The sequence below is a fragment of the Pseudidiomarina mangrovi genome, assembly GCF_003999375.1.
Lineage (GTDB): Bacteria > Pseudomonadota > Gammaproteobacteria > Enterobacterales > Alteromonadaceae > Pseudidiomarina > Pseudidiomarina mangrovi.
Map to the genome: position 1 here is coordinate 302,433 of NZ_RJLC01000014.1, position 57,671 is coordinate 360,103.

A 57,671-nucleotide genomic window follows, 5' to 3' on the forward strand; every position below is an offset into this window, starting at 1 on the left:
AGGGTTTTTTCTTGTTCTTTGTAATTCTGCATGGTGGTCATTTTGCCATCGATCAGCACATCGCGTACCTGTTGCGCTTGAAAGTCTTCCCAATGCGAATAACCATTCGGGCCATGAAAAGAAACGAGACCAGTTTTTACATAGATGGCATTGATTAGCGCGGTAATATCGCTGTAGCCCATCAATACTTTATGGTTGCGACTAATCATTGAGTAATCAAGGAGATTGAGAATGCGATTGCAGCCCCAGCCACCGCGGACCGCTACCACGGCATCAACGCTTGGGTCAGCAAAAGCTTGATTGACATCATCAGCGCGCTGTTGATCGGTGCCGGATAAATAACCAAAGCGGCCAAATACATGCTGCCCCAGTTGTACCTTGAAACCCATGGCCTCAAACGATTCTTTGGCAATAAAGATGTAATGGCGATCGGGCAGCGCACTGGCAGGCGCGACTAAGCGAATGGTGTCACCAGCTTTTAACGCTTTTGGTAATAATAGCGGCTGTTCTGGCGCTGCCATTTGCAGGAGCGGTGTAGCCAGTATCTGCGTTGGCAAAGCGCTTGCTACAGCACCGGCCGTCAGTGCTTTGATAAATCCACGTCGATTCATAGCGGTTTATTCTCCTATTGTTGACTTTCAACTAGCACACCCTTTAGTCTGCATCCTAGATGGTAATTCATGTAAATTAAAGTCTTCTTAATGGTTTGGGCGGATTCATGATTAAGCGTTTGCTCACTTTTATAATGGTGCTCAGTATGACGGTCATGACGAGTGCCCCACAGGCTCAACCTATGCATCAAAAACGCCTTGCTGCCGACCCAGCAGATCAATTTGTGGTTGCCGAATTAGCACAACGCCAGTTGCGCCTAGCTGATATTGAAGGGCCGCTCGATGCCTTGGCAGCCAGCAAATGGATCAGCCGGCAGGTTATTGGTCAGTCGTTTGAGGGCCGCCCGATCTATCGTCTAACGGTCGGTCAGGGCGATACCGTGGTGCTGATGTGGTCGCAGATGCATGGCGATGAATCGACCGCTACGGCCGCGGTGCTGGATTTACTCCTGCGGGTTGCGCAGGATGACGACTGGCGATCCACTTGGATAGATAAGCTCACCCTACATATCATTCCGATGGTGAATCCGGACGGTGCCGAGCGTGCGCAACGGGAGAGTGCGCAAGGTATTGATATCAACCGAGATGCACAAGCGCTACAGACTCCAGAAGCGCGTTTGCTGCGCCAGCAAGCGGAACAACTTAAACCTGCCTTTGCTTTTAACTTACATGACCAGAATGATTATTATGCCGTTGGCGGCTCCGTGTATCCTGCAACCATTTCGGTGCTGGCGCCAGCGTTTGATGTGAGTAAATCGGTCAATGCTAGCCGCCAGCGCGCCATGCAGGTCATTGCCGGACTGATGACAGTAATGGACACTCACCTACCAGGACACACTGGGCGCTATAACGATACCTATGAATGGCGCGCCTTTGGTGACTTATTCTCAGCATTTGGTATCAGTACCATTTTACTGGAGTCGGGCGCCTATTTTAATGACCCCGATCGGCAGGTGGCGCGAGCCTTGAATCGGGCGATGCTCAGCCAAGCACTGCTCGATATTGCCAATGAATCCAATCGTGATGCCGATGTTGAACGTTATTGGCAGATCCCGCTGAATCGCACTAATGGCTTTCACGATCTGCTGATTGACGATCTAACAGTGTCAGCTGAACAGCAGTCTTATCAGGTGGATATCGCTATTCGCCGAACTAAAAACCGCAGTCACGGCCGGATTGAGAGTGTGGGTGACCATTCTACCGTCAATGCGTTCGAACGTTTCAATGGCCAAGGGCTGAGCTATCGTGTGGGGAATGGCTATGCTATTCCGGCCACTGGGTTATCACTCGAGCATAGCGACTATCAGCAGCTGCTGCAGCAGGGTTATAGCCATTTTATGGGTGACCAAGCGCTGCTGCAGGTCAAGACGCCATGGCCGGTGCTTGTTAATCCGGCTAGACCGCCCAGCGCCCAGCCCCAGCCCGATGAAAATGCGAGTTTTTTTCTTGCTCAAGGTGCTCGTATCACCCATGCCGTGCTGCAGGGGCAGTTATTCGAGTTAACGGATGCCGGGCAGTAACCTTCTTATGTATGGAGTAGCATGACTATGATAGACCGATCGCTTATGCATTTGCTGATCGCTGTCAGCTTACTGATATCGGTGGCTTCCAGCCACGCTAGTCAACCGAGTGCTGAGCAGCTAGCGCAGCGTATTGATCAAACCGTTGCCGAGGTCATGGCGAGCTATGCGGTACCTGGCGTTGCCATTGCCGTGGTGGAAGGGCAGCAGGTGGTATTTGCCAATACCTATGGGGTGCAGGAACACGGACTCCCAGCGCCAGTCACAGCCAATACCTTATTTAAGATAGCCTCGGTCAGTAAAAACTTTACTAGTGCGGCGCTGGCGCTGCTGATCGATGAGGGCAAGTTGAGCTGGGATGATCGAGTTATCGATCATTTGCCAGAGTTTCGTACCTCCGATCCGTGGATCACTGCAGAGTTTCGCGTGCGCGATTTATTGATCCACAGTAGCGGGCTTAATTTGGGAGCCGGCGATTTAATGTTTTGGCCAACGCCCAATGACTTCACTCGCGAGGATATTCTCAAAGGGCTAAGATACTTACCCATGGATCGCGGTTTTCGCTCTCGCTATGCCTACGATAACATTCTGTACGTATTAGCCGGTGAGCTAACTGAGCGAGTCGCCGGTATGGCGTGGGAAGATTTTGTCGAGCAACGCTTGTTACAGCCGTTAGGTATGACCGCCTGTTTTGCCGGTATTGTACCTGAGGCGCAACGCTCATTGTTAGCGCAGCCCCATGGCGATATCGACGGGGTGCCGACAGTGGTGCGCCGTGATTTTGCTGATCAACGTATTCCCTCAGTGGCAGCGGGCGGCATGCGCTGCAGCCAAAGCGCGATGATCGAATGGATGAAAATGCAGTTAGCGCAGGGCCGTTATAGCGATGACGAAGGCAACCAACAGACCCTAATAAGCAGTAAAAATCATGCGGAAATGTGGAAACCACAAACACTGACTCCAGTGGGCTCGCAGGCTAAGCAATGGAACAATACCTTATTTGGCGCGTATGGTTATGGCTGGCGAATTAACGATGTCGATGGTTTGTTGCTGATTCATCATACTGGCACCCTGCACGGCATGAATGCTTACCTTGCCTTTCTACCGCAGCGTAATGTTGGCTTCTTAGTGTTATTGAATAAATCCAATAGTGATGCCCGTACTGCCTTGATTCAAACCTTGATTAAAAGCTACACCAGCAGTGAGCAACAGGACTGGGTCGCACAAACCAAAGCTTGGCGCGCACAACAGAATCAAAGACGGGCCGAACGCTTTACCGAGCCAACCACACAAGCGGTTGATCCAGCTTTGATAGCGCCGCTACTCGGATATTATCGAGACCCTTGGTTTGGTGACATTAGTATTGAGCAGCACCAGCAATCATTGCGGTTACGCTCGCATCGCTCGGCTCGTATTGCTGGCGAGCTATTTCACGTCAGCGGCACCACGTATGTAGTGCGGTGGGACGACCGAACCCATGAAGCCGATGCCTATGTGCGCTTCACCACCAGCATGAATGGCGCTATTGAAGGTATGCTGATCGAGAAGATTGACCCGGCGGCTGATTTTAGTTTTAACTTTGAAGATTTGCGCTTGCGGAAACTTTAAATGGCCGACCATGCGCTTACTTATCGCCCTACTCGCGCAGAAATTGACCTTACCGCGCTGCGTCATAATGCTCAATTAGCACGTCAACTCGCCGCTGGGCAAGCCTTGTTAGCGGTGATTAAGGCCAATGCCTATGGGCATGGCAGTGCCGCGGTTGCGGCTGCGCTTGAGCCTTATGTGGATGCGCTGGCAGTGGCTTTTATCGATGAGGCGTTGCAGTTACGGCAAGCTGGCTGCCGGCTGCCTATTGTGTTGTTAGAGGGCTGTTTTAGTGGCGCTGAGCTACCGTTGTGTGAAGCCTATAATTTGCAACCGGTACTGCATAATCAGCATCAGCTCGAGCAATTATTAGCAAGCCCGCTGCAAACGCCATTAAAGGTTTGGTTAAAAGTCGATTCAGGCATGCATCGACTGGGCTTTTCTAGTGTTGAAATCGCCGCAGTGAGCCAACGCTTGGCGGCGGCCAAGCAAGTGGCCGAAGTCACCTTAATGACCCATTTTGCCAATGCCGAACAGGCCGAACACCCGCTGAATAACCGCCAGCTCGCCGAATTTGAGCCATTAACCAGGTCTGCTAATCATCTGAGTTTGGCCAATAGTGCGGCCTTATTACAGCCTTTTGGCAGCTTGCAGCAGCCGGACCAACGGCGCTGGTGTCGGGCCGGCATTATGTTGTATGGCATTGATCCGGGCTTGCCTGGAGGCACTGCCGCATTAAAGCCCGTGATGCGTCTGGTTGCCCCAGTCATTGGTTTGCGTCAGGTGAAACAGGGGGATGCGGTCGGTTACGGTTCGCGCTGGTGCGCTCCTCGTGATAGTGTCATTGCCACCGTGGCAATCGGTTATGCTGATGGGTATCCGCGACACGCGCCGAGCGGAACGCCAGTTTGGGTCGCCGAGCAACGGTTGCCATTAGTGGGCACTGTGTCCATGGATATGATCACCATTGATGCGACAGCTTATCCTCAGTTAAAGCTGGGTGATGAGGTGGAATTATGGGGCGCTCGGCTCCCTGTTAATGAGGTGGCACAATGGGCTGGTACCATTGGTTATGAATTAGTAACTCGGGTCGGCGCTCGTGTGCCGAGAAGCTATCAAGGCTAGTTTGTAGAAATTGAGGTAAAGGATATTTAGTTATGCGTGTTGTCGTTTGTTTATTGCTCTTGTTATTGGCGGGTTGCCAGCCAATACCCAGCACTGATGCCTTAACTGATGGCATTGAGCCAGCAGCGCAGCATGATGTGCTTGGTGTCAGCACCGCGCAGTTACAGGTTGATTATTGGTTAGCTAAGCGACCGCAGCCTGATGCAGTGCTGCTCAACGCTGATGCTATTGAAGCCTTTAATCAGCAAACCTATGCCCTGCAGCCAGAAATGGTGAAGTTATCATCGTTGCCGCAGGCATGGTCCGCTGAGCAGTTACAGCAGGCTATTGACAGCATTAGTCGAGTACCCAAATATCCACGGTTTTATGCTAATGGTCAGCAAGCGAGCGAAGCTCAGCTGGCTGATTATCGGGCGGCGGCGAATATCGCTGGGGTACAGCAAGAAAACCCGATTCGGTTTGGGCTAGCGCTACAGCGAGCCGCTATGCGGACTTTTCCAACCAACGATAAGTTGTACAGTGCGGTCGATGATTTGGATATCGATCGTTTTCAAGAAACCGCAGTTTTTCCTGGCTGGCCCTTAGCGATTGTGCACACCAGTGCTGATGGCCAGTGGTATTTAGCGCAGTCCTATCATTATTTGGCATGGATAGAAGCACGCTATGTGGCGCTTGGTGAACGCCAGAGTGTCTTGGCCTACGCTGAACGGCAACCATTTTTGCAGGTCACAGCAGCAAAGGCTTGGACCAACTATAATCCGCATCAGCCAGCGCATTCTGAATTGCAGTTGGACATGAGTACTCGTTTACCGCTATTGACCGCTGCCGAGGTGGGTACCGCTTTACATGGCCAAAATCCCTATGCCAGTCATGCGGTGCTGCTCCCACAGCGCGATAGTGCCGGTCAATTAACTTTGGCACCGGCGTTGATCGCACGGCATCAAGCCACCCAGATTGGCTATTTGCCCTATACTGAGGCAAATATTCTGCGTCAGGCATTCAACTTTTTAGGCGAGCGCTATGGTTGGGGGCATGACTACAATGCGCGTGATTGCACAGGATTCGTTTCTGAGGTGTATCGTACCATGGGCATTGAAATGCCGCGCAATAGTGGCCAGCAGGGCCATGGTGAATTTGGCCATAATATTCGCTTCGAGGCGGACACGCCGGTGGCGGAAAAATTGCAGTACTTAGCCGAATTAAATGTGGGTGATTTACTCTATTTACCCGGCCACGTGGTGATGTATATCGGGCACGTTGGCGATGAGCCATATGTGATTCATGATGTGCATGGGTTGCGTTATCGTGATGCCGATGGTAACCCGTATAAAGGTATTCTCAATGGTGTGTCAGTGACGCCTTTGACTACGTTGTATGTGAATGAGCAGGATAGTTATCTCAATCGCATTTATGCGATTAAATCGATTCGTTAACGCAGGTTGCTATGAATATCACGAAGATTGAATTACGGCGCTTACAAGTACCATTGATCACGCCATTTAAGACGGCGTTGCGCACAGTCAATGCCGTACATGACATTATCGTGTTGATTCACACCGACAGTGGCCATATTGGCTACGGCGGTGCAGCTGCCACCGTGGTGATCACCGGTGACAGTCATGGTGCTATTATTGCCGCGATTGAGTCGGTGATTGCGCCACAGCTAATAGGGCAATCGATTTATGCCTTTAACCAGTTGCTGCAGCGCTTACACAGCAGCTTGGTGCATAATACTAGCGCCAAAGCTGCGGTCGAAATAGCCTTATATGATCTCTGGGCACAAGCCCATCAACAACCGCTATACCGTATGCTTGGTGGTGGTGCTCATAGCGGGCAATTAGAGACCGACGTGACCATTAGTGTGGATAGCATTGATAAAATGCTAGCCGACAGCGAGCATGCGCTAGCTCGTGGTTACCGTACCTTAAAAATAAAAATCGGCACCAATCTGCACGACGATATAGCCAGGGTAACCGCAATCGCCGAGCACGTTGCTGGGCGGGCGAGTTTACGTTTGGATGTCAATCAGGGCTGGACCGCAAAGCAGACCGTGTATGCTATGCAACAGTTGGAGCGCGCAGGAGTAGAGCTTGAACTGGTCGAGCAGCCGGTACCAGCGCATGATATCGCGGGTATGAAATTTATTACTGAGCGTGTGCTGACGCCAGTGATGGCCGATGAAAGTGCGTTTGGCCCACGTGAGGTATTAACGCTGTTACAACAAGGCGCTGCCGATATCATCAATATTAAATTGATGAAAACTGGAGGACTATCAAAAGCGTTATGGATTGCTGATTTATGTGCGCTCTACGGGGTCGAATGCATGATCGGTTGTATGCTAGAAAGTAGTGTTAGTGTGGCTGCCGCCGCTCACTTGGCCGCAGCAAAAAGTCATGTGATCACAAAAGTTGACCTCGATAGCCCAAGTTTAGCCAGTACTCAGCCAGTCCTTGGTGGTTGTCTTTTTGAGGCTGCAAGCATTCAGCTCAATCAAACGCCCGGGCTTGGTATTAGCGCAATTCCATCGTTGCAGCCGCTATAACTTAGCGGCCATGCTAGCGATGTAACAGTGCTTCATAAATAGCACTGATAATACTCCCATAATTACCCGTCTCTTGGGTTTTACCAAGGAACTGATAACCATTTTCTGGCTCATCAACAATTGGGCTGTGACGCGCATTAGTGAGTAAGATAATGCCAAGATCAAGGGCCGGGTCAATCACTGTCGCTGTGCCTGTCCAGCCAGTATGGCCATAGGCGCTGGCGCTTGCATAGGGGCCAAAATGCCAACGCAACTCGCCATCGGCAGCACGGCGCCAGGCTAAGCCGAAGCTGTGGTCGCGTTCATGCGGTTTACTGAAGGCTTCGACAATACTGCGGTTAAATAATTGAACATCACCATAGCCGCCGCCATTTAACAGGCTTTGTATCAGTACCGCGAGATCGGCTGCGCTGGTAAATAACCCGGCATGTCCGGCCACACCATGAAACGAGTGAAAGGCCTTTTCATCGTGCACTTCTCCTTGCAACGTATAAGCGCGCACATTGGGGAAGTTTACCCGTCCACCACGACTATTACCGGCCAATTCGGTGGCTGCTATATGCTCCGCTTTACGGCCTTTCTGCAACGGATTAAACAAGCTATTACGCAGCCCTAAAGGCGCATAAATCTGTTGCTCAACGTAATCATCAAGGGGCATGCCACTAATGCGCTCAACCAGCAATCCGAGTAACATAAAATTGGTGTCACTATAGCGCGCCCGCATGCCGTTGCTCAGTTGAAATGGAACTTTGTTGAGCAATAACTGCTCGGTACGTTGCTTTTGCTGTGAGAATAGCGCGCGACCGAAAGCATTGTCCGGATCGTGAAAACGCACTTGTGCGTCATAGCCCGATTGATGTGTCAGCAAATCACGAACTAAGCGCGCCTCACGGCCGTCACCGCGATATTCCGGCAGATAGTGATATAGCGGCTGATTGAGGTCTAACAAACCACGGTCAACCAATTGCATGATAGCTAAACCTGTGGCGAAGGGCTTGGTATTAGAAGCCACATCAAACAGCGTATCTAGGGTCATTGGTGATGGCTTGATCAGCATTTGGCCCTGCTGGTCATAGCGCCGCGCATAACCATAAGCCGTATGTTTGATGATAGCGCCATCTTTGATTACCAGCAGCACAGCACCGGGGAAGCCATTGTCGATATCAGCCTTGATAAGCGCATCGACTTGTTCAAAGGTATTGCTGTAATCAGCAGTGCGATCGATTAATTGCGGATATGGCACGGTTACTTGAACTTCTGCATCAACCGGCTCAATAGCCGCTACATGCAGTGTATTAATACCAGTATGGGTGCGCCGCGACAGACTATAGTTATAGCTCTCTCCGGCTTTCAGTGGGGTTGCCAAGGATAGCTGTTGACCATTCACTAAAATACTCACCTTAGCATCGCGATTGCTTTTTAATTCAATACTGCCGCGGCCCTGATAGGCTTTAAAAGGCAAACGGTCATTGACCAGAGACCGATCAGAACGCTCACTCTCAGTTTCTGGAAAACTCCGGTCAATTTGCCCTTTGCGTAGCTGTGGTGGCTCACCCACCTCAGTCATGAATTCTAGTTCATGTTGATAACGTTGCCACAGCGGTTGCAGTTTTTCAGGGAAATAGCGCTCAAGCAAAGCGAATACAGCGGCGGCGGTATAACTATTGGCGCGGCCATCGACTTGCCAAGGTAAAAAATGCATTTGAAACGCATTCAAAGTTGCTTCGGTCAGCCTATCATAACGACCGGTTTCAATGATGCCATAACCATAAGCGTTTAACGCCGCTTGGAGTAAGCTCAGACTCGGTTGTTGTTGATTAAACTGCAGCCAGTAATGGCTTAAACGTGGTTGTTCGTACCAAGCGCCAATACCATGCTGATAGAGCTGATACCAAGGAAAACGCGGGCCTGGGTCGCTCTTACGCAGCGGTGCTATATCGGCATGACCGACTACTGCAGTGGCGTGAATATCAGGATTACGTGCCAGAATATCTTTAGCTAAATCAATAAGTAACTCAATTTGCATGGGGTCATAGTCAGGATAGCTACAGAGCCGGTGCGGAGCATGTTCGCTGCGCGTAGAGCTGACGCTATGGTCCCATTGGCATTGCGGCACATTAACAATTTCAATCCCAATAGAGGTATCGTTGAGTTGCTCGCGACCCTGCCAGTAACTATCGCCGGCGTGCCAAGCACGGTCCTGCTCAGCCACCAATTGCATGACCTTGAGTTGTTGCTCAGGATAACTGGGGTCTAGTCGTTGTGGTATCAGGTAGTGCGAACTCAGCCCTGGTGCCGGCACTAAGGCTTGCACGCTGTCGGCGTAATCGATAGCGGTGTAGTGCAATACTAGGCTCTTGATACGGCGGTCGTAATTTTCCGAGGGTAGCTGCTGATAACTGGTACAGGCAGTTAACCAGATTATGCTAGCAAACAGCAAACTAGAGCGTGTTAACGTGCGGGCAATGCGCATTAGCTTGTTCCGTAATTGGTTTTCCCAGATGTTGTTCGAAAACAAATGCGGCCAGCCGAGGCTGACCGCATTGAGTACCTAACCAAGGTTGCTTAGAACTTGTAGTTAACCTGCAAGGTATAAGCGCGGCCACGTGGGTCGGCAACCCGCGGCTCCCAGCCTGCACCAGCAGAGAAATCGTTCTGGTGTGCTGTGAATGGCGGATCACGGTCTAACAAGTTTTTGATACCGAAGATGATATCGAAATCGTCAAAGCCGTTGTAGCCCAAGCTGTAGTTGTAGGTAATGTAGTTGCCTACTTTACGGTCCCACTCAGCCGGGATATAGCTACCGTTACGAACGCTTACTGGCAGCTCGTCATTGTAGCCGCTACGATATAGCTGGCTAAAGGTATGGGTGAAATCACCTTTGCTGTAACCGAGTGTGAAGGTGTGCTTCCATTTCAACGGTAAGTTGAAGAAGCGCACGTGATCACCGACTAAGTTATCGCTGTAGGGCAGGGTATCAAGACCACGAGTTTTGAAGCTCAAGATATGGCTACCATTGAATTTAGCAGTCCAACGACCGCCATCGTATTCACCGGTAAGGTTCATATCTAATTCAATACCCTGAGTCTTGCTACCACCTGAGTTTACAAAGCGGCGGTCAATAGCAGTTACACGACCATTGGCATCACGAATCCAGTTATCTTCAAACTGATCGTAGTTGCTGATCAGGATATCACGTGGCGCACTACGGATAGTGTTACGACGCTCAATTTCCCACCAGTCAACGGCGATATTGAAGTCATTGGTAGCGGCATAAACAAAACCGAAGCTGCTTTGCTTAGCTTTCTCTGGCTGCAGAGTATCTTTACCACCAAAAATCTCATTCGGTTGGATCAGCGCACAGCCTGGAATGTTTTCGTTTGCCACACCACTCGGACAGGTGGCTGGGTCAGCGAGGTCAAGACCGGTATAAGCCAGTTCTTGCACACCGTTAAACAACTGGTTGAACGATGGTACTTTAAAGCCTGAACTGAAAGCCCCGCGGAACATTAAGTCTTCAGTTGGGCGATAGTTGAACGACACTTTCGGGTTAGTGGTGCCACCGAAACCGCTGTAATGGTCATAACGACTTGCCAAGGTCACGGCAAGACTATCGGTAAATGGCAAATACGCCTCTACAAACACCGCTTTGATATCGCGCGATACGTTATCAAGAGCATTAGCGTTATCAAAAGGCGCTAAGAAAATTGAACGCATTTCAGTACGCTCATCGCCATTAAACTCAAACTCTTCGCGACGTAAATCGGCACCGATCGCAACTTGCACTAAACCGCCACCAAGTTCCATCGAATCCACATCGCCAGAAATTACCGCATCAATTTGGGTAGTACTACTTACGCCACCGTACAGTTTCACCCCACGCGCTGAAGCGGCGGCAAGATCTTGCATGGCTGCTGCAGTTTGTGATTGTCCTGGTAACAGGAATGGGTTGAGGTTACCGCCACCGAGCGCTGCTACAAATGCGTCGGTGAAGTAGTAACCGCCACCAAGGAGCGATTCAGATTCGTTTTCTGAGTAACCAAAACCAACTGCGTAATCCCAGGTGCCAACCATACCTTCGGCGCCGAATTGCAGACGATATGAATCGGTGGTGGTTTCAATTTCACGGTTACCACATGGAATACAGCGCCAGCGATAAGCAATAGGTTGGCCGTAATTAAGTTGTGCAGGGTCGAAATATGCGGCAAGAGCATCATAAACTAGGTCATATGAAGCACCTGTGCTTGGGTACCATGATGATGGTCCAAAGGTTGAACCTGGTGATACCTGATAGGCTTCAAACGATTTCGCGACGTCTACACGAGAACCTACTAATTCAACGAATACTTCGTGGTTATCGGCAACGGCGAAGGTTGCGCGAGAGACAAAATCGACACTTTCTTGCGGTTGCAAAATACTTTGTGCTTGCGGGTAATCCCAGGCACAGGCGTATTTCGAGCCAGCAACGCCCCATAACCGGTAATCATAAGCACCCATCAAGTCACCGCCGCTTTCACAGCCAGCTGCGCCAGGGAGGTTTAGAATGTTTATGGCTGACATGGTGCCGCCACCTGCTGGGTCAGTCAAGCCGGTACCGATAAGGTTTGGTTGGCTGGCGCCACGGTTAAATACCGTTGCAAATGGGGTGCCGCGGGTATCAGGTGACAGGCCGCGCTCTGGTTGGAAGGTATTGGCGAAATCACGGTCGATACCACGTAAAACGGTATTTTTCTTGTACGATACGGTGGCAAATACGTTGTAGCCATCTTCGATTAGGTCACCGGCACCAAATAATGCACTGGTACGGTAGATATTGCCGCCACCGGCTTCGGTCACGTCGACAAAGGCAGATACATCGGCACCTTGGTAATCACGTTTAGTGATAAAGTTAATTACCCCGCCGATCGCATCAGTACCATATACTGCTGAGGCACCGTCACGTAGCACTTCAACCCGCTCGAGGGCAGCAAATGGGATGGAGTTAAGGTCTACCGCACGACCTTTAAGGCCATGGGTAGCAACCCGACGACCGTTCAATAAGACTAACGTGGCGTCAGCGCCTTGGCCGCGCAGGTTGGCACCAGAAACACCGTTGTTGCCACGTTGTTCGGCAGAAACGATACCGTTGTTACTGGCTAGGTTATCGGCCCCGTTACCGGCGATGTTGAGTTGTTGCATCAACTGCTCGGCTGAAGTGATACCTTGCGCATCAATATCAGCACGGGTGAATACGGTCAGTGGTAAATCGCCTTCCAACGTAGTTCGTTTAATACTTGATCCGGTTACACGAATACGCTCGACATTTTTACCATCTTGGTTTTCTGCATTACCATCTTGGTTTACATCTTGGGCTAGTACAGGGCCACAAACCAGTGACGTTAAACTCAGCATGAGTGCTATTTTATTGAGTTTCACGGGCTGTTCTCCACTTAGTTGTCAGTTGATTTTAGTTAATTATTATTAGGTTATGCTATCTGATAAGCAGACAACCCCAGTCGTGCGCGAGGCTTCTCCCAAAGCATACCGTTCTGGAACTTGTTTGCGTTCTCTTGTTAGGTATAAGCTAAAAAATAAATTATTCAAGCTTTTTAACTCTAGCCACTCTAGACCCGAGTGTCAAAAAAATCCACTATAATGGTCCGGCTGGGGTGATAATCAGTCATCTATTGATGCCGATCAACGATTCTCAACTAACTGAGCGACAGCTGATGATTTGGAATATTTTATTTAAGAGAGCCCTTTCAACAGCAGATGCCCAACGGCCTAACAGAATATTACAGTGGTGTTGCAGCACTGTTCTTGCATTGGTCATAAGTGCTTGTAGCCTCCCTGATAGCCGCGTAGATACCACCAGCTTTGATTATCTGGTTGGGCAGAAGCTCATGCTCGACCTGCGTTATTTCTGCCCTCAGCATGGTGCTGAGCAGGTTTGTCGCCAGCCGTTGTTGGAGCTACCCGAGGCTTTGGCGGAGGTGTTGCGACGAGGACGCATAGGCGGCGTCATTTTGTTTGCCGATAATATTCAGACCAGCCACCAAACCATGACCTTGATCGACGAGATGCAACAGGTGATGCGCCAGGCTGGGTTGCCACCGCTATTGATTGCTATTGATCAAGAGGGGGGGCGGGTAGCGCGCTTACCGACCGATATGTTGGTGCGCTTTAGTGGCAATATGGCGCTTGGCGCAAGCTATTCCGAGCAGGGCACGGCATTAGCAGCACTAGTCGCGAAGATACAGGCACAGCGTTTGCGGCAGTTGGGTTTTAATGTCAATTTCGCGCCAACAGTTGATGTCAATATCAACCCATTGAATCCGGTTATTAATGTGCGCAGTTATGGCGAGTCACCGCAACAGGTCGCCAGCTTGGGGCAAGCGACAGTTGAAGCCTTGCAGCAGCATGGCGTAGCGAGTGCGCTAAAGCACTTTCCTGGTCATGGTGATACGCTGGTTGATAGTCATATTGGTCTGCCAAGAGTCGACCATGATCGTGCCACCATTGATGCCGTTGATCTGTTGCCGTTTCAACAAATTATCGCTAGCGCGTCGCCGCCGGCATTATTGATGACCGCGCATATTCAATATCCGCAGCTTGATAGCAGTACCTTTGTGACTGATGACGGTCGCGAGATTATTGTTCCAGCTACGATGTCACGAGCCATTATTACCGATTTGCTGCGTAACGAGTTGGGTTATCAAGGGGTGGTTATTAGTGATGCGCTGGATATGGCGGGAGTGGCTCAATACTATTCCCCCTTACAAGCAACAGCAACCACCTTTGCCGTCGGTGTCGATATTGCCTTGATGCCGTTTAAGCTGCGTAATCATCAGGATATCGAGCAATTCTGGCAATTTCAGCAGCAGTTAATTGCTGCAGTCCGTAAGCTGTCCAGCACCGAGCTCGAACAATCGGTAGCGCGAATCAGCGCGTTGAAACAACGTTTTGCTAAACTAGCTGAGCCGAGCCAAACGCTGTCAGCTCGTATTAGCGACTTTGAAGCACGCGATCGAACTCTTGAGTTCGCTGTTCAGAATTTACTAGCAAACGCAGCGACTACATTGATCTACGACCGCGGTGTGCTCCCCATCACCCAAACGCATTGGCATTTTTTGATGCCTGACACCCTGCGTTGTGAAGCAGCACTGAATGCGCTTGCCGCACTGAAGCCAGAAAATACTGCCGATTGCTTAAGTTTGGCGCATTTGCCCGAGTTGCCGCACACCTCCTACTGGCGTGAGGGGGCATTGATCCTGGTTGGCGATATTACCCCAGCACATAGTTTGGTCGAGTTAGGGGGTATGGATGATATTCATGCGGCGCGGCCGCGCGCTTCGGTTACTGAGCGCCACGCGTGGTTACAACAAGCACTCACCGGTCGATCCCAAGTGGTCGTTTATGCAACGTTACGCAGCCCTTATGGCGCCGCCGACTTTGCTGGATATGCACAGGTGGCGACAGCGAGTTTCGATTATTCGGCGGAAAAAGATCACCAGGGTAAGGTGATTAGCGCACCGCTAGAGGAGCTGGTGCGGGCCTTGCTGACTAATCAATGGCCAGGAGTTTTGCCGGTCAGCGTGAGCTTACCGGCTGAGTTGCTCGAGCAGTAAGGCGATGTGCTGATAATGTATGCCACTGTGATGACTAAGGCCGATTTCACAACTGCGATTATTGCTGACCGCATAACGACAATCAGCCGGCACTTGTGCGGCTAACGGCGCGAGCGCCGCAGCATTAAGCTGTGGCTCGGAAAAGCCTTTATCACCGGCAAAACCGCAACAATAAATACCCGTTGGCTCAACCACCTGGTCACTGCATTGATGCGCCAGGGCACGCAGAGCTTGCCCTTGATCAAGATGGCGACTGCTGCAGGTGATATGCAGCAATAACGGCTCATCAAGCGCTTTTAGCGGTAATTTATGGACCACTCGTGCTTGTAAAAAAGCACTCAGCTCTAACACCTGCAGACCGGCTAAATCGTTCAGCTGGAGTGCACAGGCACTGGCATCAACCACCACTGGCCAGCGGCCTTGCTCGGTCAGCTGCCATAATTGCTGGTAACTTGCTTGGCGTCGTTCGGCGGCAATCTCAGGGTGACCTTTGCTAAGCCAAGGCTGGCCGCAGCAGTGGTCGGCTTGCTCGGGTAGCCAACGTACACCAATACCAGCGCGCTGACATAAGCGCTGCACTGCTTCGGGTAACGTTAATTCGATGGCACTAGCGAACAGTCGATTAGCGCAACCTGACCAATAGACGACCTGTTCAGGCAAGCTATCATTAACGGCAGTCGGTAGCTTTGCAGCTGGCCTTGGTAAAGGCGGCATACGCTTTGATTTATACAGTCGCTGTAACGGTTGTAGGCCAGCTAAAGCGAAGCGTGCTATGGCTAGGCTAGTGGCTAAATGTGCGGCGCTCCAACGTGCTAGGGGCGGCGCCGGTGGTTGTTCAGCACGAAGTTGCTGAATCCATTGGCCGGTATTTATCCCAACCGGACAACTGGTTTGGCACAATCCGGTTGCCGCGCAGGAATCTATGCCGAGCTGCTGGAATGCTTGTGTGACTTGCTGCTGTTGCCCGGGTTCGAGCTGTTGTTGACGGCGGCGCAAGGCGATACGTTGCCGCGGTGATAAGGTGTAATGCAGCGATGGGCAGTGCGGTTCGCAAAAACCGCATTCAATACAGCTATCGACCATTGGGTCGATACTAGGTAATTGTTTTAAATCGCGAATATGTGCATCGACGGCATCATTAAGAATCACCCCGGGGTTAAGAATCTGTTGCGGGTCAATAAGTTGTTTCAACCGCTGCATAACTTGCAGGCCCTCACCGCCCCATTGGGCGTAAAGGTATGGTGCCATATTGCGACCGGTACCGTGCTCTGCCTTCAAGGTTCCTTGATAACGTTCGAGCACCAGTTGCTGCAGGGCATCCATAAATTGCCGATAACGCTCTATATCCGCTGCTTCATTGAAGCTTTGGGTAAACACAAAATGCAGGTTACCGTCCAGCGCATGACCAAAAATGATGGCTTCGTGATAGCCATGCTGATTGAGTAACTGTTGTAAATCCAGTAATGCGCGGTCGAGCACGGTTATATCGAATGCGACATCTTCGATAATTACTGTGGTACCACTCGCTCGCACCGCCCCAACGGCGGGAAATAAACCTTTTCGGATCCGCCATAGGTCGCTACAAATACTGCTATCGCTGGTAAATGGGGCAATCATGGTAAGGCTTGGGCAGCTCCCTAACAGCTGCTGTTCAATGCTAGCAATGGCCTGCTTGAGCGCCGCCTGATCAGCCCGACCAATTTCGATCAATAAGGCCGCCATACCAGTTTCGATAGGTTGTTGATAATAAGGCTCTAGCATCTTTGTAACTGCGCGCAAGGCCCGGTCATCGAATAATTCAACCGCTGAGACCTGCAATGATTTCAGTAAAGGAATAACTTGGCATGCGGCAGTAATACTGGGAAATAGTAATAAACCGGTGGCGCTGGCTTGATCAATGGCTACCGTTTGGTAAGTAATGTTATCAATAAAACCAAGAGTACCTTCCGAACCAATGAATAAATGACTGAGTATGGCGACTGGATCGGAATAATCGAGCAGCGCATTCAGCCCATAACCCATGGTATTTTTGAAGCGGTATTGCTGGCGTATTTTGGCGCTAAAGACCGCGTCGGCTTGAACCGCTTCGGCCAGTTGTTGCAGTTCATGTAACAGCTGCCGGTGGCTGCTGCGGAAGGCTTCAACACTGGCGGCATCAGCATTATCGACATGGGTGCCATCGGCGAGAATAAAACTTAGTGCAGCCATGGTATGGTAGCTATTATGTTGCACACCACAGCACATTCCCGAGGCGTTGTTGGCCGCAATGCCGCCAATCTGGCAACTATTTATCGAGGCCGGATCAGGGCCAATCTTGTAGCCGAAAGGCGCGAGTTGGCGGTTCACCTCAGCACCAATAACCCCAGGCTGAACTTGCACCTTGCGGCCTTGCTCGAGAACGTTAAGCTGTTGCCAATCACGGGTTAGCATCACTAATACTGAGTCGGTAATGGCTTGACCCGATAGACTGGTGCCAGCGGCGCGAAAGGTCACACTAATAGCATAATGATTAGCTAGCTTTAGCAGCTGCTGCATTTCCTCGCGTGAGGCAACGTAAACCACTAATTTCGGTAATTTATGATAAAAACTAGCGTCGCCACTAACGGCAAGACGACGGCTGAGGTCGCTGACTAATCGCTCAGCGGGGAGATGTTTTCGCAGTTGTTGGCAAAATAAATCCCAATGACTGGAGGTGGTTTGGTTGCGCACAGCAATGGCTCAGTTAAGTTCATGGCAAATTTATAGTAATAGTTTATAGTCAAAAAAACCGTTTGAGGATAGAGCATCATGTCAGCATTGACTAAAATAAAGGCGTTACAGTCAACCTTGACCAGTAATGAGGCCAAGTTAGCCGCCTTTACCTTAGCGTCGCCGCGGGCGTTGCGCGAGCTTTCATCATCGCAACTGGCCAAGCAGGTGGGGGTAAGCCAATCAAGCGTGGTCAAGTTTGCACAAAAATTAGGCTATAAAGGGTATCCAGCATTCAAATTGGCGCTGCTTGATGCAATCAATAAAAGCCATTATGCAGCGGAACGTTTGCACGGTGAAATTACTATCGATGATGCATTACCTGCTATGGCTGATAAATTGCTGGCAGGGAAAATAAAAGTTCTACAAGAAACGCGTTCGTTAAATGAGCACATTCAAGTTGAACAAGCTGTGCAGGCATTATTGCAGGCTAAACGCATTCTTATCACCGGCGTCGGCGGGTCATCCATCGTCTGCGCCGATTTTTGTTACAAACTGCGCAAACTTGGCTTACACGCACAGCACGACTCTGATAGTCATGTTCAGTTAGCCGTTGCAGCAACCTTAAGCGAGCATGATTTAGTATTTGCCATTAGCGAGTCAGGTGCGACTAAAGAAGTACTCAGAGTGGTCAAAGAATCTCGTCGTCATGGCAGTCGGGTGATCGCCTTAACCCACTATGGTAAAACGCCGATCAGCCAGTACGCCGATATGGTGCTATTTTCAATCGCTGAGGCCGATTCCATGCGATTGTCATCAATTCATGCGAGAACAGCGCAGAATTGGGTCATTGATTTGTTATTTATCGCACTGATTCAAGCCTCTGAGCAAGGCCGTTCAATTTTAGCGCTAACCAATAAGGCGTTCGCGCGCATGCGTCAAAATTAACCTGCCGCACTCGTTATTCCGGATAGAGCAGATACTTGCTACGGAGCTGCTTGAAGGCATCAAGCTGCGGTTGCCACTGTGCCCGAATTTGTTCAGCAGATAGTCCCGCCTCAATCGCCAATCGGAGTTTGTCGGTACCACTCAATTTATCCATAAAGTCAGGGCTGGTAAAAAACCTCAGTTGTGCGGCTTGAAAGGCTGTATACGCTTGAATCAGTAGCGTTAAGTCAAAACCAGAAATGCTACTGTTGCGCAGATCAATGCCATGCAATAGCTGATCGCGTAGCTTAGGTGTTGGTGCACTGTGCGCTAAGCTGCGCGGGGTAAAACGAAAATCACCGAGGTGAACTTGGTCATGCCCGAGCACTTGGAACGGGAACTCGGTACCACGGCCGATGCTCATAGCAGTCGCTTCAAACAAGCACAATGACGGGTAAAGCTGAATCGCTTGGGCATTGGGCAGGTTGGGGCTGGGCGGCACTGGCAGAGTATAGCCTTGCTGGCGCTGATAGTCTGCCACCGCAATCACTTGTACTTGGGCTTGTGCGGCTGCGTTAATCCAACCTTCACCGACGATCATTAAGGCTAATTCGCCGAGAGTCATACCATGGAGGAGTGGAATTTCGTGCATGCCAACAAAGGAACGAAATGCTGGCTCTAACATCGGGCCATCAACAAAGGCGCCATTTGGATTCGGCCGATCGAACACCAACACCGGCACCTGCTGCTCGGCGGCGGCTTCAAGCACATAGTGCAGAGTGCTCAGATAGGTGTAAAAACGTGTGCCAACATCTTGTAAGTCAAAAATCACATAATCAATGTCAGCGAGCATGGCTGGCGTTGGCTTTTTATGGGCACCATAAAGCGACATAATTGGGATGCCGGTACGGCTATCAACGCTGTCATCAATGCGTTCACCGGCACCGACATTGCCGCGAAAACCATGTTCTGGGGCCAGCACACGCTGGATCTGATGACCTTCGCCAAGCAGATGATCAACCAAGTGTTGGTCACCCACTCGCGAGCTTTGATTAACCACCAGAGCCAGTCTTTTGCCGGTCAGCAATGGCTGGTAGAGGGCAGTTCGTTCAGCGCCAACAGTCGCAGCGCCGCAGGGCGCCGCCAGCAGCATCACCAGTAAACCATAGAGCACCATGCTGCCGAGCTTGTTAATCATGCGACGGCCCCGCTTGGGCTGCTACGGCGTGTCGTAGGAAGCCATCATGCTGCTGCAACAACTGCCGCGCTTGCTCGACCTCCGTGCCTGTTAATATCATCAGGATAGCCAACTTGGCATGATATCCAGCACGCTGTAATTGCTGTTCTGCCAGAGCTGTTGAGCACCCGGTGGCTTGAGTGACGATACGAATTGCGCGGGCATATAATTTTTCATTACTGGCATGCACATCGACCATTAAATTTTGATAGCTTTTGCCAAGTCGGATCATCACTGCGGTACTTAGCATATTGAGTACCATTTTCTGCGCGGTGCCCGATTTCATCCGCGTAGAGCCGGTCAAAACTTCCGGTCCCACGATTGGGCAGATGCCATATTGGGCTAATTGCAGCACTTCAGTGTTCGGATTGCAGGTAATAGCAATGGTCGCGCAACCCATAGCATTGGCATAGTGTAAACCCGCGGTCACATAGGGCGTGCGGCCACTGGCAGAAAGCCCAACCAGCACATCGCTGGCGCTTAATTGCCGTTGTTGTAAGTCAACAACCGCCGCATCACGGTCATCTTCTGCGCCCTCAACGGCATGTTGGATTGCCCTTTCACCGCCGGCGATAATACCCTGCACCATCGACTCATTGACGCTAAAGGTCGGCTTGCATTCAACCGCATCAAGAATGCCGAGACGACCACTGGTGCCAGCACCCATGTAGATTAAGCGCCCGCCAGTTTTAAGGCGATCGACTGTAGCGTCTACGGCCGCTGCGATGGTTTCCAGCTGTTGTTCAATGGCGCCAGAAATAAGGGCATCCTCGCGGTTAATGCGCTGCAGAATGTCAAAACTAGAAAGCGTATCGATATCCATAGTTGACGGATTTCGACCCTCCGAGATAAAGCTATCAAGTTGTTGCAGTAACGCCTCTGAGTGCGTTTGAGCTGAGTGTTTCATGCCGAGGTTTCAGGGTTAGGGTCGGCTTTTCCAAGCCAACAAATAAAAGTTGAGACACTGGTACCAATGACAAGTTGCCAGGTAAAGCCAATATCAGTTACCCATGCAGCGGGCCATAGTAAATCCATCATATAAGGTTGCAGGCTCAATGGTATTAAAAAGCCAATAATGAGTGCAGCGGTGATAGAGCGACGGTTGCCGCGTTGGCTAAATAAAGTGACAAAATAAACACCAAGCAAACCACTGTAGGAGAACACCATCACCCCCAGTGCAAAAGCCAGTAATGGCGTATCACTGTACTGCTGCCAATAATAGCACAGCATCGCCATAGCGCCGAGCGCCAGGGCTACCAGCGCCATAGCCCACTGCCCGGCGCGCACAAAGTGCAGCGCTGGCGTTTGTGCCTTACGTGCCAATCGCCAAGGTTGATAGAGGTCTTGAATCAACACGCTGGCCATTGAGTTGAGCCCCGAGTTTAGCGTTGATAACGCGGCCGCGATAATGCCGATGGTCACTAGGCCGCGCACACCAGCGGGTATTTCAGTTAGCACGTAATACATAAAAATAGTCACCGGTTCGCCATCAAATACTGGCACTGGCGCGCCATTGGCAGCACTGGCCATGACGTCGGGTCGTTGATAAAACACATAAAGTAACAAACCGATACAAATGAATAGCAGCATCACCGGTATCACCATCACAACTGACAACAGCATAGCCCGCCCGCCTTGCTCTGGCGTTTTGCAAGTCAGTGCGCGCTGGGTGACGTCTTGATCGAGACCAAAGGCAGCAATGTGCAGTAACACAAAACCAGTCAGAATAGAGGGTAAGGAAAACACTCCGGCGCTAGTGAAATCCCAGTCAGTGTTCCACAGCCGGAGCTTGGATGGCGTTTGCTCAGTAGATTGCTGCAATATCGCTACCAACTCGCTGAAGTTCAGCGGAATCGCCTGCACTAGGATAATCAGTACCGCCACAGCAGCGCTGACATATACCATGGCTTGTATGAAATCTGAGTAAATAATACTGCGAATACCACCTACCACGGTATACAGCAAGCCCACCACTGCGATCAGTGCAATAGCAATAGCGACACTCGTGGGCGCTATGTTACCGAACACAATCATAGCGACAGCAATAGCTGCCATGTAAAGCCGCGCACCACTGGCAAAAACTCGGCCAAACAAATACAAAATTCCGGCTTGTTGTTTAGCCACCGGACCAAAGCGTTGCTGGAGTAATTCATATACGGTGAATACGCGTTGCTCGTAGAAGCGCGGCAATAACCATTTAGCAACGAAAAAAACGGCTATAAAGGCAGCGAGGTTACTGGCTAAATAAGTCAAATCCCCACGATAACCTTGGTCTGGACCACCAAGAAAGGTTGCTGCTGATTGCGAAGTAGCCAAAACCGATATGGCGACTGCCCAAGTCGGCATACTATTTCCAGCCAGAAAGTAATCTTGACTGGTGGCATTGCGTCGATTGAGCAGCCAGCCACTGCCAAGCAGTAGCGCGAGGTAGCCAATAAACACCCATAAATCGGGCCAACTATAGTGATTAAGCATTGGGCTAGTAAACCTTATCAAGACTGACTTGAGTTGGTGGCTGGCGCAGCAGCTGAAGAGTGGCTTGGCGGATAATTTGCTCGACCTTTAAGCCGGCCTCTCCAACACCCGTGTAATCTTGTTGTGGGCTGCTCGCTTGCACTGCCATAGTGAACTCGCGGCTGCCATCGGGTAGCGGCAAGCACACATGCAGCAGTGCCACAACCTCTCCACTATCGCGAGTTTCGCTTGGGCCTGCGCCTAGTTTATGCAGAATCCGCCAATTACCGCTGCTAGCTTGGTCCAAGGTGGCCTGTACAGATAACCCACGCAGGGCTGGATAATGCTCTTGTAGAGCTGCAGCAATAGCGCGATGCGGAGTTAAACTGGCACCAGCCATCATACCTCCGGCGGCGATCTCATGGGTGCTGTGACCAACGCCGAAAAACAACATGGCAATGGCGTCAGCAGAGAGCCCATCGAGCCGTATTAATGGATCGCGGTCATAGCTTGCTAAGCGTTTGAGAAATTCTGCTAGCGCCAAAGTCGTCATTGGCTTATTACCGGTGACGCCGCACTCATCGCAGCGATAGGGCAGCATACCCGGGTCGTTAGCAAACGCTGTAACCGCAAGCTCGCGCGCGCGGCTTGCGGTGAGCCAGCGCGGTGGTTCCGGAGCGTAGGGGCTTGGGCCGTAGGCACCGCGAAATTTAACCTCGGCTTGACCGATATTCAGCCAACCTTGATGGAATAGCTCAGTCAGATAATTGCGCCCAGCAATGTTGGCAAAGTAATAGGCATAGGCATTGGAATCGCCATCAGCCTCACCAATTGGCTGGTAGCTGTGAATGCTGGTAATAATATCAGCGAGCCGTTGTTGACCAATGAGCGTATCAGCTTGGGAAAAATCAGCACCAAGCTTAGCTACAGCACCAATAAAAGCGATAATTTTTGAACTGCTCCAAGGTTCGAATAGGCTGGTTTGACTTGCGTCATTGGCTAAATAGCGATAGCCAAGAGCGTTATCTTTATAGGCAAAATCAATCACTAAAACCTTGCCTTCCGTGGCGCTGATAGGGAAATAATGCCAATCATGAGCACTCCTATCCAGCCAGCCCGGTGAGCTTCCCATGACAGCTGAGGTGAGGTAATTCGAATTATCTGCGGCTACGGTTGTTGCGCAATCAAATGTGCCCGGCTGGTAATTCTTCGGCACAATCGGTAATGCACTAATGACCTGTTGATAATAATTTTCAGCGCTGATCGGGGCAATCGCTGCTGGATAATCACCTTGCCCAAGCGCAATAACACTGAGCAATAGCTGCTTTATCATAAATTAATCCCTCAATTAGAATTCTTTGAGAATAAAGTATTACAAGCCATTGTGCAAAATGTGGCACTATCATAGGGTATTTGCAGCAGCAAGCTAGGGTTCGACTGATTATGAGTGTAATTCATTATTATGCAGGCGTTGATGGCGGTGGCACCAAATGCAGTGTGCATTTATACGACCAAACTGGCGAACTCATCGCCAGCGCCAAAGGTGGCCCGGCTAATATTGCGCAACAGCCGCTACAAGCACAAAACTCTATTTTAGAGGCCTGTACGGCAGCTTTAAAATCGGCTGGCGTTGGCAATCAAGCGCTGGCCACCACCGCACTGTGTGCCGGTTTAGCCGGCGCGAATGTGGCTACTGCAAAAGCGGCGTTGCAGCAGTGGTCGCATCCCTTTGCGCAAGTCCAAGTGATTTCTGATTTGCATGCTGCGGTATATGGCGCTCATGGTGGCGCCGCTGGGGCAGTCATGATCATTGGCACCGGTTCCTGTGCTGCAGCATGGTCAGGGAACGATCTGCAGCAATGGGGCGGACATGGCTTTTTACTTGGGGACAAAGGTAGCGGTGCCTGGCTCGGCCTGCGTGCTGTGCAGCATACCCTTGAAGTGCTTGATGGGGTGCAACCACCAAGTCTATTAGCGCAGCAGGTACAGCAGCGGCTGCAGTTGAACACGAGCAATGCGTTGGTGACGGTGTTACACCAAGCTGCGGCAGCGCGGTTTGCTGAGCTTGCTCCGCTACTTGTTGAACTGGCTCGCGCTGAAGAGCCAGTAGCAGCTGCACTGGTTGCCGACGCCGCGGCTTATCTTGATGCCATTGGTGGTCAAGCACTCGCTTATGCCGGCGGTAAGTTGGTATTGGTTGGAGGGTTAGCAGAGCAGCTCAGCGGTTGGTTAAGCCCAAGCTTGCAGCAACACCGTGGCGACGCTCAGCATGGGCCAGAATGGGGGGCAATTGCCTGGTTTCATCGAGGTCTTTTATGTCCAGCCGACTAGCGCTTGAAATTGCTGAAACTGCCGAGGTTATCGAGCGGCAAATCACCGCCAATAATCGGCTAGTGAGCCAATTGGCAGCGCACTTACGCGCACAACCACCAGCGCTCATTATGATGATTGGGCGCGGCACGTCAGATCATGCCGGAGTTTTTGCCAAATACTTGTTTGAGGTCACCGCGGGCATCCCGGTCGCCGCTGCTGCCCCTTCGGTGGCTAGTTTGTATCAGCGCCAATTGCACTTAAGCGGCGCCTTAGTCATGGTTATTTCCCAATCCGGGCGTAGTCCAGATATTGTTGAGCAAGCCGCACAAGCGAAGCGCGCTGGCGCGTTGGTGGTTGCCATAGTGAATGCTGAAGATGCGCCGCTGTGTGCCCATGCGGATTGGGTCATTGCTATGCACGCCGGAGCAGAGCACGCGGTTGCCGCTAGTAAAAGTTATTTGGCGAGCTTAACGGTATTGCTGCATATTGCTGCGCAATGGCAACAAGACAGTGAATTATTGACCGCTTTGCAGCAATTCCCGCAGTATCTTAACGCGCTTGGGCAGCCGCCATTACTGGCACAACCGAGCGCGCTGCAGGATCTGCAGCATTGCATTGTAGTGGGGCGTGGGTTTGGCTACGCGATTGCTCGAGAGGTCGCACTCAAACTAAAAGAGGTGCTTGGTCTGCATGCTGAGGCTTTTAGCAGCGCGGAGTTTTTACATGGTCCGATTACCTTGATCCGGCATCCATTAACCATCATTGACATAACTATTGGTGATGAAAGTGCTGCCGCACATCAACAGCAAATGCACGAAATTGCTACCCGCGGTGCGCGGATAATCCCGTGGCATAGTGATACCGCAATTCATCCGCGCTTGCAGCCACTGGAACTGATGTGGCGTTTTTATCAGGCATTGGAACACATGGCTCGCAGTCACGGCCTCAATCCCGATGCCCCGCCCGGGCTAAAAAAGATAACGGAGACATACTAGTGTTTGTTTGTGAACGAGTACTGACCCGTGATGGTTGGCTGTATCAGCAACAAATCACTTTAAGCGGTCGGCAAATTCTCAGCATAGAGCCAGCACCACAGGACCATCAATTGCCCTACTATCGCGGCAGCTTGCTACCTGGTTTTATCGATGTACAAGTCAACGGTGGTGGTGGTGTGCTGTTCAATCATGACTGCAGTGTCGATGCTCTGCAACAGATCATGCAGGCGCACCATCAGTATGGCAGTACCGCCTTGTTACCCACCTTTATTACCGACGATTTTAGCGCTATGAGCCGTGCGGCCGAAGCTATAATTGCTGCCCGTGCTCAAGCTGTAGCCGGTATTGTTGGAGTGCATTTTGAAGGGCCTTGGCTATTTGCCGGGCGCAAAGGCGTGCACCGTGCTGATTATATGCGCGCACCTAGTGCTGCCGAGTTAGCGTTATTAACCCAGCCTGAATTAGGAGTGGTGATGGTGACCCTAGCACCAGAGATGGTGACCACTGAAGTTATCACTCAATTAGCTCAAGCCGGTATTCGCGTCATGCTTGGCCATACCGATGCCAGCGCTGAGTTGGCCAATCAGGCATTTGCTGCTGGAGCGGTCGGATGTACGCATTTATTTAATGCCATGTCACAGTTACAAGGGCGTTCACCCGGAGTTGTTGGAGCCTGCTTAGCCAATGATAGTTATGCCGGAATCATCATTGATGGTCACCACGTAGCTGCTGAGGCTTGTCGGCTTGCTTATAAAGCCAAGGGCGCTGAGCGACTAATGTTAGTTACCGATGCCATGGCGCTGGCGGCCACCGATGCCGATCAGTGTGATTTGTTTGGGGTGACTATTCGTCGCCAGTCAGACCGGCTGACTACCGCGGAAGGAACTCTAGCGGGTTCCTGTTTAACCATGCTCGCAGCAGTGCAAAACGCCGTGCGCCTGTGCGGTATTTCGTTAGCCGATGCGGCACGAATGGCAGCTACCACACCGGCTACATTGTTAGGCTTGGACACCCATCAGGGCCACCTTGCTGCTGGTCTGCAGGCGGATATGGTGTTGTTGAATGACGCGCTGCAATTGCAACAAGTCTGGCAGCTTGGTAAACCGTTATATGCGGAGATAAAACAATGAAAAGCTGGTTCCCAATGCTCACCCTCGGGGTGTTATTTTTTATCTTCGGCTTTATTACTTGGCTCAACGGCGCGCTGATTCCGTTTCTACAAATCATTTCTGATTTGAGTGAATTTCAGGCGCTGCTGATTGCCTTCAGTTTTTATATTGCCTATGTGGTGATGGCCTTACCGATGTCATGGTTGCTGGATAAAACCGGTTACCAGCAAGGCATTGTCATTGGCTTAGGTTTGATTGCAGTGGGCCTATTATTATTTGTTCCAGCCGCACAAACGCAGTGGTTTGCGATATTTTTGACCGCACAATTTGTCGTCGGTTCTGGGCTGACAATTTTACAAACCGCCTCGAACCCCTACATCACTCGGCTTGGTCCGGAACAGTCAGCGGCGGCGCGTATTGCGGTCATGGGCATACTGAATAAATGTGCCGGGGTACTGGCACCGTTATTTTTTACCTGGTTAGTGCTCGCCGATTTACCGCAAATTTCTCAGAGTATGTTGGCCAGCCTGCCTGCTCCAGAGCGCGCCGAGCAGGTTGAACTGATGGCCAGCCAGTTGATCACGCCTTATGTCGGTATGGCATTGTTCTTAATGGTGGTTGCAGCATTGTTTGCGACAATCAAATTACCGCCGGTAGAAGAGCAAGCACCAAGCCATAATGCACAGAGTATTTGGCAGTTCCCACAGCTTATTCTTGGCGCCGTTGCGCTATTTTTCTACGTTGGGGTTGAGGTTATTGCCGGCGATACCATAGGTATGTACGGTGCGCAGCTAGGTTTATCCAATTATAGTGTGCTGACTTCTTATGTTATGGTAGCCATGGTGCTTGGTTATCTGCTTGGGTTGTTGCTGATTCCGCGGTGGCTGAGTCAAGTTGCTGCCTTGCGCTGGTCGGCCGCGTTAGGGCTGCTGCTCACGACACTGTTGTTGTTTAGCTCAGCGAGTGATCACTCGGTAGCCGAGTTGATGTGGGGCTGGTCAGGCATTCCAACTACCCCTAATAGCATTACCTTTTTGGCGTTACTCGGCTTCGCTAACGCAATGGTGTGGCCGACTATCTGGCCACTCGCACTGGCCGGGCTCGGCTCGTTCACAGCAAGGGGCTCGGCAATTCTGATCATGGGCATTGCCGGTGGCGCGCTGTTACCACTGTTATATGGCTGGCTGGCCCAGCAGTCTAGTATGCAAAGTGCTTATGCGCTGTTGCTGGTTGGTTACGCGGTGATTGGCAGTTATGCTTGGCGTGGTTATAACCGGCGGCATTGGTGATGGGCAGGTTTAGCCCCTTAGTACGATCGCGGCACTCCAGCACGCTAATCATCAGTTTCGCGTTGAATTAAATTTTCAACAGCAAAAGGACATCGCATGAACAAGTCATTAGTTCTTGTTTTAGGAATACTGTTGACACTTGCCAATCAGTCGTTGAAGGCCGAACAGATCACGACCGTATTGTTTGAACAGGTGCGGATTTTTGATGGCGAAAAGCTCGCGTTATCAGCACCCATGAACGTGTTGGTGCGTGGTAATGTCATCGATACTATCAGTAGCTCACCTATTACTCTCGCTGACGGTGAACAAGCGCGGATTATTGCTGGCAATGGCCGCACCTTAATGCCGGGTCTGATTGATGCGCACTGGCACACCATGCTAGCGTCGCTGCCTATGCAGGCGCTGTTAGTTGCTGATATTGGTTACATCAATCTGGTTGCTGGGCAGCAAGCTGAACAGACCTTGATGCGCGGTTTTACCAGTGTGCGTGACCTCAGTGGCCCGGCGTTTGGCCTAAAACGCGCTATCGATGATGGAGTGATCAAAGGCCCGCGTATCTGGCCCTCAGGTGCGATGATTTCGCAGACCGGCGGGCATGGCGATTTTCGTTTCCCTTATGAAGTGCCAGCACCGAACAATGCTGGGCTAAGCCGCGGTGAAGCCACCAATGCCGGCGTCATTGCCGATGGCGTCGATGAAGTCCGTAAGCGCGTGCGTGAGCAGCTGATGCTCGGTGCTACACAAATCAAATTAGCCGCCGGTGGCGGAGTGTCCTCGATGTATGACCCGATTGACGTAGCGCAGTACTCGGAAGAGGAGTTTCGCGCTGCGGTTGAGGCAGCGGAAAATTGGGGTACCTATGTGACCGTTCATGCCTATACCTCGCGCGCTGTGCAAACGGCTATTAATGCGGGGGTGAAGGTGATTGAGCATGGCCAGCTGATCGATGATAAAACTGCCCAGCTGATGGCGAAAAAGGGCGTGTGGCTCAGTATGCAGGCGTTTATTGATAACGAGTTTGCCAATCCACAAAGCGGTGAAGCTCGGGTTAAGCAGCAACTAGTTCAAGCCGGCACTGACCGCGCCATTGCTATGGCGAAAAAGCACAAAATCAAACTGGCTTGGGGCACGGACATTCTATTTAACCCACGTGCTCCGAAGAATCAGGGCGCTATGTTGGCAACTATGACACGCTGGTTCAGCGCCCCAGAAGTGCTGCGTATGGCCACCAGCACCAATGCGCAGCTATTGGCCTTGTCAGGTCCGCGCAGCCCTTACCAAGGTCAACTCGGTGTGGTGAAGCAAGGGGCTTTAGCGGATTTATTGCTAGTTGACGGCAACCCGCTCGACGATCTCAGTTTAATTGCCGATCCGCAGCGTAACTTTGTGGTGATTATGAAAGACGGTAAGGTCTATAAAGACCAGAGTAGATAGCTCTGGTCTATTACCAGCCACTAGGTGAAGCTGAATAGCGGCGGTAGGAGTAGCACGACCACTAATGCCCACGCCACATAGACCGGGATCATCGCCGTTTGCCATTGTTCCAGCGCGCTAAAGCCCTGCTTACCGCGTAAGAAGCGCCAGTAATGCCAAGCATAGCCACTCAAACTAAATAGCAGAATGAGGTTCTCACCCAGTGCTGCCGCTCGGTTGGCGCTAAAGCCAAACTCTGAGAGTCGCTCGGCAATTGCCACCAGAGCTAACAGGTCGAGCAATAACGCCGCGCTTACTAACAACCACTGCAAGCTATCAAATAGCCCGGGCGGTTGCTGAGGGTCGCGTGATGAGACGCCGTAGAGTAACAGACCCAGCACCACCACCAGCAAAATATCCAAACCAATCAATACCTCACGCTCCAGTGCGAAGCCTTGGCCAGTGATCAGCATCGTTAGCAATAGGGTCATCAACACGATGACAAACATCGGGGTAAATACCCGAGTTAATACCGGTGCCATGCTCTCTAGCAAAGATTGTTTCGCTTCCACCAAATAAGCCGCAATAACCAGTGCACCCATAGCGCCACAAGGTAAGATCCACACCGCCACTAGATCGCCAATGTCCAAACCAATAAAGCCAAACAATCCAACCGTAACAGCGGTGAGCACTACACCACCTAAGGCAATCAGCAGGTAGTAAATGGCGAACTCACCCGAGAAGCGAATGAAGTCCATGCGCCGGCTCTGACTTTGCCAAAAGTTGCCGCTGTAGCACACGCCAATGACAAACCACAGCACAATGGGTAGGTGAATAGCACTGAGCATTAGCGTATCGGCGTAGTCCACAAAAGGATAGGTATTCACCGCCAGGGTGAGCATTAACGTGGTACCGCTTAACAGCAGCCAGCCACGTAGACCGAGCTGGCGCTTGATGACAAAGTAGGCGCCAACAAAGGGCAGCCCGAATAGTGCTAAATTCTGTGGGTAAAATAAGTCGGCATAAAAGTCATCGTAAGGCACCCAAGCCATTAAATCGGGCAGTTTAATGGCCATGGCAGCGGCTATTGCCAGCACCAATACCACCAGCAACTCCCAGCGCCAGCCGTAGCCTTTTTCAGGCTGGCTGTAGACTAAATGCTGCCATAATCGGCGCGAGTGCACTTCGGCGTATTCACGCGCTACGCTATCAAGTTTACCGAGCCGTTTGCTGGCAATCAGAAACGCTTCATCGGCGCTCAAACCGCCTTGTTGCAAGCGTTCCATTTCAGCACATAGGTGGTCCTCAAGCTCATCGGCATCGGCTTCGGTGAGGGCGCGATGTTGTTCTAGATACTGGCGCCATGCCGCAATTTGGGCATCGCTGTCAAAGGGGTTGTCAGGCGAAGTGACCATCGCTCAAGGCTCCTGTTTGTTGATGGGTGTCGTTCCAAATACGGCTTAAGGTTCGGGTAATGAGTTGCCATTGCTGCTGTTGGTGACGCAAGCTGCACTGACCAAGCTCAGTCAAGCCGTAGTATTTACGTTTGCGACCGCTGTCAGCCACGCGCCAGCGTGCTTCCAGCAAGCCTTGCTGCTCCAGTCGGTGCAACAGCGGGTAAAGCATGCCATCGGTCCAGTTAAGGGCGCCGCCAGAGAGTTGCTCAACGCGTTTAGCGATATCATAGCCATAGCTTTCGCCATCGGCCAAAATACCCAGCACCAGTGGAGTAGACGAAGCGGCCATTAAATCTTTCGATAGGTTCATCGGTTATACCTAGAAGTACAAGGTATAAAGATTCTATACCTAGAATTGCTAGGTATGCAAGTGGGTCGGTGTTGATTTATAGTAAATCCGCACTCCAATTGGAAGGCTCAACAACAAGGGATCAGCATGTTACGTCTTATTGGCAATGTCTTATGGTTTATTCTCGGCGGCATCATTATGGGCTTGGGCTGGTGGCTTGCGGGCTTGGTGGCGGCTGTTACCATTATTGGTATTCCGTGGGCTAAATCGTGTTTTGTGATGGGCGCATTTTGCTTTTTCCCGTTCGGTAAAGATGCTATTCGTCGCGACGAGCTCTATGGTCGCGAAGATATCGGTACCGGCGGCTTGGGCCTGATTGGCAATATCATTTGGTTTATTGTCTTTGGCTGGTGGTTAGCGCTGGGTCATGTGCTTTCGGCGGTAGTGAATTTCATCACCATTATCGGCATTCCATTTGGTATTCAGCATTTAAAACTGGCGGGTATTGCCCTGGCGCCAGTAGGCAAAACCGTGGTGAGCATAGAAGAAGCGCAGGCGGCGCGCATGGCCAATGCCACCGCCAGCGTGATGCGCAAGCGAGGCGGCTAGCCATGCGCGATGGCGACTACCAACTCAGCAATCAAGGTTTGCACTACCCTGACTCTCAGGGGCAGCAGCAGATCGTGGCCTATAAAGCGATTAAGGTGATGGAGTTACGCCTGTTGCCGGGTCGGTTCAGCGCCGATCACTACGCCTGTGAAATCAGCACGGATGCCGATCAGGTTACCCTGATGAGTCGCCACTTGAATGATTACGCCGCCTTTGTGCGGGCATTGCACGTGCAAGCGGCCAGCCATAACCCCAGTATTCAGTTTGGCCGGCCGTTGTCAGTGGTGCGGAAAGTTTTCCATACCAGCTTTCATGTGCTACTGATTATTGCCATGACAGCGCTGCTGTATGGGCTGTGGACCGCCTCAACCGCGCCGATTTGGGTGAATATCATCTTCACAATGATCACTATGGCGTATATTAGTCTGGTACTGCGGTGGTTCGGGCAGCATTGGAGCGGTCGTTACGACCCCTTTAACCTGCCTCCGCAACTATTGCCGCGCTAAACGAATCAAATAATCGGCGATAGCGCCCATACCGGTGCGCTCACCACCGGCACGCTGCTCCGCGCCACTGTTGTAGTTGGTGTTGGTGTTGACGTCATAGACAAACAGTTGGCCTTGCTGATCTTCAATAAATTCAATACCGGCTACATCCACCCCAGCTTGCGCCAAGAATTGCTCTAACTGGGCCACAATAGGGTGGCTATTAAAGCGGTCGGTGAGGGTGAATTTATGCTCATTGGCAACCGGCTGCTCCACGGTTGGGCAGAATGCATCACCGATATCGCACACATCCGCTGGGCATAACTCAAAGCCCTGCTCAGTATTCACTTGCACGGTATAGAGAAACTTGCCGCCAATAAATTCGGCGCGAGTAATGTATGGTGCGGCGGGTTGAATATAGGCTTGCAGAAGCCAAATACCGTCGAGCGGCTCGGCGTATTGGTCACTATCAACAAATTGCTGCAGGGCCGCTAAGCTATCAAAGCGCGTTACGCCAAGCCCTTTGCCGCCGCGGTTTGGCTTTAAAATCAGTGGCCATTGGGCAAAGCTTTCGGCAGCAGGCACCAGTTCGCTCCGGCCAACCACGGCGCGGGTGGTCGGTACGACTAAGCCAGCGCGTTGTAGCGCGGCATATTGAGACAGCTTGCAGACTTCCAGTGCGAGTGCGCGGGTGCCATTGACCACGGTGCGTTGCTGGCTCTCTAGCCAAGTCAACGCCATGCGGGTTAATTCTGGAGCAAAGCGATGGCCACGGGTATGTGACGACGCGCTCATGCGGTTGTAATACACCGCATCATCGGGGCTTTGGTCAAATGCCACCACGCCGGTATCCAAAAACCATTCCTTGGCGGTTACACCACGCTCAGCAAAAGCGGCACGCAATGGCACCACCCATTCCTCGTTTTCGTGCATAATAACGATATCGCGCATAACACCTTCTTATGAATGATGGAAATTGACGGTATTCTAACCGAAAGCCGCGTAGTCATTTCGATTATCGCGTTATAACATAGATCAATTGCACAACAGGAGCGGCAGCCATGCAGTGGATGATATACGGAGCCAACGGTTATACCGGTGAGCTGATTGCTAATTATGCAAAAAGCCTCGGTCAGCAACCCATTTTGGCTGGGCGTTCGGCGAGCAAAATCGCGGCGTTAGCGGAGCAGCTGCAATTACCCTACCGTGTCGTTGACTTGGCTGATACCGAGGCCCTGCAACAGAGCTTAACGGACATTGACCTGGTGGTACATTGCGCGGGACCGTTTGAACTCACCGCGGCGCCGATGATAGATGCCTGTATTGCCAGCCGCAGCCATTATCTTGATATCACCGGTGAGTTAGCCGTATTTGAATACGCTCACAGCCGCGATGCTGAAGCCCGTGCAGCCGGTATTGTGCTGTGCCCCGGCGTGGGCTTTGATGTGATCCCGACCGACTGCGTGGCGGCGCAATTAAAAGCCATGCTGCCCGATGCTACCGAGCTGACCTTGGGTTTTGATTCGGCCTCGCGCATGAGCCGCGGTACCGCAAAAACCAGTGTACGCCGGCTTGGCGAAGGTGGTGCGGTGCGGCGCAATGGCGTGATCACCCCAGTGCCACTGGCTTATCGTACCCGCCGTATTGATTTTGGCGGCGGTGAGAAACTGGCCATGACTATTCCCTGGGGCGATGTGTCTACCGCCTATCACAGCACCGGCATTGGCTCCATTGAGGTGTATATTCCGGCCTCGCCTGGTTTGGTGAAACACTTAAAACGGTTGAATTATGTGCGCTGGCTACTGCGCTTTGAGTGGGTCAAAAACTGGTTGGCGAAAAAGATTGATCAGCAACCCGCCGGGCCCAGCGAAAAGCAGCTCGAACAGGCCATTACCTATGTGTGGGGCGAAGCGCGTAATGCCGCTGGCGAACAGCAACAGTTGCGTTTAAAGGTCATGAACGGCTACCGCTTAACCAGCTATGGCGCGGTAGATATCGCCCTGCATGTGTTAGCGCAACAGCCGCAAGGCGGCTTCTATACGCCGTCGTTGTTATGTGGCAAAGAGTGGGTGCAGCGTTATGTGGTGGCGTAATAAATTACAGCTTTTAAGCTGTTTTATCAGTTTGATGGTGTTGACCGCACCGAGCTATGCACAGTCGAGCCAAGAAGTTGAAGACCATACCGATTTAGTCGGTGAGTTTGACTTGCTAGGGACCTTCTGGGAGCTCTCTGAGGAGCAAAAGCGCGGTACCTTCCAGCTGCGCACCCATCAGCCAAACTTTATTTTAGTGGCCCATCATACCTCTGAGATCAACAAACAGCCCACCTCACCTACGCGTGGTGACTCGGTACGCATTGATACCTACAAACCCAATGAAGTGAAGCTGCAAATTTCGTTGCGGACCAAGGTTATGGAAGATTTTTTGTTGCCCAATGCAGATGTCTGGGTGTCGTATACACAAACCTCATTGTGGCAAATGTGGAACCCCAGTGATTCAGCACCGTTTCGTAGTACCGACTACAATCCCGATGTTTTTTACATTGTGCCGGTGACCGAGCAATGGGATTTTCTCCCGGGCGATGCCCGCGTGCGCTATGCCAAAGTAGGCTTTGCGCATGAATCCAATGGTAATCGCGAGCCCGATTCACGCAGTTGGAACTATCTGCACTTTGGTGGCGCTGCGCAATTTAGCGATTTTATTTGGGAAAGCACCTTCAAGCAGCGTATCAATGAGGTTGGCGATCAAGATGACAACCCTGATTTGGTGCGTTTTCGCGGCAGTTTTGAAAACCGTATTGCGTGGATCAATGGCACAGACACCTATAGTTTAACCCGCGTCTCGCGCGACCTATCGTTTAACCGTGGCTCTTGGCAGTTTGATTTCACCATGCCGTTCAATAGCGATAAACCCGAGGGCTTGCGCTTTTATGTGCAACTATTCTCGGGCTATGGTGAGACGTTGTTGGATTATAATCACCGGCAAAACCGCATAGGTCTGGGTTTCTTGCTGCTGAATTTTTAGCTCTATCGCCACCGGCGACAAAAAATCAATGAGACGCATGTATGAGTAGCAATTATTTATTGGCGATGTATCACAAGGTATTGAAATGGCCCTTCGGCCGGCAGCTATTTGCCCGCATGTTTGCCAGCAAAGCACCCTATTTTAAAACCATTAAACCACTGATTACCGAATTGCGCCCGAACTACTGTGAGCTGACCTTTGCTAAGCGCAAAGCGGTGCATAATCATATTGGTACGGTGCATGCCATTGCCCTATGTAACGGCTTAGAAATGGCTATGGGGGCGCTTGCCGAGGCCTCCATTCCGCGTCATTTGCGCTGGATCCCCAAAGGCATGACAGTAAACTATACCGCCAAAGCCGACAGTGATATTCGTATTGTGGCGCAAACCCCAGCGGATATTTGGCAAGAAGGTGATATCAATGTCGCCGTAGCCGGCTATCGTGCCGACGGTAAAGCCGTGATTGAAGGCCACATTACTATTTATGTATCGAAGAAACCCGAACGTAGTAACTCAACGAGCGATAAACCATGAGCGATAACTCAAATCCATGCCCACAATGTCAATCACCGTATAGTTATGCCGATGGCGCAATGTGGATCTGTCCGGAGTGCGGTCATGAATGGTCTGAGCAAGACACAGCCGCAGCCGCAGCAGGAAAGGTATATCGCGATGCGAATGGCAATCAACTCGTCGATGGCGATACGGTAACCGTCATCAAAGATCTAAAGGTTAAAGGGTCTTCATTGGTGGTAAAAGTAGGCACCAAAGTGAAGAATATTCGCCTTACCGACGAAGGCGATCACGACATCGACTGCAAAATTGACGGTATCGGCCCGATGAAGTTAAAGACAGAATTCGTCAAAAAGGCCTAGTCATTGCGCTGCGGGCGGGCTAGCCGTGCTATGCCTGCTGCGGCTAGGCTCGATATGTACCAATAATCCGCCGTCTCTAATACCCCGGTGGTTTGTGCATAAGCACCGCTCGGGTCTTGTAAGTTTTCTACCACCGCGCCGGCGCCATCAATTTTTACCACATGGCTGTAAGCCGTCGCTTGTGGTCGCATAAAACTCGGCAATCGTTGCACCATTTTGCGTAGCCATGGGTGGGGTGCTAAGGCATCTAAGGCGGCAGCGCGAGGTGATACTAAGCCCAGCCAAAAGTAGTCGCTATCGGCGGCGCGGTTAATGTTGTCGGGAAAACCCGGTAAATTATCAATCACGACCTCAACCACGCCCTCGCGCTCGCCGGCCACATAAACCCGTAATACTCGGTATAAACCAGTCTCAACCACCAAAACCGACTGTTGATCGGCACTGATTGCCACGCCATTAGCAAATTCCAAGCCATTTAGCACCACATCGGTACTGTCCGTGGCAGGGTCATAGCGTAACAATCGACCGTGACCGCCATGTTCCATGATATCCAGTAAACTCGCCGCGTAGCTACCACCATAGGCTGCTGCAGCAAACTTGCTTGAGGCATCAGAGAAATAAATACGGCCATCCGCAGCAATGTCCACATCATCAGCATAACCAATGACCTCGCCATTGACGGTGTTCGTCAATACCGACACCACGCCGTTGCTATCAATGCTCAGCAAGCCTTTATAAGCGTCCGCAACGATTAGCTGACCATGACCATCAAATTCCATGCCGAGCGGCCGACCACCGGTATCAGCAAAGGTTTCAACCGGGCCCGACCAATCGGCTAGGGTCAAAATACGACCGTCGTGGTTAGCAACATACAGTCGTCCAGAGCTATCAATGACGATATCTTCGCCACCTAGCACGGCTGTGGTATGGGCGATATCGGCATCAACAAGCCGGTTGTTAACGGCAAAAGCTCCTTGATACCCAGGATTTTCGGGCGCTTGCCACGCCACGGGCGATACCGCTACCGGCCACATGAGTAAATAGGCGACAATCGTAATAACAATGGCTAAGCTAATACGCATGATGATGCTCCCAATATTTATTTTTCAGACACCCTAGAGGGGCATTGAAAAAAACGCAATCATAACGTTAAATTAACAGCTCATTTCCAGTTCCACCCGCGATAAGGTCATTCCGTTATGAAATTTCTGCTTGCAGCCTTCAGTGCATTGTTGCTCCTGTCCGGATGCGCGTCATCGATATATCAAGCCGATATCAGCGCTATTGAAAAAGTCCCGGCCGATCATGGCTTTGTGGCGGTCTCTGTGGTGAATAATGTGGAGATATTAGCGCCGCTGCATCCCAACTGGAACCAAGTCTGGATGGTGCGCATTGACAATCGTGATGCGAAAAAGGCCGAGGCTATCGCCAAAGCGCGTGCCAAAGGGGTAAAGCGGCCGGATGATGAGATTGACTACGATCTCGATATTTATACCTTGTCGCCGATTGCCGCTGGCGCTATTAGTAGCCAAAGCTTTTTAGGAAGTATGCCGGCCGGCGAGTATCGTATTGGCTTGCTCTATAGCTTTTACAGCGATGGCAATATGAGCTCGAGCTTGAGTATGCAGGTGGGCTTATCAACGGGTACCTTTACGGTCGCTACCAACACCCTCACCGAGTTAGGGTCGATAGTGTTTCAACCATTATTGACGGTGTCATCACCAAGTTTCTGGACCACTTCGGGAGCACAAAACGCCTATGTCACGCGTGGTGGGAAGTTGACCGATTTGCGCCGTTTTGCGCTGGAATCTTATCCGAAATTAGCCACTCGCTTAATCGATGATGTACAGATCGGCTGGGATAGCGACGACGCCAAGACTGAGCAACTACGCGCCGATTTGTACCAGCTCAGTCGCGCTAATGCCTTCAGTAATATACCGCATCGCCTGACCCGCTATGGCAAAGGGGCAGTCACCGGGCGCTTTGGGCTGTTGCATTATTTAGACAGTGACGCCAATTGGCACACAGAAAGCCTGCCGACCGATGGGCAGTTAGCGGCGCTGTTAGAAATGCCCAATGAAGTGATTGTTGGCGGTGAATTTGGCGCGCTGTTTGCAGCGCCCTCATTAGCTGGGCCATGGCAGCCAATTGAGGCAGTGAATACCCGTGAATCCATTGTTTGGTTGGCGGCGGGAAAAACCACCAACTATGCGCTGACGCAATCAGCAGAAACCTTCTATCTGTACCGTTTTGATGATATCCGTAGCACTTGGCGCCGTATGCATAGCCTTGAGCGTAAGAAATCGATTTGGACTGGTGACGATGAAATTCTTCCGTTTCTGACCAGCGATGGTGGCGCACGTATTTTGGTGGGTAATAAAGTTCACTCGTTCCACCCCGATACCCATGCGTTAACTATTACTCCTGCCGTTGAGGAACTAATCAAATTCGCAGCATTAGGTCAGGGCTCTCTGGTTGGCCTTCAGACCAGCTTGTGGGATGGTATTGGTGACCAAGTCGTCAGTATCGATGATGGTGCTAGCTGGCGGGTATTTAAGCGTCGCTTGAATATCATTGGTGATAACAAAGCCGACGCTAGTTTGCCGACGCGGTTAGCCGATGGCCGTTTTGTCACGCTGGGGCGGCGCGATGCTGCGGGTGCAGGTGACGACGCGCTGTATATTGTCACGGCCGCTGCGGAGCAACTAACTAACCGAGAAAAACATCAGTACCATGGCGTTACCCAAACGTCTTGTGAAACCTTGCTGGCGCCATTAACCCACGACAACACACTTTATTTTCTGTGTGACCAAGGCGGCATAATTCGCACAGCCGATTTGGGTCAGAATTATGAAACACTCACCACTATTGATACGGCCAGTATGCAACTGCGGTTTTTGGAGTTATTACTGCTATTGGGATTGGAGCAGTAAATTATATTTTTCGAACCGTCAGTCAGTGTGATGTGAATTAAGCCGTTGTCTGCTATACCTATAGACAACGGCTTTCAAGTCAAAACAAAGGGCTATATGTTGCGTCCGAGTGTGGTTCGTGTGTTAGGTGCTATGATGGTGCTGTGGTCAACTGTGGCCGCTGCAATAGATGCTGAGTACACCACCATTCGGGTTGGCGTTTACGACAACCCGCCTAAAGTCATGCTGAGCGAAAATGGCGACATAACCGGCATTTTTGGTGATTTATTGATGGCTATGGCCGAGCGTGAGAACTGGCGTATCGAGCCGGTTCCATGCCGCTTCAATGATTGCCTCGAATTACTCCGAAACGGTGATATTGACCTGATGCCTGATGTCGCCATCAATGCTGCTCGCGACGCCGATTTTGACTTTCATGCTACCCCGGTGCTGCGCAGTTGGTCGCAACTCTACAGTAAATCGCCCAATCAAATTACTAGCTTGATTGATCTAGAAGGTATGCGAGTTGCGGTATTACAAGGCTCGGTTCAGCAAGAGTACCTGCGCAATTTAACCCTGAGCTTTGGGCTCACGGTGCAATTTGTCGATGTAAGCAGCTTCGCGGAAGGCTTTCGTTTGCTCGATCAAGATATGGTTGATGCGGTCGCTGCCAATCAATTGTATGGTGATGCCCAAGTGCGCGAGCAGGGCTTGTACGCTACCCCCGTGATGTTTCAGCCAGCACCGTTGCATTTTGCCGGCAATACCAACACCGCCAAGCAATACATCGCCGCCATTGAAGGCTATATCAACACCTGGCAGAACAATAGCCAGTCGCCGTACTCACAGGTGATGCAACGCTGGCAGGTGTATGCCGCTGAGCCGACCCCAGAGTTCTTCTATCAAATCACCTATGGTTTAGTAGCAGTTTTAGCTTTGGCATTAGGCTTCACTTATTTATTGCGTGGCCAAGTAAAACGGCAAACGTTGCAGTTGCAACATAGTGAACAGCAACTCAATACCATCTTGAATACTGTTGAAGGCTACATCTATATCAAAGACCGCGAGGGTCGCTATACCTATGCCAATCAGCGCGTTGCCAGCCTGTTAGCAACAACGCCAAGTGCTATTGTCGGTAAACTGGACGATGAGTTTTTTGATGCACCAACCTGCGCTCAGATTCGCCAAAACGATCGTCGCGTATTGGACCAAGGCGAACGGGTGGTGGATGAAGAAACCAATAAAATTCGCACCGGTGAATTACGCACGTTTTTATCGGTAAAAATTCCACTACGAGACCCCGACGGCGATATTTTTGGGCTTTGCGGTATTTCCACCGACATCACCGAGCACATCGAAATACAAGAGCAACTCAATCGACTGGCATACTTTGATTCGGTGACGGGCTTGGCCAACCGCAGTCGCTTAATTGAGCATCTTGGCCATGGCGTGCTGAGCTATCAGCGTACCCACTATGAGGGGGCATTATTTGCCATCGATTTGGTCGGCTTTACCGTGATCAACGATACCTTAGGGCATGCTATTGGTGATGATTTATTGCGGCAAGTGGGAATACGCATAGCTGGTTTGATTGATGAAACCGCTACCGCTGCACGCTTGGGCGCTGACGATTTTGTGGTGATTCTAGAAGACTTAAGTGATGACCGAGAGCACGCCATTATGGGGGCTCGCAATTGGGCAAAGGCACTATTGACCGCCTTTAATGAGCCGTTTGAGTTAGCTGGTAGTCCACATAAAGTTGCGATCAATATTGGCGTGACCATGTTTTCTGACATGAATGAAACTGCTGAATCATTGCTCAAAAACGGTGATCTCGCTTTAGCCGATGCCAAGTTACTGGGCCCAGGTGGCGTGCGCTTTTTCAACGTGGATATGCAGCAAAATATTACCCGCCGCGTAAATATTGAGAATGCGCTACGCAAAGCCATTGATAACAATGGTTTACAGCTTTATATGCAGCCGCAGGTGAATGCTGCTCAGCAAGTGATTGGTGGCGAGCTGTTATGCCGCTGGCATGATCCCGAGCTGGGCGATATTTTACCGAGTGAATTTATACCGGTGGCTGAAACCACCGGGTTGATTATCGATTTAGGTGATTGGGTGGTGCGTCAGGCTTGCGGGATCCTCAACGAGTGGCAGCAACATGAACGGCTACGAGGCTTATCGTTGGCGGTCAACATTAGCCCGCGACAATTTAGTGAGGGCACTTTTGTAGCACAAATTATGCAATGTATCGCTGATGAACATATCGATCCGCAACGGCTCGAGCTTGAAATCACCGAGGGTATGCTGATTAAAGATGTTGAACAAACCGCACGACGTATGCATCGTTTGGCGGATCTGGGGGTTAAATTCTCGCTGGATGACTTCGGTACCGGCTATGCGTCGCTCGCCTACTTGCGGCGGCTGCCTTTGTATCAGTTGAAGATTGACCAGTCGTTTGTGCGCGAATTATTGCTGAACAAAAATGATGAGATCATTATTAGCTCTATTCTCGGCTTGGGCCGCAGTTTGGGTATTGATGTCATTGCCGAGGGCGTTGAAACCCATGGCCAAGCCAAACGCTTGCAAGAAATGGGTTGCGCTAAATTTCAGGGCTTTTATTTTGGTCGCCCGGCGCCCATCTTGGAGTGGCAAGAGCGGCTACTCCAATCGCTACAGATTGACTACGTTGGATAATTCACTGTAATGGCGCATCACCACCATCACCACCATCACCATGATCACAGTGAAAGCTCGTCGCAGCGCATTGGCTGGGCGTTTTTTCTCAATTTGGGCTTTACTATTATTGAGTTTATTGGCGGCATACTGACCAATAGCACAGCGATATTGGCTGACGCCGTACATGACCTCGGTGATAGCATCGCCATTGGTAGCGCGTGGGTGTTGAATAAACTCAGTGGGCGTGACCCCAGTCAGCGATACACCTATGGCTACCAGCGGTTGTCCTTGGTGGGGGCATTGATTAACGCGGTGATTTTGATTGCCGGCTCAGTGTGGATCTTGATGCTAGCTATCCCGCGGTTATGGCAACCGCAAATGCCCCATGCTGAGGGCATGTTGGCGCTAGCCGTGTTGGGCATTGCTATTAATGGTTATGCCGCTTACAAGCTCAGCCGTGGCAAGACCATGAATGAACGGGTGTTAAATTGGCACTTGCTGGAGGATGTGTTGGGCTGGGTGGCAGTGCTGCTGGTATCTATCGTCTTGATGTTTGTTGACTGGCCTATTCTAGACCCACTGTTATCAATAGCCTTCACCTTGTTCATCCTCCTGAATGTGGTGAAAAGCTTGTCGGAGACCATTAAACTTTTTGTGCAGGCGGCACCCGATGAGAGCTTAACAGCCGCCATCCATAAGGCACTGAGTGAACTCACTGAAGTGGCAGACGTGCATCATTTGCATGTGTGGTCGCTCGATGGCGAACGTCACGTGTGTACCGCCCATCTTGCTTTGCACGGCGATTACAGTACTAGCGAACTGCGCCGCTTGAAGACGCAAGTGGCTGAAAGGCTGGAGCCGTTTCATTTAGCCCACACCACCATTGAGTTTGAGTTTCCTCTCGAGCAGTGCCGTGATGAGCACTCACATCCATGATTTTTGGCTGCTACTGATGTCTGTCAGCCAGCGTTGCTGCAGCTGATAGGCGCTGACGGCAGGCTGTATGGTGACCCGTTCGCTTCCTGCAGCACCAATCACCTGCAATGTCACTACCCCGAGCAGCCGTTGCCACGGTGACTGATTCACATTGATTTGCTGCAGTTTATGCAGTGGATACCACTGTTCGCGTTGTCCCACTATGCCTTGTCGAACGACTAACCAATGAGCGTCATGGGCCCACCGATAGCGGCGCCAGCCAACCAACAGCAAAAGTTGTAATAGTAACCAGATAGCAGCAATGAGCCGCAGCGGGAAATTATCCATAGGGATAGCGACATAGCACCACCAGCTTGCCACCATAGCCAGTAATGCAATGACCAAACTGGGCCCTAATAGCGCTGCAAACGGCAGTGCATGCCAGGGTAACTGATTCGGCTCAGGGAGCTGTAAATGCTGGCGCAGTGTAGCTACGAGCGACTGATCAAGAACCGGCAAGCTGAAGACTTGCTGTTGTGACTGCTTGCGAACGGTCGGGCGCAGTTGATTGAGCGTGAGGCGCCAGCGTTTGAGCAACAGACCGCGGAGATTTTGCTTGAACACCACGCGTTGCAGTTTATGGTAGCGAAAACTCAGCGAGCGAATCGTTAATAGCCCAGCCTGAGCCTGAAAACGCCCTTTATGAATAGATAATGTCAGCCGGTAATCGGTCACCAAGGTCACCAGTAGACCGGCAATGAACAGCGCTATCACCCCACTAACAACGGCGATAGTGACTGTCACAGCAGGTGTTTGCGACCATGCCACGGCTTGCTGTTGCAACCATGGAGCGACATAGTCTTCAAACACATTGAGCTGGCTCATGGGGTACACCAATACCGCCATCAGCAGCCATACTTTGTTATCCATCAAGCCACCACGCAACAACTCGCCGAGGCTGAATTGCAACCGATAGTCGACCTGTTGCGCTAGCGAAGTGGTGTCGGCTTCATCGCTCATAGCGGTTTGCCCGCTCAGTAGTTGGCTACGAAGCTGTTGTGCCGCGATTAAGGTCAAACCAGGGATCTCAATTTCTTTACCGCTTGAGCCGGCGCTATCAACCCCGATGATGGTTAATTTAAATGGCCGAAAATACCACGGCTGCTTAATTTCAGCTTGCTGAATACGGGCAAATTTGAGTGTGAGTTGCTGCCGATTGAGCACCCCGCTGCGCATATGCAAGGCGTCTGCAGTCACCGCAAAGGCGAAATAACGATAACTGAGCACCGCACCAATCATCACGAACAGCACATAACCGAGGGCAATAAAAAGGAATGATTGCAGGCTGATGCCGGTGACCAACAGCGCACTGAGCATCGGTATGAAGTTACTGAAATTGCTCACTAATTGCTTGAGCTGGCGCAACACAAAGTAGGCAATGGTAATGACTGTGGGGCGTTGCCACAGCAACTCAGTCATCGTTCTGCTCCAGCAGTTGTTCTGCGGCAATGGTGTGCAGCAACTGCTGTTTTAGTGGCTCTGCGAGCTGGGGTGGTAAGCCCGGAATACGAATATCGGCGCCGCCACTGCCAGCGGTGTAAATACACAGTTGGCAAATACCGAATTGTCGTTCTAGCCAGCTCTCTTTGATTTCGACGTGCTGAATGCGATTGAGCGGCACACCGCGCTGGCTACGCCATAACGCTCCGCGCCGCAGCATAATCGCCACCTCGGTGGCAGCAAAACCAGTGTATTGATAGCGGCGCGGTGCAATAAAGCCGAGTAGAAAGAGCAGCAGCACAAACCAACCAGCAAGTAACCAATACCAAGCCGGCAGCAGTGGCTGTAACGGCTCAATAAATTGCGCCGCCACCAGCGGCGAAGCAATAATTACCAGGGTGATGACAAAATTCAATTGTAAGTACGGCTGATAACGCTCAGATACGGCTTGCCAGGAAATATCCACGGCTGATTCCTTGTAAGTAACCCGGTTGTCTTGTTCGAGTTTACCAGCGTTGAGTCATACGTACACCCAATTGTAATTCGCGACCAACTCCGGGTTCAAAAGCGCGACCATTGCCTTGGTTAACCACTACCGAGCCGACATAGTCTTGGTCGGTGAGGTTGTGCACCTTCACCCATGGCTGCAGCTCGATGTCACCCCAAGACCAATCTTGGCTGATCGCCAAGTGCCATAAAACATGGCTAGGAGCAATTACTGAATTAGCGTCATTTGCAGCGATATTGCTGCGATAATCCGTAATTAGACTTAAAGTGGTTGGTATCGGTAAAAACTCTGGATACCAGTTTAGCTGGCTGTAAAAGGTTTTTTGCGCCACTCCAGGTAAGCGCGCCTGGTTGCTGTAACGGGCATCAATATAACTCGCTGCCACGCGCCAATCGAACTGCTCATGCCATTGCCATTGCTGCTCAAATTCAACGCCGCGACGCTCGGTCTGCTCGGCATTGATATAAATGGTGCGACCATCGATGCTTTGATCAACCACAATCTCATCACTGCTATTAATGCTGTACAGGCTCAGTTGTGCGCGCCAGCTGTCATAACGCCACTTTACCCCTGTTTCCCACTGCTGATTATAGGCCGGGCCAAGTTGTTGATTAAGCCCGCTGCCCTCAGCGCTGTAGGCCAGCTCAGTTAAGGTAGGCGTTTCAAAACCGCGGCCACGTGCTACAAATACGTTGGTGTGCTCATTGACTTGATAGTTGACACCGAGATTCCAGCTCCACGCTGAATTATCGCGGCTGCCGCTGTCATCCGGGCTGTTGGCATTGATGTAGTAGTCAGTTACCGTGAACTTCAGCTGGCTATAGCGCACGCCAGCAATCAGTTGCCACGCGTCGGCGGGCTGCCATTGCCATAAACTATAGGCCGCTTTGTTGGTCACATCGCCTTGCTCATCGCGACGCAATTCGTCGCGCTCACCAAAGTTGTTCACATAGCCATAACGGCGATCTTGTTGCTCAGACAAGGTAACGCCAAAGCTTGCTTGTAGTGGTTGCGCAACGTCAAAGAAGGTATTCACCGCCGCATCAATACCGCGAAAATCACGTTGCAGGTCAATCACCGCGCCCGAACTAGTCGGGTCGGCACCGGTGAATGGTAGATACTGTTCAACCGCTCGGCTGCCTTGCCACAGGCTAATGTGCCAAGGCAGCTGCGAGTTATCATCGCGCAGTGTCAATGAACCTTGTTTATGGCGAATGGCTTTGCGGGTATTGAAGGTGCTGGCGCCGGCAAACGTTTGCTCAGGATCAGCAGCCCAAGCGGCAGGAGTCAAGCTACCCGGGTCTTGTAACAGCGGTGCATTGTTATCATCCAAGCGCACAATCAGCTCACGCTCAGCGCCGAGCGAGCGGTACCAGCGCAGTGCCAGTTGATCACGTTCAGCGCTATTTTGTGCCCGTGGACCATCGGTTCTCAGGCGTGCAGCGACTAAGCGCAACGCCTGCTCATCGCTGACCCAATCACCCTGCACAACACCACGAGCGGTATTATTGGCGCCACCGAGCAAATCCACTTGCAGCTTCGATTGCTCAGGGCTTCGGCTACGCCAATCAATCACACCACCGGCGGCATTGCCATACAAGGTCGCTAGCGGGCCGCGAATTACCTGCACGTTATCGGCTTCATCGAGCAAAATCGATGAGGTTTGCGCTTGGCCGTCGGGCATGCTCAATGGAATGCCATCTAACAGCAGCAGCACACCGCGCACGCCAAAGGCTGAACGAGCGCCAAAGCCACGCAGGGTAATACGAGTATCTTGCGCGTAATTGGCCCGGCTATCGGTTTGCACACCTGCTAGACCAGCTAACAATTCTGCCGCATCAATGCGTAAGCCGGGTGCTTGTTGCTGCTGCGATAATTGGCTTAGTGCCGACGGGGTGGTGCGAGCAACGCTCTGTGTTGAGGCGGTCACTTGCAGGCGTTCATCCACCTGTTGTTCGGGCACTTGCTGCTGGGCCTGCGCAGAAAAACCAATAACGCCGGCCAAAGCCAGCGTTATTGAACGGTATAACCGTGACGTTGAATACAGCAAAGACATATTATTTGGCCGGTTTAACTTGAATCAATTTACCGTTGCGATCATCGGTAATCAGGTACAAATAACCATCTGGGCCTTGCTCAATATCGCGTAAACGCGCATTCAGCTCACCAAACAAGCGCTCTTCGTGCATCACGCGCTCACCATCAAGGTCCAAGCGAGCAACCACCGAGCCTTTCAAAGCAGTAACGAGTAGGTCGCCTTGCCACGCTGGAAACGCCGAACCACTGTAGAACAGCATGTTGGAGATGGCGATAGATGGCACCCAGTAATAGTGCGGTTGTTCAGTGCGTGGTGCGGCCGTAAGAGGGCTAATAATGGTGTCGTTATAGTTGACGCCGAAAGTAGCTATTGGCCAGCCATAGTTATTACCAGCGCGGGTGATATTAATTTCATCGCCACCTTTGGGGCCATGTTCATTGGTCCATAGCTCACCAGTTACCGGGTGCAATGCCGCACCTTGCACATTACGGTGGCCCCATGACCAAATTTCTTTCAAGGCGCCAGCTTGGTTCACAAATGGGTTGTCGGCGGGTACGCGGCCATCTTTGTGAATGCGAATAACTTTACCAATGTGCGTATTTAACGCTTGTGCGTCGTCACGGCGATTACCGCGGTCGCCCAAGGTAATAAACAGATACTCGCCATCGGCTGAGAACACCAGTCGCGAGCCAAAATGGAAGTTACTCGCCCACTTCGGAGCGGCGCTGAAAATCACTTCAACATTGGTTAGTTGCTTGCCATCAAATTTGGCCCGTGCTACGGCGGTGCTCGAACCCTCCTGGCCTTGTGGAGCCGGCTCTGAGTAGCTCATATACACCAACTGATTGGTGGCAAAATCAGGGTCAAGCACAAGGTCGAGTAAACCGCCCTGGCCTTGCGCGAATACTTTTGGAACGCCGGCAATCGGCGCTGAAATATCACCGTTTAAGGTGACGTGGCGCAAATTACCACCGCGCTCAGTGACTAGCAGCGTGCCATCGGGTAAAAATGCCATGCCCCACGGAAACTCCAAGCCGTCGGCAATAGTAGTTAATTCAACTTTATGGCGTTCGGTTTCTACCACGTTGGCTTGTGCAGTGGTGTTGATAACTAACGGAATGAGTGTTGCTAACGCGGTGCTGAGTAATAATTTGGTACGCATAATTTCGGCTCCTTAAGGGCGTGATTGCGAAACGGCTGTGTAACTATAAAATGAAAGCTGTTTGAATTTTAACCGTGAATCTGTAAAGCGCTGGCTACGTGAGACCAGTAACACGAGCTAGCGTAACGTGGGTACCGGTAACAGGGTCGCTATCGCTTCGGCGAGTTTGCGGAAGGTTTGCCGGCGTGTCGTAGTCGCCCGATAGACCAGACCAATCTCGCGCGAAGCTTCTCGTCCCGATGGCCGCAGCGCCACCAAGTCAGTGTCATTCAAAATACCCCGATCTATCGCGAGTTGCGGCAGAAAAGTGGCGCCCTGACGGGCATCGGCCATTTGTACCAAGCTATGCAAGCTGGTTGCCGTGAACGGATTGATCTTCACTGAGTCAGCCATCTCACATGCGTTCACCGCATGCCCGCTGAGGCAGTGCTCACGTTCTAACAAAAACAGTGAGTGATCGGGTAGCAAGCCATAGTTGACCGGCTCTTTCAGCGCTGCTGCTTGGCTTTTATGCACCACTAACTTAAATGGATCACGTCCCAGCACGTAGGCTTGGTTGCCTTGCAGGTCAACCGGTAATGCCAGCAATACCACATCCAGTTCGCCGTTGCGCAGCTGATTCATTAAATTCGTGGTGGTATCTTCACACAAATGCAACTGTAACTTCGGATAATCGCGTTGTATCAGCTTCGATAGCGCACCGAGTAAAAACGGTGCAATGGTCGGAATACAGCCAAGCCGCAGCGGGCCTTCCATTTGTTTACCCTGGCTCAGTGAAAAGTTCACCAACTCCTCGGCTGAGGTCAAGATGGTCCGCGCTTGCTCAACGATTTCTTCACCCATAGCGGTGAACAGGAATGATTTATGGTCGCGCTCAATGAGCTGGCAGGCCAATTGTTCTTCCAAGTTTTGGATACCGCTGCTGAGGGTCGATTGGCTGACATGGCAGGCTTGCGCGGCGCGGTTAAAGTGCTGATGCTGGTGTAATGCCAATAAATAGCTGAGATTTTTTAAGCTGGGCAATTTGGTCATCGGGATCTCCCGCAACGGCTGGCGTTGATGCATTGATAATTTCGATTATCATAGCCGCTTTTATTCGGTTGAACAAATAAAGTAACCTGTCATGATAACGTCATATTGTGCTGCTAAAGTCTTCACAGTTCCCTGAGATCAGGTTGTTAGAAACCTTTGTACCCGAGCTGTTTATTCAGCTCGGGTATTTTTTTGCCAAAGCTATGATCAAACGCAGCTTTCCTACCTTGTAACGGCATATTTCCCTGAACCTTATCAGTAAATTTCGCTATACTCATGGCTGACCTTTTATTGCGGTATGTGGTGCCTGTTGGCGAAGCAATGGTGGTGGTGTGATCATGGAACAAAAAATCAAAGTTTTAGCGGCTGATCAAGTCAAAATTGTGCGGCCTGACCCGAATCAAGGCTCCAATGCCTACCCTCTGCGCAACCGTATTTACGTGCGCGACGTGAAAGGTAGCTTAGAGTGGTTTCGGCGCAGCTTTGGTTTTATCTTGCTCTTCGTATTTGCGCTGATTCCATGGTTGCAGTACAACGGTGAACAAGCGGTGCTATTAGATATCATGGCGCAGCGCTTTCGTATTTTCGGCCTGACACTATGGCCACAAGACCTCACCATTTTAGCGTGGATCAGTATTGTTGCCGCGTTCGCACTATTTTTCGTAACCACCCTCTATGGTCGCGTCTGGTGCGGCTTTATGTGCCCACAAACCACCTGGACGTTTATCTTCATGTGGTTTGAGAAAAAAATTGAAGGTACCCGCAATCAGCGTATGTCGCTCGACCGCCGCGCCTGGGACTTTGATAAAGTGTGGCGTAAGCTGGCCAAGCATACATCGTGGTTTATTGTAGCGTTGTTGACCGCGCTGATATTCGTCGGCTATTTCACCGATATTCGTCAGCTCTTCATCGAATTCTTTACCTGGCAGGCAAGTTTCTGGGCGATTTTCTCGGTGCTGTTTTTTGCCTTCGCCACCTACGGTAATGCCGGCTGGATGCGCGAAATCATGTGTACCCACATCTGCCCCTATGCGCGCTTTCAGTCGGCGATGTTCGACCCCGATACGGTGACGGTATCCTATGATGCTAAACGCGGCGAGCCGCGGGGTGGGCGTTCGCGTAAAATTGGCCATGATCAACTTGCGCAAAACAATCTCGGTGAATGCGTTGACTGTAACTTATGCGTACAAGTCTGCCCTACCGGTATCGATATTCGTAACGGCCTGCAGTATGAGTGCATCAACTGCGGCGCGTGTGTAGATGCTTGTAACGACACCATGGATAAAATGAATTACCCACGTGGGCTGATTCGCTTTACCACCGAGCGCAACTTGCAAGGCGGACGCACGCGCAAAGTGCGCTTCAAGAGCGTCGGTTATGCTATTGCGGTGGTGCTGATGACCGGCTTGTTGGTGTGGGATATCGCTACCCGCGTGCCATTGAAAGTGGATATTTTGCGTGACCGCAATCAGTTGTACTCCATCAACATGGACAGCTGGGTCGAAAATGTCTTCACCTTGAAAATTTTGAACAAATCGCAGTTGCCAGAAACCTACAGCATCGCCATTGAGGGCTTCAGTGACTTTGTCTTAAGTGGGCAAACCACGGTTGCTGTAGCGGGTGGTGAGATAGCCACGGTACCGCTGACCCTGGCAGTGAATCCCGATGAGGTGCTACAGCGCGTGCAAGACGTGACCTTTGTGGTACAAAATGCCAGTGGCGAGGTGCAGCAAAAACAAGTGACTACGTTCATTTATGAGTAAGGTTGAGGCGGCGGCCGATTTTAGTTTCAGCGCCCTCACCCCTGATCTCATCGCCAATGCATTAGCCAGTGTTGGGGTTGATCCACAGTCGGGGTTGTTGGCGCTGAATAGCTATGAAAACCGCGTGTATCAGTTTGTTGCCGATGATAGCCGCCGATATGTGACAAAGTTTTATCGGCCAGCGCGCTGGAGCAACGAGCAGATCCTCGAAGAGCACGCCTTTACCCGCGAATTAGCCGAGCAAGAAGTCCCCGCGGTGGCGCCGTTGGCGTTCAATGGCCAGACCCTGCATAGCTTTAACGACTATCGCTTTGCGGTGTTTCCGAGTGTGGGCGGCCGCGCTGTTGAGCCAGGTGACTTAGACCAACTGGAACGGATTGGCCGGCAAATTGGGCGCCTACATGCGGTGGCTCAGCAAGGTAGCTTTGTGCATCGCCCCGGCTTGAGTTACCAAGAATTCATCACCGATGCGCTGGACACCCTGCGCCAGTCACCGTTGCTGCCGGATAATTTACAGAGTGCTTTTTGGGCTATTGCCGAACCTATTGCGGCGTTATTGCGTAACGTAGACTTCGAGCGCTTCGAAAAACAACGTTTGCATGGCGACTGTCATCTTGGCAATATGCTGCTGCGTGATGACCAGCTTACCTTTGTTGATTTTGACGATGCGCGTAGCGGCCCAGCCATTCAAGATTTATGGATGATGGTGGCCGGCGATGACCGCAGCAGTCGTTGGCAGCAGTTTGATGCGCTGATCAGCGGTTACGAAGATTTTTGTGAGTTTGATACCGACCAAGGGGTGCTGATTGAACCCTTGCGCACTTTTCGTATCATACATTACATGGCATGGTTAGCACGGCGTTGGGATGATGCGGCATTTCGTCGCGCGTTTCCCTGGTTTGCGGAACAGCGCTACTGGGAACAGCAGGTGCTAACCCTGAAAGAACAATTTGCCCTATTACAAGACGATCCACTTGAATTAAGGATGTATCCATGAAGAAGTTGTTGTTTGCTGTTCTAGCACTAATCATGTGGCCAGCCGCGGCGCAAGATTTTAAAGAAGGCGTGCATTACGAGGTGATTGCTGAAACAGCGACTGCCAAACCAGAAGCCATTGAGTTCTTCTCATTCTATTGTGGTGCCTGCTTCCGTTATGAACCCATTGCCGCCGCATTGAAAGAAGCCTATCCTGATAGCTTCCGCAAATCCCATGTGCCAGTAGGTAACGACGAATTTGCCAAGAGCATTTTGCGCGCCACTGTGGTGGCTGAGCGCTTGAAGGTTGCTGAGGGTTTCAGCTCGATGTTTTTCCGTCGCCAACACGTTGAAAGAAACCCGGTGATGACGGTGCAAGATTTGCAGGACATTTTGCGTGCACAGGGCCTTGCAGACGATCAAGTCAATAAAGCGATGAGTAGCTTTATGGTGAAAGTAGCTGCTGATCGTATTGAAAAAGAAGCCGAAAAATACGATGTACGGGTTACCCCAACCTTTATCGTTAACGGTAAATATCGCATTAACCCACAGGGTTTAGGCGATAGCCAAGATTTCAGTGCCGATATGGTGAAATTAGTCGGTTATTTGCTCGAGCAAAAATAATCGCTTAGTGGCGAGCTGTTGCCCGTTGTAGCAGCTCGTCATAGGTTTTATCTTTAGCCACCCAACGGCTGTTCAGCCAGCTTTGAAAATTCTGCTTAAACGCCTCGTCTTGTAAATAATCACCGATTAAATCTGGGGTGATGGGCAGGGTTTCCACTTTTACGTACACCTCACGCAATTGCCCGGTTAAGAACTGCCATACCACCGTACGTGGGCCAGGTGGGTAGACAATAGTGATATCCAAAATGGCGTCGAACTGCTTCCCCATAGTTTGCAGGGTAAACGCTGTTCCGCCTGCTTTTGGCATCAGCAAATGCTTAAATTCATTGCCCTTTTTGGCATGCTTCTCGCGGGTAAAACGAGTGCCTTCACAGAAGTTAATGACAGTGGTCGGAATATGCCGAAACTTTTCGCATTTTTGTTGCGTGGTGGCGATATCTTTACCCTGCAAGTGCGGATTTTTAGCGAGAAACTCGCGTGAATAGCGCTTCATAAAAGGCATATCCAAGGTCCAGCAACCTAACCCAATCAGTGGCAACCAAATCAACTCTTGTTTCAAAAAGAAGCGCGGCATCGGCATGTAACGGCAGGCTAAGTGCATCAGCACCGGAATATCCACCCAGCTGCGGTGATTAACAATAATCATGTACCAACGGTCGCGATGCAGCTGATGGTCGCCTTCAATGTGCCAGCGCATTGGCTGGGTCAGCCGAAACAGCAGCGACATGGCGTAACCCCACAGCCGGAACACACTATTGGCCAGGCTAGAGAACCAGCGTTGTACCGGCGCGAACGGTAGCAACAATTTGGGCAAACCAATAACGATGATCACAAAAGCAATCAAGCCAGTGGTGAGTGCCGCAAAACTGAAGTTTAGGATCAGGCGAATCGGTATCAACAAGGTGGTCAGCATCAGCGCTCCCTCATGGTTATCAACTGCTTATGATACGCAATTGCGAAACACTTGCCAGCATCGAAAATAATACTGTATATTTATACAGTATTTTGGCGGGTTTTTGGGTGAGGTCAGTATGCAGTTACAGCAACTTTTACAGCAAGGTTTGGTCTGGCAAGGGCAGCAACATCAGCCCCATGACCAGCAGCAATTCTTAGATAGTGGCTGGGCTGAACTGAACCAACACTTGGGCGGTGGCTGGCTGCGTGGCAGCGTTAATGAATTGCAGGTAGCACAGCCATTTAGTGGCGAATTAGCCTTGTTAGTGCCGTTATTGCGGCAACTGCAGCGCCCAAGTTTATGGTTGAACCCACCGGCGCAGCCATATTGGCCGGGGTTGTTGCATCAACACATTAAGCAGCCGCCATTACTGGTGCGCACATCATGCAATGAGCATGCGGTTTGGGTGTTGGAACAAACTATGCAGTCGCGCCAATGTGGGCTATTGCTGGCTTGGCTGCCTAGCCTACCAGCGGCATGGGTACGGCGCTTACAGCAATGTGCCGAGCAGCATCAGCAACTGCTATTTGTATTCAGTAGCTGGCAGCCTAGCGATGAAGCACGCGCTTATGTGAATCGCCTGCAATTACAGCGCCCTGCCGATAAACCCCAGCTAGGCTTTCAGGTCGGCATTAAAAAACGTCGCTTTGGTTGGCCATTACCGCCGTTCCGTTGTCCGGTGGATCAGTTATTACCTGCGCGGCGTCGCCTATTAACATGAACGCCTGGTTGTATGTGCACGCGCCACAGTTGCTGCTCGATACTCAGCTGGCGCTGCAAACCACCGCCCAACAGCAGCAACCGCAGATCTTGCTCGACGGCAGTCGCGTGGGTGCGCGGCAGGTGGTGCAGTGTAATCAAGCCGCTGCGGCTGCAGGTATTCGGCTACATATGGCCGAAGTCACCGCCACCACCTTGCTAGCCGATGTGCAATTGCGGCCCTATCAAGCACAGCAAGAGCAGCGCATTTTGGCGCAACTGGCGCAGCTGTGGTACCAAGATATTGCCCATATAGCGCTGTATCCACCGCAGGGATTATTGTTTGAAGTGGCCAGTATGCTGCGCTTGTATGGTGGCTTTGAAGGGCTGTTACAGCAGTTGCAACAGCGCTTACAGGAGTGGCCCATACGTTACGTGGTGGCCAGTGGCGATACCCCCATGCGCGCGCGGCTGCTGGCGCAAGCTGGCTGTAGCCTGCTCAGCAACGATGCCCGTACAGTACAGCAAGCGGTGGCGCAATTACCCATTACCGCCAGTGGCTTAGAGCCGCTACATATCACCCGCTTGCAACAGGTTGGCATTACCACCATCGGCGCTTTGCAACAGCGCCATCGGAGTGCATTAGGTAAACGCTTTGGGCGGGCGATGACACAGTATTTGGCGCAACTCAGTGGTGAGCTGCCTACCCCACAACAGTATTACCAGCCGCCAGCACAGTTTCATCAGCAGTTAGATTTACTCGCTGAAGTTGCCAGTTGGGCGCAGTTAGTGTTTCCGCTGCGGCGCTTATTGCAGCAACTGGAGGCCTTTTTGCAAGTGCGGCAACTCAGTGTGCGTGGTCTGTTGTTGCGGGTCACCCATCGTGACGGCCAGCATACCGAGCAGCTGATTGGCTTTGCTCACCCGGTGTGGCAACTGAAAGATATGCTGGGTTTAACTCAGTTGCAGTTAGAGCGTCAGCAACTCCCTGAACCAGCACTCGAGTTGGCATTACGTGCGCAGCGGCTGGAGCCCCGACAACAGCAGCACAATGATTTGGTGCAGGCCAGTGCTGAAGTCGCCGCACCCACCCAACCGCTCGGTGAGTTAGTCAGCCGCTTACAGGCGCGCTTGGGTGAGCGCGCGGTACAACTGCCTCAGCCGCAGCGTGACTGGCGGCCACAGCAGGCGCAGCAGTGGCAGTTATGGCAGGCCACTGCCACCAGCGCTGGGCTGATGCCACAATTGCCTCGGCCATTGTGGTTGCTTGACCCCGAGCAACCGATTGATCCACAGCATTGGCAGCTGCAATGGGGCCCAGAACGCTTAGCCAGTGGTTGGTGGGACGATACCCCGTGCCAGCGCGACTACTATGTGGCGCTGGATCAGCAACAGCGGCAAGGCTGGATCTTCCATTCCCAGCAAGGTTGGTTTGTGCATGGCTGGTTCACCTAATTGGGCGCCGGTAGCGCTGCATTGTCGCAGTAGCTACAGTTTTTTGCGTGCCGCTTCGCAACCGAAAGAATTAGTGCAGCGCGCCATTGAGCTGGGTTATCAGGCCTTAGCCATCACCGACGAGTGCTCGTTAGCGGGTGCGGTAAAAGCCTATGTGGCAGCTCGCAATAGCCCGCTGCGGCTGATTATTGGTAGCGAGTTTCAGCTGCCCGAGCTGGGTTGTTTGATCCTGTTGGTGCAGCATCACCAAGGTTATGCACAGTTGTGCGCACTGATCACCCAAGCACGCAGGCGCGCCGAAAAAGGCAGTTATCAGCTCAGTGCTCAGCAATTCCTTGCCGCTAGTAGCAACCTAAGTGATTGCTTACTGTTGTGGCGGCCAGCGTCTGAAGCGGCTTTTGCCGAGTATCATGAGCTGTTGCAGCAAGCTTTTCCAGAGCGTCTCTGGTTGGCCTATAGCCGCCATTACCAAGCTAACGATGCCGAGCAGTATCGGCGCTATGTGCAGTATCACCAGCAATCCGGCATTCCGGTGCTGGCCGCTTGTGAGGTGTATTACCATCAGCCGGAGCGGCAGCCACTGTATGACGTGATGACCGCCATTCGCTGCGGCCAAGCGGTCACCGAGGTAGTCGAACAATTACTGCCGAATCAGGAATTTTGCCTACGCAGTAGCACGGAGTTAGAGCGTTGCTACCCTATGGCGTGGTTAGCTGAAGCCAGTCAGTTAAGCCAACGTTGCCAGTTCAGTATGAGTGAGCTGAGTTATCAGTACCCAGCCGAACTAGTGCCGGCTGGGCGTAGTGCCGACGATTACCTACGCGAATTGACCTATGCTGGGGTGACGCAGCGTTTTCCCGCTGGCTTACGCAGCGATGTGCAGGAAAAGCTGGAAAAAGAACTGGGGTTGATTGCCCAATTGGGCTACGCCTATTTCTTTCTCACCATTCATGATTTGGTGCAGTTTGCCCAACAGCGCGGCATTTTGTATCAAGGCCGTGGCTCGGCAGCTAACTCGGTAGTGTGTTATTGCTTACAAATCACTGCGGTGAATCCGGACCAAATTGATGTGCTGTTTGAGCGCTTTATTTCGGTGGAACGCGATGAGCCCCCCGATATTGATGTCGACTTTGAGCATCAACGGCGCGAAGAGATCATCCAATATATTTACCAGAAATATAGTCGCGAACGGGCGGCATTAGCCGCTACGGTGATTTGCTATCGCTTACGTAGCGCCTTTCGCGATGTTGGCAAAGCCTTAGGTTTTAGCGAGCCAGAACTGGCGCACTATATGCGCCATATTGATCGCCGTGACCATCAGCTTGATTGGCAACAGCAACTGCAACAGCAGGTGCCGCAATTGGTCAGTACCAGCCGTGGCCGCTGGCTGCTACAGCTGACCGAGCAATTGCGCGGTATGCCACGGCATTTGTCGCAACATGTTGGTGGCTTTGTGATTGCTGCAACCAGTTTGACCCAGCTAGTACCAGTAGAAAACGCCAGCATGCCTGACCGCACGGTGATTCAGTGGGATAAAGACGATATTGAAACGCTGAAATTAATCAAAGTGGATGTGCTGGCGCTCGGCATGCTCAGTGCACTGCGCAAGATGTTTGAACTGGTAGCGCAGCATCATCAACGGCCACTGAATCTAGCCAGCCTGCCAAGCGACGACCCGGCGGTGTATGAGATGCTGCAACGAGGCGATTCCATTGGCGTGTTTCAGGTCGAATCGCGGGCGCAAATGAATATGCTGCCGCGGCTAAAGCCAGCGCGCTTTTATGATCTAGTGGTGCAAATTGCCATTGTCCGGCCCGGCCCCATTCAGGGCGATATGGTCCACCCCTATTTGCGCCGCCGTGCCGGGCTGGAAGCAGTGACCTACCCCAGCGCTGCGGTGCAAAGCGTACTCGAGCGCACTCTCGGGGTACCCATTTTTCAGGAGCAAGTGATTAAATTGGCTATGGTGGCCGCTGGCTTTAGTGGTGGCGAAGCCGATCAGTTGCGGCGCGCTATGGCCAATTGGAAAAGCAGCGGTGAATTGCGCCAATTTGAACAGCGCTTGATTGATGGCATGTTAGCGCGCGGCTACAGTAGCGAATTTGCTCAGCGTATCTACCAGCAAATTTGTGGTTTTGGCGAATATGGCTTCCCCGAGTCGCATTCGGCCAGTTTTGCTAACTTAGCCTATGCCTCGGCGTGGATGAAGTGTCACTACCCAGCGGTCTTTTATTGCGCTTTATTAAATAGTTTACCCATGGGCTTTTACTCGGCGGGGCAGCTTATTGCCGATGCC

General features: G+C 51.5%; 45 protein-coding genes (2 of these 45 cut by a window edge). 27 read left to right on the plus strand and 18 right to left on the minus strand.

Going from position 1 to position 57,671, the window contains the following annotated elements:
- A protein-coding gene (locus EFO84_RS07315; RefSeq protein WP_127347389.1) for a S66 peptidase family protein crosses the window boundary here: on the minus strand, positions 1 to 611 show its 5' portion. Its footprint begins 445 nt before the window's first position; the window shows 611 of its 1,056 coding nt (coding positions 1–611); its start codon is at positions 609 to 611; its stop codon lies off the left edge, out of view.
- A gap of 146 nt (positions 612 to 757) precedes the next feature.
- On the opposite strand from EFO84_RS07315, the gene EFO84_RS07320 reads away from it, so the two are divergent.
- From EFO84_RS07320 to EFO84_RS07340, 5 genes are read left to right on the plus strand one after another with little or no spacing between them, the layout of a single operon-like run.
- Positions 758 to 2,131, plus strand: coding sequence for a M14 family zinc carboxypeptidase (locus tag EFO84_RS07320; protein ID WP_164742402.1), 1,374 nt, complete (start codon positions 758 to 760; stop codon positions 2,129 to 2,131).
- A gap of 27 nt (positions 2,132 to 2,158) precedes the next feature.
- A complete protein-coding gene (locus EFO84_RS07325; protein ID WP_164742403.1) occupies positions 2,159 to 3,739 on the plus strand; it encodes a serine hydrolase in 1,581 nt (526 codons plus the stop codon).
- Entirely contained in the window at positions 3,740 to 4,843 is a 1,104-nt protein-coding gene (gene alr, locus EFO84_RS07330; RefSeq protein WP_127347392.1) for an alanine racemase, read from the plus strand. It begins immediately after the preceding gene.
- A gap of 32 nt (positions 4,844 to 4,875) precedes the next feature.
- Positions 4,876 to 6,276: a C40 family peptidase gene (locus EFO84_RS07335; protein WP_127347393.1), complete on the plus strand. Its 1,401-nt coding sequence runs from the start codon at positions 4,876 to 4,878 to the stop codon at positions 6,274 to 6,276.
- Between the two features lie 11 nt (positions 6,277 to 6,287).
- Positions 6,288 to 7,385, plus strand: a complete 1,098-nt coding sequence (locus EFO84_RS07340) for a dipeptide epimerase (protein ID WP_127347394.1) — start codon at positions 6,288 to 6,290, stop codon at positions 7,383 to 7,385.
- A 13-nt stretch (positions 7,386 to 7,398) separates the two neighbouring features.
- Here EFO84_RS07340 and pbp4b read toward each other — a convergent pair whose 3' ends face one another.
- Together pbp4b and EFO84_RS07350 are read right to left on the minus strand one after the other, a co-directional pair.
- Positions 7,399 to 9,858, minus strand: coding sequence for a penicillin binding protein PBP4B (gene pbp4b, locus EFO84_RS07345; protein WP_127347395.1), 2,460 nt, complete (start codon positions 9,856 to 9,858; stop codon positions 7,399 to 7,401).
- Between the two features lie 92 nt (positions 9,859 to 9,950).
- Entirely contained in the window at positions 9,951 to 12,800 is a 2,850-nt protein-coding gene (locus EFO84_RS07350; RefSeq protein ID WP_205701958.1) for a TonB-dependent receptor domain-containing protein, read from the minus strand.
- 389 nt (positions 12,801 to 13,189) lie between these two features.
- Between EFO84_RS07350 and EFO84_RS07355 the strand changes: the two genes are divergently transcribed.
- On the plus strand, positions 13,190 to 14,992 hold the full coding sequence (locus tag EFO84_RS07355; protein ID WP_164742404.1) for a glycoside hydrolase family 3 protein: 1,803 nt from the start codon (positions 13,190 to 13,192) through the stop codon (positions 14,990 to 14,992).
- Here the strand turns inward: EFO84_RS07355 and EFO84_RS07360 are convergent.
- On the minus strand, positions 14,966 to 17,701 hold the full coding sequence (locus EFO84_RS07360) for an FAD-binding and (Fe-S)-binding domain-containing protein (protein WP_240642660.1): 2,736 nt from the start codon (positions 17,699 to 17,701) through the stop codon (positions 14,966 to 14,968). The genes EFO84_RS07355 and EFO84_RS07360 overlap by 27 nt on opposite strands.
- Positions 17,702 to 17,779: 78 nt before the next feature.
- On the opposite strand from EFO84_RS07360, the gene EFO84_RS07365 reads away from it, so the two are divergent.
- Positions 17,780 to 18,628 (plus strand): MurR/RpiR family transcriptional regulator, encoded by an 849-nt coding sequence (locus EFO84_RS07365; protein ID WP_127347397.1) that lies wholly within the window; start codon positions 17,780 to 17,782, stop codon positions 18,626 to 18,628.
- A gap of 13 nt (positions 18,629 to 18,641) precedes the next feature.
- Here the strand turns inward: EFO84_RS07365 and EFO84_RS07370 are convergent, their stop codons facing one another.
- The 4 genes from EFO84_RS07370 to EFO84_RS07385 are packed head-to-tail and all read right to left on the minus strand — an operon-like array spanning position 18,642 to position 23,631.
- On the minus strand, positions 18,642 to 19,805 hold the full coding sequence (locus EFO84_RS07370; protein ID WP_127347398.1) for an exo-beta-N-acetylmuramidase NamZ family protein: 1,164 nt from the start codon (positions 19,803 to 19,805) through the stop codon (positions 18,642 to 18,644).
- Entirely contained in the window at positions 19,798 to 20,751 is a 954-nt protein-coding gene (gene murQ / locus EFO84_RS07375) for an N-acetylmuramic acid 6-phosphate etherase (protein WP_127347399.1), read from the minus strand. The genes EFO84_RS07370 and murQ overlap by 8 nt, the downstream gene beginning before the upstream one ends.
- Complete coding sequence (locus tag EFO84_RS07380; protein ID WP_127347400.1) at positions 20,748 to 22,319, minus strand: sodium:solute symporter; 1,572 nt, start codon at positions 22,317 to 22,319, stop codon at positions 20,748 to 20,750. The genes murQ and EFO84_RS07380 overlap by 4 nt, the downstream gene beginning before the upstream one ends.
- Positions 22,320 to 22,323: 4 nt before the next feature.
- Positions 22,324 to 23,631: a hypothetical protein gene (locus EFO84_RS07385; RefSeq protein WP_127347401.1), complete on the minus strand. Its 1,308-nt coding sequence runs from the start codon at positions 23,629 to 23,631 to the stop codon at positions 22,324 to 22,326.
- Positions 23,632 to 23,741: 110 nt separating this feature from the next.
- On the opposite strand from EFO84_RS07385, the gene EFO84_RS07390 reads away from it, so the two are divergent.
- The 5 genes from EFO84_RS07390 (at position 23,742) to EFO84_RS07410 (ending at position 29,438) form a co-directional block, all read left to right on the plus strand.
- Positions 23,742 to 24,629, plus strand: a complete 888-nt coding sequence (locus EFO84_RS07390; protein WP_127347402.1) for a glucosamine kinase nucleotide-binding domain-containing protein — start codon at positions 23,742 to 23,744, stop codon at positions 24,627 to 24,629.
- Positions 24,614 to 25,606: a glucosamine-6-phosphate deaminase NagB-II gene (gene nagB-II, locus EFO84_RS07395; protein WP_127347403.1), complete on the plus strand. Its 993-nt coding sequence runs from the start codon at positions 24,614 to 24,616 to the stop codon at positions 25,604 to 25,606. The genes EFO84_RS07390 and nagB-II overlap by 16 nt, the downstream gene beginning before the upstream one ends.
- Positions 25,606 to 26,736, plus strand: coding sequence for an N-acetylglucosamine-6-phosphate deacetylase (nagA, locus tag EFO84_RS07400; protein ID WP_240642661.1), 1,131 nt, complete (start codon positions 25,606 to 25,608; stop codon positions 26,734 to 26,736). Before nagB-II ends, nagA begins: the two co-directional genes overlap by 1 nt.
- A complete protein-coding gene (locus EFO84_RS07405) occupies positions 26,733 to 28,004 on the plus strand; it encodes a sugar MFS transporter (RefSeq protein WP_127347404.1) in 1,272 nt (423 codons plus the stop codon). The genes nagA and EFO84_RS07405 overlap by 4 nt, the downstream gene beginning before the upstream one ends.
- Positions 28,005 to 28,100: 96 nt before the next feature.
- Positions 28,101 to 29,438: a metal-dependent hydrolase family protein gene (locus EFO84_RS07410; RefSeq protein WP_127347405.1), complete on the plus strand. Its 1,338-nt coding sequence runs from the start codon at positions 28,101 to 28,103 to the stop codon at positions 29,436 to 29,438.
- A 20-nt stretch (positions 29,439 to 29,458) separates the two neighbouring features.
- Here the strand turns inward: EFO84_RS07410 and EFO84_RS07415 are convergent, their stop codons facing one another.
- Together EFO84_RS07415 and EFO84_RS07420 are read right to left on the minus strand one after the other, a co-directional pair.
- On the minus strand, positions 29,459 to 30,832 hold the full coding sequence (locus tag EFO84_RS07415) for a permease prefix domain 1-containing protein (RefSeq protein WP_127347406.1): 1,374 nt from the start codon (positions 30,830 to 30,832) through the stop codon (positions 29,459 to 29,461).
- Complete coding sequence (locus EFO84_RS07420; protein ID WP_127347407.1) at positions 30,816 to 31,184, minus strand: PadR family transcriptional regulator; 369 nt, start codon at positions 31,182 to 31,184, stop codon at positions 30,816 to 30,818. Before EFO84_RS07420 ends, EFO84_RS07415 begins: the two co-directional genes overlap by 17 nt.
- A 120-nt stretch (positions 31,185 to 31,304) precedes the next feature.
- On the opposite strand from EFO84_RS07420, the gene EFO84_RS07425 reads away from it, so the two are divergent.
- Both EFO84_RS07425 and EFO84_RS07430 read left to right on the plus strand, forming a co-directional pair.
- On the plus strand, positions 31,305 to 31,772 hold the full coding sequence (locus EFO84_RS07425) for a YccF domain-containing protein (protein ID WP_205701962.1): 468 nt from the start codon (positions 31,305 to 31,307) through the stop codon (positions 31,770 to 31,772).
- A gap of 2 nt (positions 31,773 to 31,774) precedes the next feature.
- Positions 31,775 to 32,278 (plus strand): hypothetical protein, encoded by a 504-nt coding sequence (locus EFO84_RS07430; RefSeq protein ID WP_127347409.1) that lies wholly within the window; start codon positions 31,775 to 31,777, stop codon positions 32,276 to 32,278.
- Here the strand turns inward: EFO84_RS07430 and EFO84_RS07435 are convergent.
- Positions 32,264 to 33,208, minus strand: coding sequence for an ATP-grasp domain-containing protein (locus tag EFO84_RS07435; protein WP_127347410.1), 945 nt, complete (start codon positions 33,206 to 33,208; stop codon positions 32,264 to 32,266). The two genes, EFO84_RS07430 and EFO84_RS07435, sit on opposite strands and share 15 nt — an antisense overlap.
- A gap of 110 nt (positions 33,209 to 33,318) precedes the next feature.
- Between EFO84_RS07435 and EFO84_RS07440 the strand changes: the two genes are divergently transcribed.
- The 4 genes from EFO84_RS07440 to EFO84_RS07455 are packed head-to-tail and all read left to right on the plus strand — an operon-like array spanning position 33,319 to position 36,155.
- Positions 33,319 to 34,350, plus strand: a complete 1,032-nt coding sequence (locus EFO84_RS07440) for a saccharopine dehydrogenase family protein (RefSeq protein ID WP_127347411.1) — start codon at positions 33,319 to 33,321, stop codon at positions 34,348 to 34,350.
- The gene (locus EFO84_RS07445; RefSeq protein ID WP_127347412.1) at positions 34,337 to 35,281 is read left to right on the plus strand and encodes a phospholipase A; all 945 of its coding nucleotides are present in this window, start codon (positions 34,337 to 34,339) and stop codon (positions 35,279 to 35,281) included. Before EFO84_RS07440 ends, EFO84_RS07445 begins: the two co-directional genes overlap by 14 nt.
- 41 nt (positions 35,282 to 35,322) lie before the next feature.
- Positions 35,323 to 35,814 (plus strand): hotdog fold domain-containing protein, encoded by a 492-nt coding sequence (locus EFO84_RS07450; RefSeq protein ID WP_127347413.1) that lies wholly within the window; start codon positions 35,323 to 35,325, stop codon positions 35,812 to 35,814.
- Positions 35,811 to 36,155 (plus strand): zinc ribbon domain-containing protein YjdM, encoded by a 345-nt coding sequence (locus EFO84_RS07455; RefSeq protein ID WP_127347414.1) that lies wholly within the window; start codon positions 35,811 to 35,813, stop codon positions 36,153 to 36,155. Before EFO84_RS07450 ends, EFO84_RS07455 begins: the two co-directional genes overlap by 4 nt.
- Here the strand turns inward: EFO84_RS07455 and EFO84_RS07460 are convergent.
- Positions 36,152 to 37,237, minus strand: a complete 1,086-nt coding sequence (locus tag EFO84_RS07460) for an SMP-30/gluconolactonase/LRE family protein (protein ID WP_127347415.1) — start codon at positions 37,235 to 37,237, stop codon at positions 36,152 to 36,154. The two genes, EFO84_RS07455 and EFO84_RS07460, sit on opposite strands and share 4 nt — an antisense overlap.
- A gap of 117 nt (positions 37,238 to 37,354) precedes the next feature.
- On the opposite strand from EFO84_RS07460, the gene EFO84_RS07465 reads away from it, so the two are divergent.
- From EFO84_RS07465 to EFO84_RS07475, 3 genes are all read left to right on the plus strand, one after another.
- Positions 37,355 to 39,088: a hypothetical protein gene (locus tag EFO84_RS07465; protein WP_127347416.1), complete on the plus strand. Its 1,734-nt coding sequence runs from the start codon at positions 37,355 to 37,357 to the stop codon at positions 39,086 to 39,088.
- Between the two features lie 96 nt (positions 39,089 to 39,184).
- Positions 39,185 to 41,767: an EAL domain-containing protein gene (locus EFO84_RS07470; RefSeq protein ID WP_127347417.1), complete on the plus strand. Its 2,583-nt coding sequence runs from the start codon at positions 39,185 to 39,187 to the stop codon at positions 41,765 to 41,767.
- A 9-nt stretch (positions 41,768 to 41,776) separates the two neighbouring features.
- The gene (locus EFO84_RS07475; protein WP_127347418.1) at positions 41,777 to 42,685 is read left to right on the plus strand and encodes a cation diffusion facilitator family transporter; all 909 of its coding nucleotides are present in this window, start codon (positions 41,777 to 41,779) and stop codon (positions 42,683 to 42,685) included.
- Here the strand turns inward: EFO84_RS07475 and EFO84_RS07480 are convergent.
- The 5 genes from EFO84_RS07480 to EFO84_RS07500 all read right to left on the minus strand — a co-directional run bounded on the left by EFO84_RS07480 (position 42,674) and on the right by EFO84_RS07500 (position 48,904).
- Positions 42,674 to 44,143 (minus strand): PH domain-containing protein, encoded by a 1,470-nt coding sequence (locus tag EFO84_RS07480; protein WP_127347419.1) that lies wholly within the window; start codon positions 44,141 to 44,143, stop codon positions 42,674 to 42,676. The genes EFO84_RS07475 and EFO84_RS07480 overlap by 12 nt on opposite strands.
- Positions 44,136 to 44,630 carry a PH domain-containing protein gene (locus EFO84_RS07485; protein WP_127347420.1) on the minus strand — a complete coding sequence of 165 codons (495 nt, stop codon included), beginning with the start codon at positions 44,628 to 44,630 and terminating at the stop codon, positions 44,136 to 44,138. The genes EFO84_RS07480 and EFO84_RS07485 overlap by 8 nt, the downstream gene beginning before the upstream one ends.
- A 40-nt stretch (positions 44,631 to 44,670) precedes the next feature.
- Entirely contained in the window at positions 44,671 to 46,728 is a 2,058-nt protein-coding gene (locus tag EFO84_RS07490; protein WP_127347421.1) for a TonB-dependent receptor family protein, read from the minus strand.
- A 1-nt stretch (position 46,729) separates the two neighbouring features.
- Positions 46,730 to 47,872: a PQQ-dependent sugar dehydrogenase gene (locus EFO84_RS07495; protein ID WP_127347422.1), complete on the minus strand. Its 1,143-nt coding sequence runs from the start codon at positions 47,870 to 47,872 to the stop codon at positions 46,730 to 46,732.
- Between the two features lie 117 nt (positions 47,873 to 47,989).
- Positions 47,990 to 48,904: a hydrogen peroxide-inducible genes activator gene (locus EFO84_RS07500; protein ID WP_127347423.1), complete on the minus strand. Its 915-nt coding sequence runs from the start codon at positions 48,902 to 48,904 to the stop codon at positions 47,990 to 47,992.
- Between the two features lie 338 nt (positions 48,905 to 49,242).
- Between EFO84_RS07500 and ccoG the strand changes: the two genes are divergently transcribed.
- Genes ccoG through EFO84_RS07515 form a run of 3 tightly spaced genes read left to right on the plus strand, consistent with a single transcriptional unit; the run spans position 49,243 to position 52,266 of the window.
- Complete coding sequence (ccoG, locus tag EFO84_RS07505) at positions 49,243 to 50,667, plus strand: cytochrome c oxidase accessory protein CcoG (protein WP_127347424.1); 1,425 nt, start codon at positions 49,243 to 49,245, stop codon at positions 50,665 to 50,667.
- On the plus strand, positions 50,660 to 51,664 hold the full coding sequence (locus EFO84_RS07510) for a serine/threonine protein kinase (RefSeq protein WP_127347425.1): 1,005 nt from the start codon (positions 50,660 to 50,662) through the stop codon (positions 51,662 to 51,664). The genes ccoG and EFO84_RS07510 overlap by 8 nt, the downstream gene beginning before the upstream one ends.
- Complete coding sequence (locus tag EFO84_RS07515) at positions 51,661 to 52,266, plus strand: thiol:disulfide interchange protein DsbA/DsbL (protein WP_127347426.1); 606 nt, start codon at positions 51,661 to 51,663, stop codon at positions 52,264 to 52,266. The genes EFO84_RS07510 and EFO84_RS07515 overlap by 4 nt, the downstream gene beginning before the upstream one ends.
- Positions 52,267 to 52,270: 4 nt before the next feature.
- On the opposite strand, the gene yihG is transcribed toward EFO84_RS07515, so the two are convergent.
- The gene (yihG, locus tag EFO84_RS07520; protein WP_127347427.1) at positions 52,271 to 53,179 is read right to left on the minus strand and encodes a 1-acylglycerol-3-phosphate O-acyltransferase, YihG family; all 909 of its coding nucleotides are present in this window, start codon (positions 53,177 to 53,179) and stop codon (positions 52,271 to 52,273) included.
- Between the two features lie 118 nt (positions 53,180 to 53,297).
- Here yihG and EFO84_RS07525 point away from each other — a divergent pair, with 118 nt between their 5' ends.
- The 3 genes in view from EFO84_RS07525 to EFO84_RS07535 are tightly spaced (each overlapping or abutting the next) and all read left to right on the plus strand, a layout consistent with a single transcriptional unit that may run on beyond the window.
- Positions 53,298 to 53,942 carry a hypothetical protein gene (locus EFO84_RS07525; RefSeq protein ID WP_127347428.1) on the plus strand — a complete coding sequence of 215 codons (645 nt, stop codon included), beginning with the start codon at positions 53,298 to 53,300 and terminating at the stop codon, positions 53,940 to 53,942.
- Positions 53,939 to 55,375: a Y-family DNA polymerase gene (locus tag EFO84_RS07530; protein ID WP_127347429.1), complete on the plus strand. Its 1,437-nt coding sequence runs from the start codon at positions 53,939 to 53,941 to the stop codon at positions 55,373 to 55,375. Before EFO84_RS07525 ends, EFO84_RS07530 begins: the two co-directional genes overlap by 4 nt.
- Positions 55,359 to 57,671 carry the 5' portion of an error-prone DNA polymerase gene (locus tag EFO84_RS07535; RefSeq protein ID WP_127347430.1) on the plus strand. It continues 792 nt past the right edge of the window, so the window shows 2,313 of its 3,105 coding nt (coding positions 1–2,313); its start codon is at positions 55,359 to 55,361; the stop codon falls past the right edge of the window. Before EFO84_RS07530 ends, EFO84_RS07535 begins: the two co-directional genes overlap by 17 nt.

Coding starts and splice junctions, on each gene's coding strand:
- EFO84_RS07480 (WP_127347419.1), bottom strand. CDS start 44,143: ATGACTGAGTTGCTGTGGCAACGCCCCACAGTCATTACCATTGCCTAC.
- EFO84_RS07490 (WP_127347421.1), bottom strand. CDS start 46,728: ATGTCTTTGCTGTATTCAACGTCACGGTTATACCGTTCAATAACGCTG.
- nagB-II (WP_127347403.1), top strand. CDS start 24,614: ATGTCCAGCCGACTAGCGCTTGAAATTGCTGAAACTGCCGAGGTTATC.
- EFO84_RS07475 (WP_127347418.1), top strand. CDS start 41,777: ATGGCGCATCACCACCATCACCACCATCACCATGATCACAGTGAAAGC.
- EFO84_RS07510 (WP_127347425.1), top strand. CDS start 50,660: ATGAGTAAGGTTGAGGCGGCGGCCGATTTTAGTTTCAGCGCCCTCACC.
- EFO84_RS07525 (WP_127347428.1), top strand. CDS start 53,298: ATGCAGTTACAGCAACTTTTACAGCAAGGTTTGGTCTGGCAAGGGCAG.
- EFO84_RS07340 (WP_127347394.1), top strand. CDS start 6,288: ATGAATATCACGAAGATTGAATTACGGCGCTTACAAGTACCATTGATC.
- EFO84_RS07435 (WP_127347410.1), bottom strand. CDS start 33,208: ATGCGCGATATCGTTATTATGCACGAAAACGAGGAATGGGTGGTGCCA.
- EFO84_RS07370 (WP_127347398.1), bottom strand. CDS start 19,805: ATGATTAACAAGCTCGGCAGCATGGTGCTCTATGGTTTACTGGTGATG.
- EFO84_RS07335 (WP_127347393.1), top strand. CDS start 4,876: ATGCGTGTTGTCGTTTGTTTATTGCTCTTGTTATTGGCGGGTTGCCAG.
- EFO84_RS07365 (WP_127347397.1), top strand. CDS start 17,780: ATGTCAGCATTGACTAAAATAAAGGCGTTACAGTCAACCTTGACCAGT.
- murQ (WP_127347399.1), bottom strand. CDS start 20,751: ATGAAACACTCAGCTCAAACGCACTCAGAGGCGTTACTGCAACAACTT.
- EFO84_RS07445 (WP_127347412.1), top strand. CDS start 34,337: ATGTGGTGGCGTAATAAATTACAGCTTTTAAGCTGTTTTATCAGTTTG.
- EFO84_RS07465 (WP_127347416.1), top strand. CDS start 37,355: ATGAAATTTCTGCTTGCAGCCTTCAGTGCATTGTTGCTCCTGTCCGGA.
- EFO84_RS07410 (WP_127347405.1), top strand. CDS start 28,101: ATGAACAAGTCATTAGTTCTTGTTTTAGGAATACTGTTGACACTTGCC.
- pbp4b (WP_127347395.1), bottom strand. CDS start 9,858: ATGCGCATTGCCCGCACGTTAACACGCTCTAGTTTGCTGTTTGCTAGC.
- ccoG (WP_127347424.1), top strand. CDS start 49,243: ATGGAACAAAAAATCAAAGTTTTAGCGGCTGATCAAGTCAAAATTGTG.
- EFO84_RS07460 (WP_127347415.1), bottom strand. CDS start 37,237: ATGCGTATTAGCTTAGCCATTGTTATTACGATTGTCGCCTATTTACTC.
- EFO84_RS07320 (WP_164742402.1), top strand. CDS start 758: ATGACGGTCATGACGAGTGCCCCACAGGCTCAACCTATGCATCAAAAA.
- EFO84_RS07380 (WP_127347400.1), bottom strand. CDS start 22,319: ATGCTTAATCACTATAGTTGGCCCGATTTATGGGTGTTTATTGGCTAC.
- EFO84_RS07455 (WP_127347414.1), top strand. CDS start 35,811: ATGAGCGATAACTCAAATCCATGCCCACAATGTCAATCACCGTATAGT.
- EFO84_RS07420 (WP_127347407.1), bottom strand. CDS start 31,184: ATGAACCTATCGAAAGATTTAATGGCCGCTTCGTCTACTCCACTGGTG.
- EFO84_RS07415 (WP_127347406.1), bottom strand. CDS start 30,832: ATGGTCACTTCGCCTGACAACCCCTTTGACAGCGATGCCCAAATTGCG.
- EFO84_RS07500 (WP_127347423.1), bottom strand. CDS start 48,904: ATGACCAAATTGCCCAGCTTAAAAAATCTCAGCTATTTATTGGCATTA.
- EFO84_RS07385 (WP_127347401.1), bottom strand. CDS start 23,631: ATGATAAAGCAGCTATTGCTCAGTGTTATTGCGCTTGGGCAAGGTGAT.
- EFO84_RS07390 (WP_127347402.1), top strand. CDS start 23,742: ATGAGTGTAATTCATTATTATGCAGGCGTTGATGGCGGTGGCACCAAA.
- EFO84_RS07405 (WP_127347404.1), top strand. CDS start 26,733: ATGAAAAGCTGGTTCCCAATGCTCACCCTCGGGGTGTTATTTTTTATC.
- EFO84_RS07325 (WP_164742403.1), top strand. CDS start 2,159: ATGATAGACCGATCGCTTATGCATTTGCTGATCGCTGTCAGCTTACTG.
- EFO84_RS07515 (WP_127347426.1), top strand. CDS start 51,661: ATGAAGAAGTTGTTGTTTGCTGTTCTAGCACTAATCATGTGGCCAGCC.
- EFO84_RS07495 (WP_127347422.1), bottom strand. CDS start 47,872: ATGCGTACCAAATTATTACTCAGCACCGCGTTAGCAACACTCATTCCG.
- yihG (WP_127347427.1), bottom strand. CDS start 53,179: ATGCTGACCACCTTGTTGATACCGATTCGCCTGATCCTAAACTTCAGT.
- EFO84_RS07440 (WP_127347411.1), top strand. CDS start 33,319: ATGCAGTGGATGATATACGGAGCCAACGGTTATACCGGTGAGCTGATT.
- EFO84_RS07470 (WP_127347417.1), top strand. CDS start 39,185: ATGTTGCGTCCGAGTGTGGTTCGTGTGTTAGGTGCTATGATGGTGCTG.
- EFO84_RS07430 (WP_127347409.1), top strand. CDS start 31,775: ATGCGCGATGGCGACTACCAACTCAGCAATCAAGGTTTGCACTACCCT.
- EFO84_RS07450 (WP_127347413.1), top strand. CDS start 35,323: ATGAGTAGCAATTATTTATTGGCGATGTATCACAAGGTATTGAAATGG.
- EFO84_RS07530 (WP_127347429.1), top strand. CDS start 53,939: ATGAACGCCTGGTTGTATGTGCACGCGCCACAGTTGCTGCTCGATACT.
- alr (WP_127347392.1), top strand. CDS start 3,740: ATGGCCGACCATGCGCTTACTTATCGCCCTACTCGCGCAGAAATTGAC.